Genomic DNA, 40,799 nt, shown 5'->3' on the forward strand with positions numbered 1-40,799 from the left:
GAGATGCCGCCTCCCAATATAATAGCGGCCGACCATGGAGTCAGGGACAGAATATTAGAGAAACGAGCAGATATGTACCAAAAGTAATTAATAAGTTTCAACAATTCTATTGTGACGCAGGCGGCGCCGGTTATGCTGCAATAACAGGTAAAACATATTATCCTGTTAAGCCGCCGATTATTAGCTTTGGCAATAGCCGGCACCATTGCACACGAAATCGACCCTCTCCATGTAATCCTAATGGAACAGGACACAGTAAATTTCATAAAACTGGAGTTGCTATTGGGGATGCGGTTGATTTAAAAAGTGGGGCTGGTAATCAAATTTATGCTATTTTTGACGGAGTGGCTGAAAAAAGATATACGAGGAGTGGTGGATTTAGTCACCTCAGGCTACATTCTGCTTCAAATTCCGTAGTATTTGCAAATTATGCCCATATAAACGCAACCAAAACTGGAAGGGTTAATGCTGGAGACATAATTGGTTATTATGGAGTTGGGGCTGGACATCTCCATTTCGAATTGTGGCCGAATGAAGGCAAATCGATAGAAGGAGACCCCGCACGAGGAAGTGGCGCTGCTTATTGCAAATCAATTTGGGAAAATATGGCAAAATTCTTAGGATTAAGTCCATACCCATAAAGGAGGAAGGATGAATAAAAAAACCATTATTTATATAACACTTGGCGGAATATTATTAGTTTTGATAATCTTGGCTATAATTTTTTCTAAAAATCAAGGCTATAATAATTTATTAAGCAAAAAAGCCACGACTAACATAAATAGTGAAAAAATTTTAAACAGAAAAATTTCTTATCCCTCCTTATTGAAAGAAAAAAATAATATATTATTTTTAGACATTGTTGAAGAAAAGTTAGGTGTGATTAATTTAGAAACCAAAGATTCTGAATTTATTTCACCTGATTTAAAATTGTTTGAATCATTATATGATATTATTTGGTCCCCCGAAGCCAAACAAGTATTTTTTAAGATAATTTATAATGATAGTTTTAATAAGTGGGGTGGCTTCTTCTGGGAATCTAAAATTAAAGAAGGGGAAAATACAATCTGGCATTTTGATCTAAATGAAAACAAACCAAAAATACTTCAAAACAATATTGTAGATTTACTATGGTTGTCTGAATCTCAAATTATGTATATTTATCAAGAAAATAATAAAAGCAAATCCTTGTATAAGAGTAACCCCCAACTTACCAACCAACAAAAATTGTTCAATTTGCCTAACGAGGCCTTTGAATTGTTAAATTATAATCGACAGACTAATATTTTATACTACTCCAGATCTATACAATCCATAGGGGGAGGTTTTGACATCTATAAACTCAATCTAAATACAGGAAAAGAAGAAAAAATTCTAGGCGGAATTAGGCAAATATTTATTTCGCCTGATCAAAGATTTATTGTTTATGGTAAATATGAAGAAGATGACCAAACTTATTTACTTAAAGTAGATGGAAATCAAATCAATAAAATGGATTTTATCCCCAATGAATGTATTTTTTACATTAAAGATAATAAGCCCCATGCTCTTCTGTCAGGACTCAAAAAAAATGATCCTTTATTGGGAATGATAGATTTAAATGAGGGGAAAATAATAAAATATATTTATTCAAATAAAGATATAAAATTTTACGAAAATCTAATACTATCCCGTGACGGCAAAGCTTTGTATTTCACATCAGATGATTATTTATATAAAATGGAAATAGCAGAATAAAAAATTCTAAATCCTGAATCCGAGATCCTAAACAAATTCTAATTTTCCAAATTACAAATTTCAAACAAGTTTGAGATTTAAAACATTGGAATTTAAATATTGTTTAGAAATTAGTGCTTAGGATTTCGAATTTATCCTGCCTTCGGCGGGACTAAGGAGGGGTTTTGGCAAACAGCGATAATGACGACAAAAAATCACAACTCTCAGCCAAAGAGCTCGAATTATATTTAAAAGAAAAACACGTTCAAACTCCTGCAGATGAGGAAACTAAACAAATAGAAGGAAAGGACGAAAAAGAAGGAGAAGAAACTGCGGGAGAAGACAAGCTCGAAGAACAAGGCATTAAAATCGAGTCTGTTTCTGGTGGACCAAAATTTAACCCGCCAGCCCTAAATAAACCAGTTCAACCTGGCACAGAATTAGGTCCCAAGCCAATTAATGTTAATGAGGATTTTAGGCCAAAATCACCAACCACGGCCCAACCGCAACCGACTCCTCCTGCTCCAGCAGTAACTGCCCCAACGCCAACGCCCACAACGCCAACTTCAACCACCACTACACCGACCACAACACCAAGCCCTAAAGAACCGGTAATGCCAGCAGGTGCACCAGTAGTTGTTCCCGCACCTCAAAAACCTAGCACCCCAGAACCGGTTTCTAACTCAAAATATTTAAATATTTCCACGCCTGAATCCAATAAAAAATCAGCTGAAACCAACAAACTTCCGTATACTACCCCCGAGCAAGATTCAAACATAGATAAAGAAAAACCCTCGGCATTGGGAAAAGTTTTTAAAATATTTTTAATCATAATTCTTTTGGCAGGATTGGGTGGTGGTACTTGGTGGTATTTTTTGGCACCAGGTTATTTGAATTTAACCGTGAATCCACCTGGCGCAACAATTCAGGTTGATAATAATAAAACCTCTGATACAAAAACCAAGCTCAAGCCTGGTTCTCACACCCTAACGGTTCAAAAGCAAGGTTATGTTAATTATTCAAAACAAATTAACATTAAAAGGCTCCAAACCATCCAATTATCCGTAGAATTAATGAAAAATCCTGCTCCGGCAAAAGTCTCCTCGACACAAATTAGTAATTTTTTTACCGATAAAGACGGCTTAGTGGTTTTAGGCAATAACGGCAAAACATTATACAAAATAGAATCCGAAACTACCACGACTAATACTTCGAGCTCAAACAGCGATAGCTCCGAATTGACACAAAAGGCGATCAGTCCTGACAACCTGGGCGGAATCGAGGATATAATCTGGCACCCCAAAGAAAACCTGGCGATTATGAAAATTAAACAGAATAAGGCGGCCTTGGCAACAACGCTTTTTGCCAATAAAAGTGTGGCTAACGACCAAATTATGACTTATTTATTTGATTTTAAGCGTTATGATTTGGTTAATCAGGAAGTAACTTTTTGGGGAACCGATATTGGCGATATTGTCTGGTCACCCAGTGGGGAAAATATTTATTATTCATATGCACCAGCTTCTGGAGAAAAAACGCTGATCTCTGCCTCTAAAAACAATCAAAATTTAGAAAGATTGCTCAACTTCAAAGAAAGTAAAATTGAAAATCCAAATATTTCAATTTCTGCCGACGGTAAGTATTTATTAATCGTCTCGCATTCTTCGAATTATGATTCTAATGAGGTGTATTTATTTGAAATTGTCACCAAGCAATTAACCAAATTAACCACCGGCGGGCATAAAATCAAGGCTAAATTTAGCCCAAATAGCCAGCAAATTTTATACACTTCTTACGGCGCCAACGACATTGAACCTACCGAATATTCGACCCTTGGAGTTGTTAATGTGACCACCAAAAAAACTAAAGCATTAAACGCACGTGCCACCACTGATCGAGCTGATTTTACCACAGATTCAAAATATATTTTGGCGGCGGTCTCGGTGGGAACTAATAAAAATGATGTCTTTGTTAAAATTGATCCTGAAACTGTGGCTAAAACCGAGTTACCAATAGAAATGTCCTCAACACCACCAGACAACAGCAAACTAATTAAACCCGCTAAAGTGATTTTTATCGAAAATAAGGCATATTATATTTATTTAGGGAATTTATATAGTCTTAATTTAGTAAATATATAGGGGCAAAATGGCAGATGATGACCAAAATTTATTATCGACGCCAGGAGCTGATGATTCAGAAGAACCGGCGGGAGGGGAAACAAATCAAGAACCAGAACCGCAAATAGATTCAAACCGAGGTCCAGACGTGCGGGATAGATTGCAACAATGGGGAAAAAATCGAAAAGAAAAACAAGCAGCTAAAAAAGCCGCCAAAACTGTAGCTAAAACCGGTGAAAAAGCGGTTGAGGGTGCAGCAAAAAAGGGCGCTGCGACCACAGCCAAGGCTGGCGCTCGTGCGGCGGCACAAGCTGTGGGCACGGCGGTTTTGGATGCTCTTGGCGTGGCCACTTCTGAGGCTTGGGTGCCAATTTTAATTGGGATAATAATTCTGGTGGTTGGTTTTATTGTTTTAATAATTTTAATCATCGTTATTTTTTGGCTTTTGCGGGGCGGGGCCGGCCAATCCGCATATATGAGTGCGGGCGATCCAATTAATGGCCCAAATGCGGCAGTTTATGCAGATATGAAAAATTTAATTGATAAAGGCAAAATTGTCGCGCCCTCAGAATCCCCGGAACCCGATAAGACCGAGGTTCCTTCAGAAAAAGAATTTTTATTAGGGAAAAAACATCCCACGGTTGGCCATGTTGATGTCAGGCTCTTAAAATCCCTGGTTTATTTGGGCGAAAAACACGAACGTATTTACGTTCGTAATGTTTTATATCCTTATGTTTATATGCCCGTCAATACCATTGAGACCAAAAATACCAAAGACAACACCTTTGAAAAATCAATTTCTGCCCATAAAGAGGGTAAAGCCGCAGATATTAGCCAAATTGACAAGGGTTGTAAGAAAAACTTAGAGGTCTCATGGCAAGATGATCCGGTCCAAACTGAAACCGAGGATCGCGGTATCCAACGCGACGAGGCAATCAATATTTTAGAAGAATCAATGGGCTTGGCCCAAAATAGCCTTGAGGGTAAAAACTTTGAAGAGATTTTACAGAACACTGGCCAGGCTGAATTAGAAAGATATTTCAAGCTTGAACCGGGCAGTTTAGACGGCAAGGATTTAAACGAGGTGATTAGTAACTGGGGACAAAGAGAATTTAATGAAAAGTTGAATTTGCCTTACGAAGTTAACGGTGTAAATTTTGATCAATATGTCATTGATCTGGCGCAAACCAAAATTGAGGAGGTTTTCGGCTTACCCAATGAAAGCTTGCGCGGTCAAAATTTACAAGAAATTGCCATTAATCTGGGACAGACTAAAATTGAAAAAGAACTCGGCTTACCGGCCGGCACCCTTACCAATAAAGACAGCTTAAAATTTTATGCCCAAAATAAATGGGGCGACCAAGTTGATGAAAATCTGCTTAAAATCGCTGCGGATTTAGACCTTGCTCAATTGGGTTTATCCGAGAGAATTTTAATTGATTTATTCCATAAAGCCGAAGCTGGACAGGATCTTTCTTTTGAATTAAAAAATATTGGTGGTGCGGTTTTGGCAAATTCTCTTGATTTGCCACAAGGTACTAATATTTTTACAAATTATATGATTGCACCGGATCCTGGTGGTTTCTCAATTGATTATCAGCAAACCATTGTCAATCAATTTTGGCAAAGTGTCACCGATGCCGAAATAGGATCTGGACTACCAGAAGGAAGCATTAAAAATTTCCTAAACGCAATGGCAAAAGGCGAAAATCCCCAAGATTATTTTAGAAATATCGGCAGCGATATTATTGATAATAATATTGGCTGGAAGGCTCGAACTGCCTATCAGCTGGCGACGGGCGCGATTGGGGTGGAACAAGCCCTGGCCAATACTGATTATTCAATTTCTGATCTGTCAGCCCGATGGAATGTCTCCGAACAATCGGTGAGAAATTTTTTATCAGGTAATATTAGCGCCGCGATTAAAGAAGAAGGCCAGCTCAGGCTTTCCTCGACCTTTAATCTTCCCTATGATTTGGCGGGTGATTTAATTAATGGCAGAATAAATTATCAAACCGCCTTAAGTCTTGCCGGTATCAACTTAAATGATTTAGCCAAACAGTGGGATGTGCCAATTAATTCCTTAACAAGTTTTATGTCTGGGGATATAAAGGGTGCGGCAACTTCTTATGGAATTCAGATTATGAAGGAGAATTTTAAAATGTCTGATGCGCAGATTAATGCCGCCCTTACCCTAATTCAAACCGGCGACATTAAGGGCGCTGCTGAACAATTTGCTAAAAACTATGCTCTAAACGCGATTGGCGTTGCCTTCGGTTTGCCGCCTGGCACGATTCAGGCGGTGTTAATGGTGATTGAAAATCCAGAACTACTCTTAAATCCTTTAAAACAATTAGGCTCGATGGCAAAAGAAGCGATTAGCGGCATTAGCAAAACCATCAAAAGTATTTTAAGTTTTGGCGGAATTTTCGGCCGAAAAAAATGCAGCACGCGCGACAAGGTGAGAGCAAAAATTCATCAAGTTACTAAAGAATTATTAGAAATGCCTGCGGCGAATATTCCAAAACTTGGTTTGCCTGACCGGTCCGAAATGAGGGTGACGCAACTAATTGTCTGGAGCTATGAACGCGACGTGATGCCACTTGAAATTGGGACCGAGCAACCGACCTTAGATTATGTGTATGGCACCGGTCGGCAACCAAATTATGGACTTTTTGCGACAAAGGGTAATAATTATTTACTTGATCATATTCACGTTGGTTACTAAGATCATTTAATAAACAGCTAACAGTAAATGATTAACAATAAATAAATCAAGCGGCAATGTTTAATATTGTTAATTATTAATTGTTGGTTGCTTATTGTTTATAGATCTTTGTTCTAATGTGCCGGATGAGATCTTTTTTTAATTTATGGTTAATTTTTTTAATTAATTCCGCAGACTTAAAACGAATTTCTCCGGCGAGAATTGGATGAGAGGTTTGTAAAACCAAAGTATTATTTTTAAAAGATGCGGCGCTAATTTCGTCATTTTTTATTATTTCATCAATGACTTGCTGAGCGCAATAACAAACCCAGGCTGATTCAATCGGAGATTGGCCTTTTTTCTTTTTGTTTAAAATATTTTCAATTTTATCAAAAGACATTTTTGTCCTTTTATAATTTAATAATTTTAGCTTTCTTTTTTAAACTTTCTGGGACGGTTTTTAAATCGCAGCTGCTAATAATGGTTTGGGCAGATTGGGCAACCTGCACCAAAAAATTACGGCGCTGTTCGTCTAATTCCGAAAAAGCATCATCCAATAATAATAGCGGGTAATTGTCATCTTCAACCAAAAAATCTACTTCAGCCATTTTTAAAGCCAAAACCGCAGTTCTGATTTCGCCTCTTGAGCCGAAATGATTAATATTTTTGTCATCAATTTTAAAAATCAAGTTGTCCCGTTGTGGACCAACAATGGTTTTTTGGAAAATAATTTCCCGCTGTTGGAAGAGCTTAAGTTTTTCGCTAAATTTAGCTTTGATATCGGCAAGGTTTTTGCCGGTTAATGTATTTTTATATTCAATTTTTAAAGCTTGATTTTTACCGGCAATTTCTTGATATTTTTCGGAAAGGTGGCGATTAAATTTAGAAATCAATTCTTGCCTTGATAAAATAATAAAACCGCCATAATCAATTAATTCCTGAGACCAAAAGTCTAATTCCCCCACCCTGGCTAATCCCTGATTAATTTTTGCCAAAATAATATTACGGTTTTTTAAAACCCTCATAAAATACAATAAATACTTGGCATATTTGGGATCGTGCTGGCAAATCAAAAAATCCAAAAAACGGCGCCTAAAGCTCGGCGCGCCCAAGACTATATCTAAGCTTTCCGGAGAAAACATCACAGTTTTTAATTTTCCGATTACAAAAAAGAGTTTTCGGGCTCGATCGTCAATTTTGACGATTTTGGGTAGTTTTCGGTCAGGCCTCAAATCAATCATAAATTCAATTTTAAGTTTTTTATCATTATCCTTAATTCGAGCTTCAAGTCTGGCAAAATCCTTACCCCACAAAACTAAATCTGAATTTTTAGCGGGACGGAAAGACTTTGTCGATGATAATAAATAAATCGCTTCCAAAAGATTAGTTTTGCCACGACCGTTTGGACCAGTAATAATATTAAATTGAGAAAAATCAAGACTGAATTTGGCAAAATTGCGAAAATTCGTCAAGTTTAGTTTTTTTAAAAACATTTTGTTATTCTTCGGTTCTTAGCGGCATAATAATGTAAAAATAGTCTTTTGAATCTTCTAAATATAATTTAGCAGGACTCAAGTTTCCCGAAAAATCAAAATTAATTTTGCCTTTTTTAAGCGCTGACATACCATCAAAAATAAATTTTGCGTTAAAAGAAACTTCTAAATCACTGCCGGTAATCTCTGCGGCGGCGCTGGCTTTTGAGGTTCCGATCTGTTCAGCACGGGCCGAGATTATCATTTGGTTTGGGGCTTTTAGTTTGATTTTAATATTATTAGCAGATTCTTTAGCAAATAAGCTGGCAATTTTTAGGGCTGATTGGAGATCTTCAAAATTAATTTTTACTTTAGCGGTGTATTTGGTGGGAATAATTTGTTCATAATCTGGAAAGTTACCTTCAATTAATCTTGAAATTACTTCAATATCTTCATTAATGGCAAATCTGATTTGATTTTCCGAAACTGAAACCTGAACATTTTCAGACGAAACAGCACCTAAGATTCGACCAATTTCTGAAACTGCTTTTAGGGGCACAATTACTGAATAATCTTTACCAACAGCTTTTTCTAAAGGAATGGTTTTTTCCGCTAAACGGTAGCTATCTGTGGCGACTAATTTTAATTTATCTTTGATAAATTTAAAACAAACTCCAGATAAAACTGGCCTAGTCTCATCCATGGCGGTCGCGCTCACTACTTGTGGGATGGCTTCTTCTAAAATTTTTCCTGAAATGGCGCAAGTTGGTTTTTCGGAAATTTCCGGAATTAAAGGAAAATCATCAGCCGCAGTGCCTTGTAAAGTAGCGGAGTATTTTTCACTTTTTAAATCAATTTTAAAATCAGTTTGTTCAAGATCTATTTTTTTATCATTACAAGATGAGACAAATTCACTAAAAATTTTTGCCGGTAAGGTGATTTTGCCTGGTTTTTCGATTTTGGCGCCAATCCAGATATTAATCCCAATTTCTAAATCAGTGACTGATAATTTTAACCTACCTTCATCGGTTGATAATAAAACATTACTTAATATAGGAAGAGTAATTTTAGGGGTGACAACTCGACCAACTAAATTTAAACCGTGATGTAAATTTTCTTGTGTGCATGATAATTTCATTTTTTTATTCTCCTTTTTAGGGTTGGTTCTAAATCTTATTTATCCACAGGTTTATGTTTAATTTAAAAGTAATTAAATAAATTAGTAGTAATAATAAGGGTTAAAAAAACAGTGGATAACTAGGTTTTTAAATAAGAATTAAGGTGGATAATATGAGGACAATTTAAACCTAAATTATGGATAAGATGAGGATAATTTGTGGATAAGATTATCCATAATATTTTTTATTTTTTAGAGTTTGATATTAATTTTTATTTAAGTGTTAAATCTTCCACAACTTATCCACAAGTTCTGTGGATAAGTTACATATAAAGCTTTTCTTTAATTAAAATGATTTCTTTATGAATATTATGACCGGTCCTGATTTGTTTTTCGATTTTTTCACAACCGTACATAATTGTGGTGTGATCTTTTTTGCCGATTTTTATAGCAATCTGTGGATAAGAGTATTGTAATTCTTGTCTTAATAAATACATGGCGATTTGTCTAGGGATTACAATTTGTTTATTTCTTCTGGCACCGAGCAAATCTTCAACTTGAACATTATAAAAACCTGCCACTGTATCCACAATCTTATCAAAAGATAAACTTTTATTTTTTGAAGAAATTGAATTGCCCAAAGCGGCCATGGCCACATCAACCGAGGGTTTGAGATTGTAAAATTGAACATGGGCAATTAATTTATTAAGCGCGCCTTCAAGTTCTCGGATATTTTGTTGGACATTGCGGGCAATAAAATCTGCGACGTCTTCGGTAATTTCGAATTCCTTTTCCTGAGCCTTATTTTGTAAAATTGCTCTTCTCATTTCAAAATCTGGCGCTTGAATGTCGCAGGTCAAACCCCATTCAAATCTAGACTTTAACCTATTTCCGAGAGTGGGAATTTCTTTGGGCGGCCGGTCAGAAGTGAGGATAATTTGTTTTTTGGCTTGGTGTAAAGCGTTAAAAGTATGGAAAAATTCTTCTTGGGTACCTTCTTTGCCAGCAATAAACTGAATATCATCAACTAACAAGGCATCGATTAAACGATATTTATTTTTAAATTGCTCGGCTTTGCCCCGGCCTTCTCGGACAGCCAAAATAAAATCATTGGTAAATTTTTCACAAGGTACATATAAAATTTTATAATCTGGATATCTTTTGGTAATTTCATTTTTAACAGCTTGAATTAAATGGGTTTTACCCAAACCAGAACCTCCCCAAATAAATAAAGGATTGTAGGTCAAGCCTGGTTTTTCTGCCACAGACAACGAGGCAGCATGAGCTAATTTATTACTATTGCCAACCACAAAGTTTCCAAAGGTATGATAATCAGCGCTCATTTTAGTTTCTTTGGCTTGGCTAACCGGGCTTGGTTGAATCGCGTCTAATTTGATTTCAGGGATTTGGGTCTCATTCGATCTTTTTGAAGCAACTCTGTAATCTACGGTTTGAATTTGAGGCATTAATTTTTTAAGTGCGGATAAAATTTCCAGATTATATTTTTTCTTAAGCCATTCAATGTAGAAATTGCTCGGTACGCCAATTACTGCACGATCATCATCAATACTGTAAATAAAAGTATTTTTAAACCAGGTGCTAAAATTGGCCTTGGAAAGGTTTACTTCTAATTCACCGAGAACCGCCCTCCACATTGTATCTGGGTTCATAAGCCTCCAAAAAAGAAATCCACAATTTCCATTTTAATGCTGTTAAATTTAGAGCTTATTGTTTTTGTTTTTGAAATTTATCCACAGGACATTACTACTTATACACATCTTAACAAATTTATCCACAGGTGGCAAATTTATAGTCCTAATTATTTATTTAATCATTTTTTTGGTGTTTTTTGCAACCTTAAACCTTGACCCTGAATTCAAATCAGAGTATAATTAAAGAGAAAGGATTGCCAGGCCATGAAAAGAACATATCAGCCGAAAAAACGCAAACGCGCTAAAACCCACGGTTTCTTAGTTAGAATGAGAACCAGGGCTGGTCAAAATATTTTGAAAAGACGACGCCGCAAACTTCGAAAAAATTTAACCGTTTAAAAATGGTAATTTTAATTTAACCTAATTATGTTACCCAAAGCAAATCGCCTTCGAAGAAATCGAGATTTTAGAAAAATATATCAAAAAAGTCGGAAATTTCGGGCAGATTTTTTTATTATCCGATACTTACCTAATAATTTGCCAGATTCAAGAATCGGAATTGTAATTTCCGCGAAAGCGGTTAAAAAAGCGGTCCGTCGAAATTTACTGAAACGAAAAATATCTGAAATTATCAGGCTTAATCTTAATAAAATTAAACCTGGTTTAGATATTATTATTTCAGTTTTTCAGATGCCTGAAGATTTATCATCATCAACCCTGACCCAGACAGTGATTAAAAATTTGGCATTAGCTAAAATAATTAATGATTAAAAAAATTGCTTTACAATTAATAATTTGGTATCAAAAAACCCTTTCTCTGGATCATGGCCCATTCAATATTTTATACTCCGAAGGTTTTTGTCGTTTTAAGCCTACCTGTTCACAATATACATATTCGACAATCGAAAAATATGGGGTGATTAGGGGTGGCGCTAAAGGTTTGTGGCGGATAATGCGCTGCAACCCATGGAGCAAGGGTGGTTGGGATCCAGTTAAATAGTAATAAAATAAATGAATCAAAAGGAATAATATGAGTTCAATTTGGCATGAGGTTTTATATCGTCCCTTGTTCAATGTTTTAATATTAATTTATCATTATTTGCCAGACATTGGGGTGGCGATTATTATTTTAACGATCATTATTCGTTTGATTTTGTATCCTTCCCAATCCAAGGCTTTGCGTGCAGCTAAGAAAATGCGCGATCTCCAGCCTGAAATTAATAAGATTCAAGAGAAATACAAGCACGACAAACAAAAGCAATCTAAAGCGATGATGGAATTTTGGCAAACCCACCGTGTTAACCCCCTATCAAGCTGTTTGGGACAAATCATCCAGATTCCAATTTTGATCGCCCTGTATCAAGTTTTTAGTACTGGTTTGGATATTTCAAGGCTAACAGAATTATATTCATTTATTCCCAAACCCACCACCATTGATCCAACCCTTTTTGGTTTAATTAATTTGGCTGAGCCAAATCGTTATATTTTACCAGTAATTGCTGGTATTGCCCAATTTTTCCAGATGAAAATTATGATGCCGCCTGCCCTGCCCAGCCCAGCAAGTGCGAAAAAATCAAACCTTCCCAACACTCAGGAAATGATATCCAAACAAATGATTTATTTTATGCCAGTGATGATTGTTTTCTTTGCCGCCAGCTTGCCGGCCGCCCTGCCTTTATACTGGATTGTGATTTCGATTATTGCCATTATCCAGCAAGTTTTAATTAATCGTGAAACCACCCAGAAAAAAGTGACAGTAAGGATTAAAAAATAAATGACTAATAAAGATGATAAATTAGGACAAATTAAACAAATTACCTTAGATCTATTTGGTGGCTTGGGTTGGCAGGTTGAACCTGAGATTGAAATTACAGATAAAATAATTTTTGTTAAAATAGAAGCTGATCAACCCTCGTTATTAATTGGAAAAGAGGGAGAAACCTTAGCTTCTTTACAGCACATTTTGCGGTTAATGGTAAATCGCCAATTAGATGAATTTGTCCATTTAGTACTCGACATTTCAAATTATAAAAGCCGACAGCAGCTAATATTGGAGCAAGTTGGTGTCGAAAAAGCCAATTTTGTTAAAAAAACCGGCAAAAAAATTGTGTTATCACCAATGAATAGCTACGAACGTCGAATTGTTCATTTAGCGATTAAAAAAATTGACGGAATCTCCTCGGAAAGCATCAATGAAGAGGGTGGACGCCGGATTGTGATTAAACCGGTTGTTAAAGACTAATTTACGCTTGTTAATTTGTCGATGGAAGGGTGTCTGAGTGGTTTAAAGAGCTGGTCTCGAAAACCAGTGGGCTCGTAAGGGTCTCGTGGGTTCGAATCCCACCCCTTCCGCCACAGCGAAGTCTCCAACCATTATTGGGGTTTTCGCTGTGGCGAGGGAGTGTTGAGAACCCGCAGGCGAAAAATTAATATTAAAAATGAAGTGATATTTGGATAATGACCTTAAAAGCTAAAAACCGAAATTGCATTGAGACGGGCTTTAGCCCTTCGAATCCCACCCCTTCCGTTTTGTGCGGGACAAATCCTCTCTCCACCGCCAATTGGTGATATAATAAAAATAGTAAACAATTAATATTTATGCGTGTAATTTATTTATTGTTGGTCGTTATCTGCTAACCGTTAATTGATAAGCCCGCCTAAGTTTAGTGTTCGCCTTTTGGGAACTATTCGTTCACGGCTTACGCCGCACTTTAGCGACGGGCTGCACAACCTATTTGATAATAAATAATAGAGTGCAGGAGGGGTGTTGGACTCAAAAAATCAAAACAATCAGTTGCCATATGATTCGGCTTCATCGTCCCCAAAACCTGCACCCAAGGCTGGGCTTGAGCGGGTTTTTTCTGAATATATTAAAGATCAACAAGAAACCGCCACCGAAAATCGAGCTAAGAGTTTCGGCCTTTCCTATATTAACCTAATTGGTTATCCGATAAGCAATCAAACTATGCAATTAATTCCCGAAGAAATTGCCCAAAAATATCGAGTCGTCGCCTTTATGAAAGCTGAGGGGCAATTACGAGTCGCTTGCCAAGATCCAGAAAACGAACAGATGAAAATTGAATTAGCCCAAGTTGCGAAAAATTTAGACTTACAAATAATTTATACCTTGACTTCAAAAAATAGCCTAGATTATGCTTTAAAAAATTACCAATTTATTCCCAAACTCACGACGAGTGAAATTAAAGTTTCGCAGGCAGAGGAAAAAGATTTTGCCAAAGAGATTAAAAACCTTTCTGATTTGAAGGAAAAAATTAGCCAGGTGCCGATAACTAAGATTTTTGAAATTATATTAACTGGAGCGATTAAATCTAAAGCTTCTGATGTTCATGTTGAGCCTGGGCAAAATGGCATGAAAATGCGTTACCGAATTGATGGAGTTTTGCAGGACGTGGTGAGTTTGCCTACCGAAGTTTATCGGGCTTTGTTATCTCGAGTAAAATATTTAGCCAAAATGAAGCTGGACATTAATAATAAACCGCAAAATGGCCGTTTTTCAATTACAGCCCTAGACGTGCCCATTGATTTAAGGGTTTCAACCTTGCCCACGATTTATGGCGAAAATGTGGTGATGAGACTTTTGGAGCACGGGAAAGGATTTTTGAGTTTGGAACAGCTTGATTTTTCCCCTGAAATTAAAAAGATGGTGGCTGAGGCGATTAAAAAACCATCAGGGATGATATTGAACACTGGGCCAACCGGTTCTGGCAAAACCACGACGCTTTATGCAATTTTAGAGACCTTGAATAAGCCCGGAGTAAAAATAATTACTTTGGAAGATCCGGTTGAATATCGTTTGCCGGGAATTAATCAGACTCAAGTGAATGTGGAGTTGGGCTTGGATTTTGCCAGCGGTTTGAAATCAGCTTTAAGGCAAGATCCAGACGTGCTGATGGTGGGTGAAATTCGCGATTTAGAAACCGCCGAAATCGCTTTGCAAGCGGCAATGACTGGACATTTGGTGCTATCAACCTTGCATACCAATAACGCGCCAACCGCGATGCCTCGCTTGATTGATTTGGGCATTAAACCCTTTTTATTGCCCGGATCTGTGGATTTGGTAATGGCGCAGCGCTTGGTGAGAAAAATTTGTAAAAAATGCAAAGAAGAATATAAACCCACAGCTGAAGTAATGGAAAAGATTAAAAAAGCGCTCACAAGGATTAATCCGTCTCCTGTTAAGGCTGGAGCCGAGACAGGTACAAAAATCCCCTCCAAACTTTTCAGGGGGAGGGGATGTCCTGTTTGCAATCAGACTGGTTATATGGGTAGAACGCCGATTGCCGAAGGCTTAAAACCTAATGCAAAAATTGAAAAATTAGTGATTAATCGGGCGACCATATCAGAACTATATCGAACCGCAGTTGAATTAGGAATGGTTACTATGGAACAAGACGGATTGCGAAAAGCTTTGGCGGGCGTAACTACAATTGAAGAAGTCTGGCGAGTTACCGCGAGTGAGACATAATCAATTAAGTCAAAAACCTTGAAAAAACAAAGGTGATAATTAAATAAGATGCAAAAATTACCACCAAACCGATAATCGCATTTAGTATGCCAGTGCGAGCTTCGGTAGCCGTCTCAGCATTGCCCCCAGCCGTGATGTACTTGTAACCAGCTAAAATCAAATAGATTAATGCAACTACACCAGCCGCTATCAGAAGGAGACGAATAGCATTACTAACTATACTTTGAAGGCTTCCTCTGAAAAATTCTCCCCGTGGAACCCAATTTTTCCATGCTTCAGAGGCACCGGAAGTAGGAACTGGAACAATGTCGGCTGAGGCGCTTGCCGGAGTCAACAACAGCAAAGAGGTGGCGAAAAGATACTGAATGATTTTTGAAAAAAACTTTTTCATTTTCCTCTCCTTAATTTAAATAATCAGTTATTAATTATATTGTAAGATGATTATTTTTTTTGTCAATTTTTAGTCTTAATTAAAATTTACGGCGCCTGTGGCGGTAAACCACCAATAATCGAACCCCAAGCAAAATTAATAATTGCCAGCGCTGCAAAACAAATCACCAAACCAATTACTGCCCATAAAATGGTGCTTTTCGCCTGAGCGATTGCATCTGGATTGCCGGCAGAAATGATATATTTATATCCGCCGATAATAATATAAATAATCGCAATTGCACCAGCGAGGGTTAAAGCAACATTAATGACATTGCCAATCAAATAAACCACATCCCATAAATCATATTCAGTACCACTACCGCCAGCATGGGGAGCTTGAAGAATTGGAAACATGGCAATTTTTGTAGATTGAATTGTCGCAAAAGTTATTAAACTATTCATAATTATTTCAAAATAAAATTAACAATTAAATATGACGAAAAAGCAATAATTATTCCGATGACCGCGCCTAAAATGGCATTTTTACCTTTATTGGCAATTTCGGGATTTCCAGCCGAAGTGATGTATAAATAACCACCATAAATTAAGACCACGGTTGCGACTACGCCAATTAAAACCAAGAGAATTGTAATAATATTCTGTACCACATCCTCCCATCTTCCTGGAGCATAATTGGGAATATTAATTGGCTCTAAGGGCTCTGAGTCTGATTGGGCTTGGGGAACCGTACCTCCAACGTTTGGATTTTGTTTGAGCCAATCGTTGAAAACATCTTCAAAATACCAACCAGTTGGCAATTCAGCAGTGCCGCTTGAGCGGTAAAAAACTTTTTTACCATCGTACATTCCATATGGAATGGTAGTTTTGTCTGGCTGAGGTTGTTTCCATTGATCGGTTACTTTGGGGTCATTGGCATCGGTTGAAACCGGCACAGGTTTTATTGCTATATCAGCTAAGGCTGGTGTCGAAATTACAAAAAAGATTCCTAAAATCAAAACCGCCCAAATTGTAAAAATATATTTTTTAAATACCATCATATTTTCCTTATTGTACCAAGTTCCCGCTTATTGAGGAAAGAATTAAATAACCTAAGCCCAAAACCAACAAACTGATAATTGTCCCGAAAATAATATCTTTGGCTTCGGTTAAGGCGTCTGGATTACCCTGACTACTCATATATTTATAGCCAGCATAAATTAACATTAAAATTGCCAGTCCGACCGCTAAATAACTCACAAATTCATAAATACAGCCAATATATACACTTAAAACCACATCCATGCCTTGTTCGCAAAGACCACCTCGGGTTGGAATGGTGACGCCAATTACAGCTGGCAAAAAAGTATACATAATTTTCCTTTGTTGAAAAATTTATTATGGAGCGTCAGTTTCTTTATTGGCCCACAGGGTTTTGATATTTTCCACGGCCGCATCAATGGCTTTTTGTGCAGGTTGTGATTTAGCAGTAACCGCGGTAATCATACTATTAAAAATTTGATCAATTTTATTTGGCGCCTGCCCCTTGTACCAGCTCTGGGCAGTAGAAATTTGGTTTTTAAACACTGAAATATCAACATCGCCAAGATACTCTGAAACCAAATCAAGCCTCGAGGTTGGCCGGCCAGTAATTTCTAGATATTTATATTGAATCATATTATCTTTGTCGGTAGCAAATTTTAGAAAATCCCAAGCCACAACCGAATTTTGAGAATTTTTTGAAACCACATTTGGCCAATAACTGGCATAATTTATTCTATTATCCGATCCTTTGACTTGTGGGATTGGTGCAAAATCATATTCTAAATCTGGGGCAGAATTTTTGATTTGTTTAATTTGATAGGAATAATTGATCATCATCGCGGTTTTATTAGCGATAAAAGCTTCAGTGGAAGTAGCTTGGGAAGCATTCCAAGAATATGTTTCTTTAGCGGGTTTGGCAAAACTGGTGTAAAAATCTAAAGCCGAGGTGCCAGGATAATAGATTTGGTCATTGCTTTTTTCAATTGATAAATTAAGGGTTGGGGTGTTTTTATCTTCAGAAACCATTTTGGTACCATTTTGGAGCATTAATAACGATAAAATATCTTGTGAAGCCTCAACATTATTTGAGGTACCTAAGGCAATGCCGGACTGGGCAATATTGGTACCATTTTTTGCGGTTAGTTTTTTAATTTGACCAATTAAATCTGTCCAATTTTCAGCCACCTTATCAATTCTTAATTTGTCGATTTGGTCTGAGGAAAGGTCTGCTTGTCGGCCCACAGAATAATTATAATTACCAATTAGGGTTTTATTGTAATATAAACCCAGAGTGTCGACATAAAAAGGAATCCCCCAAATTCGATTATCAGCAATTAAGTCTTGAGCTGCAACTGGCGCAAAGATTTTTTTGTAATCATCTGTAGACATATAATCTTCGGGCATGGGACTAAGTTTGTCTTCGTGTTTGGTCAGCCAATCATTTTTAATTTGGAATAAATCTGGACCTGAGCCGTTGGCAATAGCATTAATTAATTCGGTTTCATACCCTGAGGGATTTTTTTTGACTAAATTAATAGTGGCATTGTCATGAGCTTGTTTATATGCCTGAACAGTTGGCGTGAGAGCAGCTTCGTCGTCGTATAAATACCACCAGGTTAGCGTGACTGGGCCTGAAGGGTAGGCGGTTTTTGAGGTGTTGGTAGGTTGGTCTGAGCCCTTTTTAAAAACAACCGCGACCACAATTAAAATCACGATTAATAAAAAAATAATTATGCCGCCGATAATGAGTCCTTTTTTCAAATCCCCTCCTGCACTCCATAATTTAATGTTTGTTAATTTTCAACCCTTTTAAATAAGCGCGAAAATCACCATTAATTTCGGGTCGCATTAAAGCAAAATCAACCACCGCTTTAAGATATTCGGTTTTATTGCCAGTATCGTAATATTTGCCACCTTCAATTTCTTTGGCATATATTTTATGATTTGGTCGTAATTTGTTAATCGCATCCACCAGCCAAATTTCACCACCTTTGCCAGGTTTAAGCTCGCGCAAGGCTTGAAAAATGTCTGGAGTTAAGATATAGGCGCCGTGCACGGCTAAATCTGAAGGGGCTTTATCTGGTTCGGGTTTTTCGATAATTTCTTCAATCTCATAAAATTTGTCTTCAACTTCATTAACTTTGCCAATCCCATATTTGGATAAATTCTCTCGATTTTTGATTTTTACGGCCGAAATGATGATGTCTTGATATTTTTCATAAGCTTCAATCATTTGTTTCAGGCGCGGCTTTTTAGCATAAATAAATTCATCACCCCATAAAACCGCAAATGGTTCATTGCCAATAATCGGCTCAGCATTTAAAATCGGCGTGCCATTGCCGTAAGGTCCTTTTTGTCGAATATAGATAAAATTGGCTAATCGTGCGATACGTCTAATTTCTTCTAATTGTTCGGTTTTGCCGGCTTTTTCTAAGCGGTTTTCTAATTCAATACTGTGATCAAAATGATCTTCGATTGCCCGTTTGCTGTAGCCAGTGACAATGACAATATCTTCAATTCCAGAGTTGACCGCTTCCTCAACTACATACTGAATAATCGGTTTGTCAACTACCGGCAACATTTCTTTGGGAGAGGCCTTGGTCATCGGTAAAAATCTTGTGCCAAAACCTGCTGCCGGGATGACAGCTTTTCTAATTTTTTTCATCTAATTTTACTCCGTCTTGATTAAATTATAATCTTTGTATTTTTAATTGTCAATTTAAATTGTTAGATAACAAAAATATCAACCCTATTGGGTTGATATTTTTAATAAGGAATTTTATGCTTATTCAGATTCGGTATCAACTTTAACAATTTGGGTTTTACTTTTGGCTTCTTTGGGAACAATGATAGTTAAAACCCCATGTTTAAGAGTAGCTTTAGCTTTTTCTGGATCAACGCCGGTTGGTAAGGAAACTTGTCTGGAAAATGTCCCCCAATAACATTCTTGAGCAAAATAATCTTCTGCTTTGACTTCAGCTTCTTGTTGTCGCGAACCTTTAACGGTGACGGTATTATCAACGATGGAAACTTCTAAGTTTTCGGGTTTAACACCGGCAATAGGCGCCTTAATCACAATCGATTCCGCGGTTTGGTAAGCATCAAGCGCTAATTGGCCTTCGATTTCGGCCATCCACTCTTCTTTATTTTCAGGATTATCATCGGCTTTTTCACCGAAAATTTTAGAAACAGTTGGACTTTCTTTCGCCATCTTGCCCTCCTTTCCTGCCACAGCGGGAAAAATTGAAATCCTAAGCACTAATTTCTAAACAAATCTTAAATCTCAATTTTCCAATTTTTTAAATATGTTTCTAATTTCTAATTTGTTTAGGATTTAGAATTCCGATATTCGGATATTGTTAACTGTGGATAACTATTTTTATTATAAAACATTCAGAGATTTTTGCAAGTCCCGCCTTAAAGCTTTAAGATAAAAATTGGGCAAATAAAATGTCAAATTTTAAAGAATTGTTTTATGATTTAATTTTTCCCAAAAAATGTATAGGCTGTGGAGCGGAAGGGAATTGGTTATGTCGGGATTGTTTTGAAAAAATTGTGATCGTGCGCCAGCCCTTTTGTCCCAATTGCCAAAAACTGACAAAATCTGGCCAATATTGTTCAAGATGCCGGGTTCGGCAGTCTTTGACCGGAGTAATAATCGCGGCTCATTATGAAAACCCGCTCAAGGAAGCGATCCACAAATTTAAATATGAGAAATTGACTGAGTTGTCAGATCCTTTTTTGGAGATTCTGATTACTCGACTTGAAGCGGGATTTCCGGTCGGAAAATTGGTTTTGGTGCCGGTGCCGTTAACCAAAAAAAGAGAATCGGAAAGAGGGTATAATCAAGCGGAAATTTTGGCAAATTTATTAGCCGAAGCTTTTGAAATTCCCACGATAAATAACTTATTGGTTAGGATTAAAGAAAAGCCGAGTCAGGTAAGCTTGAGAGGTGAAGAGCGGCGGAAAAATGTATTGGGGATTTTTGCGGTTCGGGGCGAGACGGCGAAAATTAAAAATAAAACAATTTTGTTGGTTGATGACGTGATGACTACTGGCGCGACCTTAAATGAATGTGCTCAGGTGCTTAAAAGCGCCGAGGCTAAAAATGTTTGGGGAGTAGTGATTGCTAAAGCCTGATATTTTATATTTGGATTTTGGTCATAAAAATGGTATAATTATGCTTGAAAAATAAGTTTTGAATCCCGCACCGAGAATGTATTATATTTATATATTAAAAAGTCTAATAAATGGTAAATTATATAAAGGATATACTAGAGATATTAATAAAAGAATTTTAGGTTATAACCAAGGTAGGGTTAAATCAATAAAATCTGGGTTTCGGTGGAAATTGATTTATTATGAAGGATTTATAAATAAAACCGACGCATTGCGAGAAGAAATATTTTTAAAATCAGATAAAGGAAAAGATAGACCTAAATATTTATTAAAAAATTCTACGGAGGAGTGCCAGAGCGGTTTAATGGGCCGGTCTTGAAAACCGGTGTATCCGCAAGGGTACCAGAGGTTCGAATCCTCTCTCCTCCGAATTTTTATTAAAAAAGCAGCTAAATAGCTGCTTTTTTGAGTCTTAGTTTTTACTCAATATTTTATTTTTCAGCCCAGTCTTTGAAAAAACTAATACCCTGTTTTAAAAATGGCCAAAAATCTTTCGGATTTTTAACAAATTTTTTCATACTATGCAAAATATAGGTTGGCCTTAAGTAAAATTGTAAATAAGCTTTTTTGCGGAATTTCGCGAGATCTTCAACTGATAACTGCGGAGTCGAAATGATATTTTTTCCTTGTTCATAATCCGCCCAGCTTTTAGCGGTGATCCAGCCTTTTTTAGCGGCTTCGTCGTGAAAGCGAGTCCCGGGATATGGAATAGCGGAATAAAATTGGACATAGTCTGGATTTATTTCCTTAACCAATTTCATGGTTTTTTTAATGGTTTGTTTGGTTTCGCCCGGCAAGCCAAAAATAATATAAGCGGCACTTTCAAGTTTGGCAGCCCTAGTCCATTTAAAAGCTTGCCTGATTTGCGCCAAAGTGATATTTTTGCCAACGCGGTTTAAAATCTTTTGAACACCTGATTCGACTCCATATGAGACAACCTGGCAGCCGGTTTCTTTCATCGCTTTTAACATTTTAGGATTAATTCTGTCCACGCGCGAATTTGCCATCCAGCGAAATTTCAGCTTCCTTTTTTTAATACCTTCACATAATCTAAAAACATAATTTCGGTCAAAAGTAAAAGAATCCGCCCAAAAAGTAATATCTTTAATTTTATAAACTTTGAGAATTTCTTCAACTTCATCTAAGACATTTTTAACGCTCCTCATCCTAATTTTTGAGCCATAATATAGGCTGGCGGTGCAAAAACTACAATTATTTGGACAGCCGCGGGAGGTAATGACTAAGGTATAGGGTCGGTTATAGACCGGCATTTTGTAGCGTCGATTTTTAATTAAGTCTCGAGCAGGAAAGGGTAAAAGATCTAAATTTTCGATAAAGGGCCGGTCCACATTGCTAATAAATGACGGGTTACTCTTAAAACTGAGCCCCTTAACCTTTTTCAAAGATTTTTTATCACGCAGGGAAAGCGCGAGCTCGAGCGAAGTCATTTCCGGTTCTCCTCTAATAATCGAATCCAGCGCAGTATCTTTTAGGGTTTTTAAAGGAAGGCTGGTGACATGAATGCCAATGGCGGTTAAGTGCGTCTTGGGCTGATTTTTTTTGACCTTGGCAATAAAAATTCGATCCCCATAATAGGTAACAGTGGCGAGATTTATAATAATTAAATTCGGTTGAAATTTTTTAATCGCTCTAATTGCTTTTTTCGAGTCCAAATCTTCGGCCATTGAGTCTAAAACTTTAACCTCAATCCCATTTTCGCGCAAAAGGCCGGCAATCGATGGCAGAGAAATCGGTACCATCAGATATTGAAAAGACGAAGCACGCTGTTCACATCGGCCTTCTCTAACATATTTTTCGTGATTTGGGCTAGGCGGATTGACAATCATAACCTTCACATTATCCCCACTTTCAAAGATCAAATCAATAAAATGATTTAGATATGATTAAATTTATCATCTTTCGCCAGAAAAATAAACCTTTTTACTAACCAAAAATTAGTGACCGCCGCAGCAAATGTGGCGAATATTTTAGCAAAAAGATACCATAAATGAAAAAACTGTACCAATGACGCCAGAATTAATAAATTAATTGCTAAACCAACGCTATGAGAAATAATATATTTTATAAACTGCTGAAAATATTTTTTTTCAGAATTAGCAAAAGTCCAAAATTTATTCAAGCTAAAACTAATCCAAACTATCACCACAATTGAAATAATCGCTGCCAGCAAATAATGAAGATGGACAAATTCAACTAAAATATAAAGAAAAATGAAATCCAATAAAGTCGCCAAACCCCCGACCATAATGTATTTTAAAAATTGTTTTGACATAATCATTTTTACCATTTATTCCTTTGCCGATAAGCACTTATTAAAATAGCCATAAAAAGAGCAAAAAGCACCACTATAAAATAATAAAATATAATTACAATTTGATTCAAAATCACCCCGATAAAAACAACAATCCAAATGGTGCCAGAACGATACGATTCGGAAAACAAGAAGGCGATTATTTTTAAAAATTTTGGAAGATTTTTTAGACTTTCCTTTTTAATATTTTCAACATCTTTATTAAATAAGAGCTGATATCTGGGTAGGGTTCTGCCAAACATTCTTTGCAAAAAAATTACCAAGGCTAAATAAAAAAAGATATGATCATTATGCACTTGCCGAAAGTTGGCCCAGGCAAGCGCGAAAAAAACCAAACTTTCTTTGATGCTGTCAAGAGAAGTATCAAGTAAGGCGCCAAAGTGGCTGATTTTTTTAAAGCCTCGGGCAAGCTGGCCGTCAACACAATCAAAAATATAAGAAATAATTAAAATACCCGCCCCCAAAATCCTTTCTGATAAATTCCCGTAAGCGATCAAGCCGATTCCGATTAGGCCGACCCCAAAACCTAAAAAATTAACAAAAGTTGGTGATAAATTGATGCTGGCAAAACCAGGAGTGATCACGCTGGCAATCGGACGATAAAAAACCCGTTCGAAAAATGGGTAAAAGGGCTTGTGCATAATTTTAGCATTAAATTTTGGTTTATGATTTTTTTTCATTTAAGCTTTTTGGCTTTTGACAAATTACCACAAATTCACGGGTTTTGGCAGTATTTTTAGAAAAATAAACATCTGATAATTTTATTTTGGCAGACTGATAAATTTTTTTCACATAAAGCCAAGAAAAAACCCTCAGATAGGTTCTGGTTGCCCAGATTTTGATGGTATGCGGTAAATTTGCATAAATAATTCTAATTAATCTTTTCGGGTTCCAGCGGGAATAAAGTAACAATTTTCGACCACGAACATATTGGCCTAAAATTTTTTGGACCTCAAAATCAGCGAGCATTTTTTTTAAATCTTCTAAATAAAATTCATAAAAATGAAAAGGGTAAAAAGGTTTAAAAGTGCCAGGGGAATAAACCGCTTTATTTGGAGTGGAAAGAATCAGTAAGCCCCCAGGTTTTAGAACTCGGTAAATTTCGTCGATGGCCTTAGAGTAATTTTTAACATGCTCAATGGTTTCAAACATAGATACTAAATCAAAATAATTATTAGGAAAATCAAGATTGGTTAAGTCGGCTCTTTTAAAAATTAAATTTTTCCGAAGATATTTAGATTGGCAATACTGGATTGATTCGGCGACTATGTCAATTCCATAAACTTTTTTAGCGCCAGACTTAGCTAAAATATTGGCGCCGTAACCTGCTCCGCAACCAGCGTCTAAGATAATTTTATTTTGAGCATATTTGGTGGCCAATTGATAACGAGAAATGGCTAAACCATAAATATCTTGCAAAAACTTTGCCTGGGGCATAATTGAGCCCTCGAGTCTGGGCATTAAATTGTCGGTGGGCATAATTGTCCTTTCTGCGGGATTTTTAACCCCAATTTATCAAAAAACTTGAACCTTTCTGAATAAGATTGAGCAAGTCTCGGAATGATTTAACTTTTTTTAATTGACGGGAGATAAATTTTTTGCGTAAATAAAAACCAACCATTGCTTTTTTTCGAGCCTTAGCTAAGTCTTTTTGAGACAACTCTGAAGTATTAATTATCGCTCGGTTTAGTTCGTACTGGTTCCAATCAGAAGCCTTGATCCACCCCCTTTTGACGGCTAACTTGCGAAACTCAGTGCCGGGGAATGGAATGGCACAATAAAATTGGACATAATCTGGATCGATTTTGCGAATAAATTTAATGGTTTGATTTATGGTTTTTTTTGTTTCACCGGGAAGACCAAAAATAACATGGGCTAAAGAATCTATATTCGCTTTTCGGGTTAGCTTAAAAGCTCTTTCAATCTGTTTTAAGGTGGTGCCCTTTTTGACATTATTTAATATTTTTTGAACGCCTGACTCAACTCCATATGCCACGCCCATACAACCAGCCTTTTTCATGGCTTTGAGCATTTCCAGATCAACCGTATTGACTCGGGCATTGCACATCCAGTTAAATTTTATTTTTTTATCAATAATTTGTTGGCAAAGTTCAAGGACAAATTTTTTATCAAAAGTAAAAGTATCAGCCCACATGGTAATATCTTTGATCTGGTCGTGATTGACAATTTGCTCAATTTCCTCAATCACTTTTTCGACTCGGCGGACTCTAAATTTATTCCCATAATATTGTTTGGCAGTACAAAAAGTACATTTATTGGGGCATCCACGAGCCGTAATTAGCAGTGTATAGGGTCGGTTGTAAACTGGCATAAAATAGCGGTCGTTTTTAAGGAGGTGGCGGGCGGCAAAAGGTAAAGAGTCTAAATCTTTAAAATGCGGCCTCGCCGGATTATTAATAATTTGCCCATCTTTTTTATAAGATAAACCGCGAATATTATCGAGTAATTTTTTATTTTTTAGGGCCGTGGCGAGTTTTAAAACCGTTATTTCCGGTTCGCCCCGTACCACTGAATCTAATCGGGTTTCTCGAAGCACTTTTTTAGGCAGGGTCGTGACATGGACGCCAATAGCGACCAGATGAGCATTGGGCAGTTTTTTCTTCAAGCGCATCACAAATTCTGCATCTGATTTATAAGTTAAGGTTGAAAAATTTATAATCACCAAATCAGGCTTAAATCTTGCCGAGGCCGAGATCGCACCGGAAAAATCAAAATCTTCGACCATAAAATCATAAATTTTAACTTCAAAATTATTCTGTAAAAGTAAACCGGCAGTCATAGGTAAAGAAATCGGCACCATCACATATTGAAATGAGGATAGGCGCTGCTCACACCTGCCTTCTCTAATTACTTTTGGGCCATTTAATGGGGGCGGATTGATAAGTAAAATTTTCAAGATCTTCTCCATAATATTTGCCAACGTTTTTTAAATAAAAACAATAAATTTGGGATGCCATCGCGCATACGACGGAGTTTGGAATTACCAATGCGATCTCGATAATTGATATGATACTCTCCGTATTTAATTTTAGGGTGTAATAAAGCTTCCATTTTGATTTCTTCAGAAAAAGACATTTTATTGGAAAAGGGGTGAATTTTTTTTAAAATTGAGCGTCGAAATACCCACATGCCGGTTTGGGAATCTTCGACCGGTTTTAGGGTTAGTGAATTCATCGTGAGGGTTAATATTAGATTACCTAAACGGTTTGGCCAAGGCATGGCGGATTTATATTTTAAGGGAAAACGATTTCCAGCTACAAAATCAAGATTATTTTTGAGCAAATAATCAATCATTCGCCCAATTTCTTGCAAAGGATATGTGCAGTCAGCATCACTGGTAATAATAATGTTGCCCTTGGCTGACTTGATGCCTTTTTGGCAAGCGGCGCCATAACCTTGTTTTTTTTCGCGAATTACGGTCGCGCCGAGTTTGCGGGCAATGGGGGCGGTTTTATCAAAGGAATTATTATCAACCACCATAATTTCATCAACCCATTTTGGGATGCTTTTGATAGTAAGGGGAATCGCTTTTTCCTCATTATAGCATGGAATCACCACAGAAATTTTATATTTTTTATACATTTTCTTTGCCCCCCTTTTTGGAGAGATAAAAAATAGTCCCTAATAAAATCAGCGTTACAATCGAAATAATCTTGGCAAAGTTGTGATTGGGAAGATTTTCGTATTTTAGTTTAACATTGTTATTGCCGGCGGGCAAATTGAGGGCCATCATACTATCTATATTATAAATTTTTAGAGGCTGACCATTTAAATAAGCTTTCCAGTGAGGTGAAATCGTATATGAAACAAGGACTGGGGTATTTTTTTCGGCCGTATAATTAAATTCTAAAATACCAGCCTCGGGATCTAAATTCTGGGAAGTAAATTCAATCTCCGAAATAATTTCAGAGGCAGGATTTAGACTGCCGGTCGTGATACCAGTGAGAAATTTTTGCTCTTTTTGATCGTGAGTTAAGTAGGCATGATAAAATAAATTTCCGCCAATAAACCAGACCTTGTGGCCCTCAACATTTTTATAGCCAATTAAATTATATAAACCGCTGTCTTCATTGGTTTGATTTTTCCAGCGCGCCAGGGTACTATCCAAATTTAAATATTGAGGAAAGCGCCATTCTTTAAGCGGTGTATATTTAGCTTTCCCCAAATCAGTACCGCCAAAATCTTTGAGTGAAGGAATTTCCAAGGTTTTAGGGAGGGTATCTGCCGGAATATTTTCAGCTAATTCTAATTGCATGGTGGTAGTAGTTTTTTCGAGTGAACTTTGGACACCCAAAAAAGTTGGTTCGCCCTCAAGTTTTGAATTTTCGATATTGAGCATATCAATCGTGACATTGCCACCGTTTTTCGCATAATCTTGAATTAATTTTTCCGCTTTCTGTTTGTTGTGGTATCCAAAACCATATAAAACTAAATTATCAAAATTGCTTAAAAATTCTAAATCATAATCATCAATATAATTTGAGCCAGCTAAATTTGAATGTGATTGAAAGGCAGCATAGTTATAACCATGCTTGCCAACGACGAGCGTTTTTTGATTTATGGGAATAAGACCATTTGACGGTTTGTCTTGGTAATATAAGGCGGTAACTGATTCGCCCGGAGCCTCAAAAACCGGTTGATAACCATTTTCTTTGAGCTTGGCCATAAAATTAGGTTTAAGCTCGGGATTGTTTTGAAAAAAGTTTTCAATATACGATGTCATCACAAAATAACGATCATTAAACAGCGCCATTTTGGAGAAGAAATAATCATAATAATCATTGTTAAAAGCGTCATTCATCCAAGCAATTTCTTTGTTTAAGCGGGTGATTGAAAAATAATGTCCTTCAGAGTAATACTTGTGATTAACGCTGGGAATTACCCAGTCAATTTTCCCAATGTTTTTAACGGTGAAAACTCGTCCCTGATTATCAATTTTCTCAAATGCTTGATTGAGTTTGGGGAAAATATTTTCAAATGGTTGTACCCAAATTCGATTAATAAAAGGATGTTGGTAGTGGAAATTTAAAATGCTAAGACCGGCAACCAAAGGGATAGCAAGAATCGAAATAGAAATTCTTAGCCAGGGTTTTAGTTTGGGAAATTCGAAAAAGGTAGTTCCCCAATAAAGCATCACCACGCAAATCCAGGTTAAAGCCGCATAAGGAAAGACCCAAGTTAATAATTTATAGATTGGCAAACTCCAAGGGGTAGTGAGATAAAAAGCAAATAGGACCGAAGCCAGAAGCGCCCAATCTTTCGGAGTGCGCCGGCGTAAAAATACAAATAAACCTGAAATTATGACCAAAGCGCCGCCGCTTAAAACGATTAATTCTAGAAATGACCCTGCCCCAATTTCAGAGTGGAAGGTAACGGTGGTAATGGCCGGATAAGTATAATTTGCAGGTTCAGCAAGGAAAGGGATCGCCCACCAGGCAATTAATCCACAAGCAGTCAGAAAAGCCATCCCCCATATTTCTAATTTTCTAAAAGTAATTTCGGAATCGAACAAGACGCGTGCTACCACATAAATAATTAAAAAAGCGAGTGAGTTGATGGCAGTAATTGGATGAGCCACAATCATGGAGGCGATAATTATGGTCAAAATCAGGAAATTTCGAAAGCGGAACTTCTGTTCTAAGATTAGATCTGTGTAATAGAAAGCTAGGGGCAGGAGGATAAAAGGGGTGACGCGAGTGACTGAAGTTCGGGCGAGGTAAAAAATTCCCGGTACAAAAGGATAAATTATACCACCGATAATCGCCGCCCTAATATTATTTTTTTTATATAGGAAGAAAAACATTGACAGACCGGCTGATAATAAAAGTAGCAAAGAAAAAATTCGGTTAGTATAATAAATATCTTTGACTAAGTGATAGATGATGGCGATCGGAATATAGTCTAAAAATGGGGTATGGTGTAAAGTTTCAATACCATTATACCAATAAGGATTAATGACCGGAAAACGATGATTAATTTTATAATATTCATAAACATATTTTGGAATAAACATATGAGCGGCTTCGTCGCCACCTCGCATCATTCCCTCGGCAAAGAAGTTGGGAGAAAAAAGATAAAAAATCACTCCCAAAACAAGCGCAACTGCCCCAATTAATACTATCCAGTGCCAAAAAGTTTTTTTAAACATTATATTTCTCCATCTATTTTTGTTCTTTAAGATTATAATCCTGATTAATTCCGTCAAGCCTTAAGGCTTCTTTTTTGAAGTTAATGGCATTATTTTTATTATTATTTTGTGCGGTTGGGTTTCCAAAATTCGCTTCGGCGCCGAAACTATCTAATTCAGGGATTTTTTCCTCATATACGATATCAGAAGATGGTTTTTGGCCAGTCACAAATTGAAGAAGATTGCTGCCAAGGGCGGAAATCTTTTGTTGGCCGGTACTAATGGTGCCTTGATAATCTTTTATGGACTTAACCGGATTAACTGGTGTGGTCCAAGCCTGAGGTTCTTTTAAGACTTCCAAATATCCCGCAAAGCGGAAGAAGAAAGTAATGATTCTGAACAAGGGCATGACAAGATTATAGTGATAGCTTTTTTTAATTTTTTTCCGAGTTTCTGAATCAGCCACCACATAACAATATAAAGAATTGAAACAATCCATCACAATATAAAAAATATACATTAACAAAATGGCTTTAATGATTAATGTGGTGGAATAACCGAAAAGGAAGAAAAGCGGCAGTAAAAACATCCAAATAATACGAGGGAAACCAAAGGTGTGGTCGATCATCAACTGCAAGCCTAACCAGAAATTACGCCAAAAACCCTTGGTTAAGTTGGCATACCAATCAAGGTGAGTACCAACCACTTCAATTTGGCCGCGATGCCAGCGCGCGCGTTGGGCATAAAATCGTTCGTAGGAAATAACTGGCTTTAAAAAGGCTTTGGCTTCTTCGGCAAAACCTAAGCGGACATTTTGCCGTTGCAGATCAAGGGTTAAATCCGTATCTTCGGAAACGGTTCGGCTACTATAAAGGTTAGTTTTCATTAAAACCTCGCGCCTAAAAGCGGAAAAAGCCCCGGAAAAAGTATACATTGAGCCGGTAATATCTTGAAATTGTCGTCCCAGCCTAAATGAGGTTAAGTATTCTAAAAATTGGCACTTGGCTAAAACTTTTTCTTTAAGGGTTAATTTTCTGGAGACATAATGGCCGTTTTCATCTAAAATATATTGACCTTGTGCATTCTTGCGGTAAATTAAATTCCAATCAATTTCAATATTGCCGGTGGCAGCGCCATATTTGGGATTTTCGACAAATTTTGCCACCATATTATAAATCGCGTCTGGCGCCAAAAAGGAACGACAATCGATATTGATAATAATTCCGCCCTGAGACAATTTAATGCCGGCGTTTAAAGCCCTGGCTTTGCCTTTTTCGTATCTGACAACCAACCTAAGTAAGCCGCCAAAACCATCTGCCTGATATGTTTTGCCATTTACTTTGATCTTGCCGTTAAGATGATGGTTGAGGTTTTTAAAAGTGACGGCTTGATGTAATTTATTATGGCCGTTTTTATTCAACCAAATCTCGCGCATATGGTCTTTGACAATTTCCGAGGTTTGGTCGGTCGAGCCATTATCAACCACAATAATTTCCATTTTTTCTTGGGGATAAGTTTGAATTTTAAGGTAATTGAGGCATTCGTTGATGTTGTCTTCTTCGTTATAAGTTGGAATAATAATTGAGACCTTTGGCAGAGTCGCGGGATCAATAGGACGAATGATTCGTTTTGCTCTTTTGGTAATAATGTGAATCATATAAATTAAAGCTAAAAATCCATCAAAAATGATCGGAATGATGATCCAGACTCCCCAAAAGATGGCCAAAATAAAGAGATTATTATTCATTCGTTTTGTCCTCAATTATATTGATGGTGTAATTTGCCCGATGGCCAGAAAGATTTTTATATCTGATGGTGATAATATCGTCTGGTTGAACCTTAAGCGGTTTTTCAAAAACATTTTGATTATTTATCAATTCGCTTTCTGAACTCGTTGAAAGAGAAGTGAATTTTTGCAGAATGCCATTTTTGTATAACTCAATCCGAATCGGCTGGTCGCCGTGGATAATTTGCAGATTGATTTTGGTAGTTGATCCGGCCATAAAGCCGAAATCAATGGCTTTCCAAGCGCGCAATCTTTCGATGACAAATTGATCTAATATAATAGGTGCTTTTTCACCTAAAATATCCCCTTGATTCTGGTTTGATGGCAGTGGCGTTGGAGTTTCAATTCCAGTTTCATCTTTATATATGATAGGTCTATTGACGCGGGCAACTGGGGCAAAGGCTTTTTGCCAATCTTTTGAGGCAATAAAGCTATAAACGCCGGCTAAAACAACCACGACAATGACTGCTATTTGAGTATACGCATGTCGAAGCTGTAAAGATCGGCCTGGCTGGGCGGTTTTATTGATGGGAACATCATTTTCAATACTATCACCAACAGATTTAACTGTGGTTTTGGTGATAATATACCAATAGAGAAGCAGTTCGCAGATAAAGAAGAAAATACGAGCCACGCCAGCATGAGCTAAGAAAATATAGTTTGATCCAAACCGGTAAGCGATGATGACGATAATCATCAAGCGAAGAATATTAATCACATAAGTGACGACGAGGGCAAAAACAGATCTAAGGATTTTTTGTTTCCAGTCAAAAAGTGGATAAAAGATAATTAAGGCAAAAGCAATTGATGATTCCAAAATTGCCGAACATTCAATGCCCAACTTGAGAATGTCGGATCCTCCCACTGGCCGGATTAGCTGGAATCGGCCTGAAGAAAGCAGTTCAGTTTGGAATTTAAAGAGGTTTTTGGAAATTAGTTCCACATGGAAACTTGCCATATTAACTAAGGTTTGGTCAAAGCCGAAATATTCAGCTAACAGCACGATCATGATCGTCAAGCCAAAAGCGGCGATAAGGTAATAGAAAAGCCACTGACGATGCTGTCTAAACAACAGCACTAAAGTCAGCCAGATGGGGAAGATGATGATTGTGGCTAACAATCGACTTTCCATTTATTTCCTTTTTTCTCGAGATGTAATCCCATCAATCGACCTTCGGGGTAAATTTTGATGGGTTTTGTCTGGGGCAAGCGGGGCAGAATTTTTAGGCGGAATCAGGGTATTTTTTGGATCAGATTTTTTCTCTTTTTTAAGTTTAATTACACCCATTTTTACTCCTAGAAAAACGGCTGAACCAACCAAGATTAGGAATAATATTTCAGTTAAAGTCGGGATTGAAGTGAAAGTCACCGATTTTTCATAATAGATGTTATAGGCATAACTCGTGCTATCCCACCAGCGTGTCCATATCGTATAAGTCGTGTTTGAGGGGAAATTAGTATTAACACAGGTCCAGTTGTCATTGGCGCTGCCGCTGGCGGCCGTATCAACATTGGTATTTTGATGGGTATAATTGCCTGAAGCCCAAGACGCAGAACCAGCGCAGCCATTGGTAATGTAGGTTTCGCCGGCGTCAGGTTGGCCGTCCGCGTCGCCATCTATAAAGATGACCGCATCAATATATTTATCGTTTAAAGCGGTGCTGGCATGATAATTGTTAACCGTGGTGGAGACAGAAATGGTTTCGCCCAGAGTCGGATAGCTTCCGGCGTCAGTGGATAAAGTCGTGGTGACGGTTTGCTTTTTAGCGATGACAACATTGGTGTAAGGAGGAAGATTAGTGTTGGTGCCGTCGGCTAAAGTGAGCGTTGTCGGGTGTGCGTGGCCGGGAATAGTGCCCGAGCCAGAGCCGCCGACATCACTGGCGCTGGTAGAAGAAGTAGCGTTTATGTCGATATGCGAGTGTTGGTTGGCGCCACCGGTGCTACCATATGAGCCGGTAGGGCTTAATAATTTCTGATAAAATGGTCCGCCTGAATCCGAGAGCCGCGTCCAGCCGGCAACAGAAAAACCAACTGAACTATCAGTATCGTCGAACATTGCAATCATCCCGTTGGGAATGGCGGTGTTGGCGGTGGCTTTGCCCAGGATAATGGTGATGTACGGCGGTTGAGTACCGGGCGCACTAGAAGTGCCCGAGGCGGTATGAGTGTGATTAGCTAAAGAAGAGCGGTTGGCGGTTGATCCTGATGCGGCAATGGTGCCGGCCACACCGGTTAAAGTTGCCGAAACTGAATGGCTGGTGCCTTGATGAGCATCGCTCCCCCCAACGCCACCAGCGCTGGAGTTGCCTCGAATATAACGAAAGCCACCAGTAAAATAACCGGAAACATCCGACCAATTGGCACCGGGCACCGCGGCGTCAAAAATGGCAATTGCACCCGAAGGAATTGCCGAGTTGCCATTGGGGATGCCAGTGTTTTTAATGACGCAGAGATTTCTATAGGTGGGCAAATTGCTGATATTGCTGACACTATCAACTGTCACCGGATGGGTATGAGTATCGCTGTTATGGGTACTGCCCGCCGCGGTCTTTCGGTCAGTAGCGGTGGCGGCGGTACTGCTTCCTGTTCCGCTGTGGGTATGGGTTAAGGCACCGCCGGCGTTTCTGGCATAGCTTGAATTGCCTCTGGGGAAAAGACCGCCATTGGTTGCATCATAAAATTCTTCACCATCAGCATCAGAAACAACTGACCAGCCAGTTGGTGGAGAGGTACAATCGTCATTCCAGAAAAGCAGCATGTGGTCTGAGGCATCAACCGCTTTGGCAGGCTTTACAAAAGTGAAAAGATTTAAAATATTGGCAAAAATTGTTATGACCAAAAACACGGCAATTATTTTAGTAATTCTGATGGCTCGAATTTTATTGGTAATATTTTTAGCCATATCTAAACCTCGCTCTTTCTGAGAAAGTCTTCAAAATCTTTTTCTCTAACACGATAAAACTTACCGATTTTAACGGCTTTTATTCTTTTATCTGAAATTAATTTTGCCACGTAGGAGCGGTGAACTTGTAGTAATTCGGCAATGTCTTCGATCGTGAAAATGGCGCCATCTAATTTGCCGCCAATTAACTTTTCTAAAGCATTTTGCCTAATACGATAAAACCGCCCAATTTTAAGGGCGGCTAATTTTTTATCGGCGATCAAAGAAGCCACATAGGTGCGGTGAACCTTGAGGATTTGGGCTGCTTCTCCAATTGTATAAATCCTTGATGGCATCTTGACCTTTTCTATTTTTACTGGCCAGAAATTGGCATGCAATAATTGCAAGATGACACTATCTTGCAAAGAAATATATAATCATTGATAAAATGATTTATAAAATCAAATAACTCGGTTATAATCTATAAAATGACTCTTTGCCCCAAATTATTGAACTATAATTTATAAACTAACTCTATCATGCAAAAAATGACATTAACTTGTCAAGTGGCAAAAAATAGAAAGTTATCCACAAGTAAAAATTTTAAAAAATCAACCCTTGCTAAATTGCTCATATTTGGTAAAATAAGTATTGTTTATAGGAATATTGTCAAGATTTTTGGCAATTTAAAGATACATTTTTGCGTTTTAAATTTTAATTTTTAAATTTTTTATGGAGAGGTCGCATAGTGGTCTAGTGCAGAGGTTTGCTAAACCTCCGGCGGTTTAAAAGCCGCCTCGCGAGTTCGAATCTCGCCCTCTCCGTTTATCCTGAGTGTAGTCGAAGGACCAAATGAATAATTATTGGTTTTTATATATACTTAGATGTAGTGATAACTCTTTATATACCGGAATAACTAATAATCTTCAAAAAAGAATTAAAAAACACAATCAAGGTTATGGTTCAAAATATTTGTTAGGTAAAAGGCCGGTAAAATTAATATATTCTGAAAAATACAAAGATCAATTTCTTGCAAGAAAGAGGGAAGTCCAAATTAAAAAATGGAGAAAGGAAAAGAAAGAATTACTGATTAAGGGTTTTCCTCGACATCACTCCCTCGACAAGGCTCGGGACAAGTCGGAATAAATTCCTCTCTATGCTCGGAATAAATTCCTCTCTATGCTCGGAATAAACAAATCACATTTATCCCGCATCGCTTGATGCGAAGCGGGACCCTCTCCGCCATCGCTTCGCAAAAACAACAATTATGAAAAAAAGAGATGTTGAGTTTTTATATGAAATCGGCACCTTAAGATTTATTCCCAGAACCTGGAGGCAATTTTTAAATCTTGATTTTGCTAATTTAGCCGAACACACCTTAAGAGTGACCTGGATCGCCCTGATTATTGCTAAAAATGAGAAAAAGGTAAATTTGGATAAAATTTTAAAAATCGCCTTGGTTCATGATATTTGTGAAAGCCGCACTGGCGATGTCCATTATTTATCTAGACAATACACCAAAAGAAATGAAAAATTAGCCATCACTGGTATGTTAAAAAATACCTCAATTGAATCGGAATTTTATCAACTTTGGATAGAATATGAAGAAAGAAAGTCGCTGGAAGCGAAAATTGTCAAAGACGCCGATAATATTGATGTGGATTTGGAGTTAAGGGAACAAAAATCGCGTGGCAATTTACTGCCGAAAAAATGGAAAATAATGAGGCAAAAAGGGGTGGGTGAAAAATTTTTCACCAAATCCGCTAAGAAATTATGGGATTCATTACATCGCGTTGATCCGGATGCCTGGCACATTAAAGCGCCTAACCGTTTTCGGGCCGGGGATTTAAAAACAGATTAAAGTTTAATTTTCAAGGCGAAAAACAATTAATAGCAATCAAATGAAAAAAAAGAAATCGCTTAAAAAACATCGTCCCGTGAAAATTTCCACGATTAAATTTTTAGCTCCGGAATTTATGTATTTTCGAAAAGGGATTTTATGGTATTTAATAATAGGAGTAATATTTGTCGCCACCTTGGCATTAGCGGTCTGGCAGCGGAATTGGTTTTTAACAGCAATTGTTGTTTTATCAGCCGTGGTATTTTTTCAGTATGCGCCAAAGCGACCGCGGAGCCTAAAATGCCGCTTAGGTTTGAAAAAAATTGAAATAAATGGTAAAATATTCCCAATTAGCAATTTTAAGTCTTTTTATCTGATTCCAGATCGGCCAAATAGCCATTTACATCTGGAAAAATTGAGATGGTTTTCTGGTTCTTTATGGTTAAACATTAAAAACAAGGATGCGAAAAGAATATATCGGCAAATCTCGCAAATTTTACCAGAATCATCGCCGAAAATTAATTTTTTAACAATTATCAACCGGTGGATAAAATTCTAAATATGTGCCTGTAGCTCGGTGGATAGAGCGCCCCGATAGCTCAGCGGATAGAGCGTGTGCTTGCGGAGCACAAGGCCGGCAGTTCAAATCTGCCTCGGGGTACCAATTAAATTTTGCGGAGCTGGAGGTCGCCCCGAAGTACATCGGGGTCAGGCATGCCATTTTGAGGGAGGGGAGATGAGTTCAGACCCAAATGTAGAAATTAAAATTAGAAAATTAATTGCTTTAATCATGCTGATTGTTTTAGCAATTGCCGCTTTAGCATTGGCGGCGGTGAGTGGTCATATGCCATCTTTGGATTGGTGGAACGTAAAATATTGACAGATTGGAAAATTCAAATATAATATCAAGGGGCAAGTGCCTCTTTTTGTACATTTACAACCTATTTTAAAACCGAGACTGTTGACCGAGACTGAATACCAGAGAGGAGACTTGCAGATGAATCTGTTGGTAACAGGTGGCGCCGGTTTTATTGGTACGAACTTTGTCCGCTACTGGTCACGTATTTGGCCTAAAGATTCCATAACCGTTTTAGACAAATTCACTTACGCTGGAAATTATAAAAATTTAAATGGTTTGCCCGGCGATCAGGTAAAAATAATTACAGGAGATATTTGTAATGCCAATATTGTTTCGCAATTAATGACCCAAGCAGATGTGGTTTTCCACTTTGCTGCCGAATCCCACGTGGATCGTTCTTTGGCAAAAAACGCCGCTTTAGTATTTGGTCAGACAAACTTTATGGGCACAATTCAACTCTTAACCTCAGCCTTGGAATGTTGGCAAATGATCAACCAACCCCGTGATTTTGTTTATGTTGGCACTGATGAGGAATACGGCTCGATTACCGCAGGTTGTTATTCGGAAAAGGATGTTTTGAACCCTTCCAGCCCCTACTCTGCCTCAAAAGCAGCTGGCAGTTTAATGGCTTTGGCATTTCACCAAACTTATGGTTTGCCGGTGATTGTGACTCGTTGCACCAATAATTTTGGACCATATCAGCTTGTAGAAAAGTTTATTCCTCGTTCCATTACTAATCTGCTTGAGGGCCAGAAAATTAAACTTTATGGCACAGGTGAAAATCGGCGCGACTGGATTTCTGTCTCAGAACATTGTATAGCGCTTGAACTGGTGCGAAGACTTGGTACACCTGGTGAAATCTACAATATTGGTGCCGGCAATGAATATGCGAATCTAGAAATTGCGCAAATGATTTGTGAAATAATAGGTTATAACCCTGAAGATTATATTGAGTTTGTCCCAGATCGGCCTGGCCACGATTTTCGCTATGCAGTTGATACCACTAAAATTAATAATCTTGGTTGGACATCCTTTCCTAATTTTAAAGAATCATTGGAAGAAACAATTAGTTGGTATCGAGCTAATCGTTTTTGGTGGCAGAATGCGAAGCGAGAAGCGGAAGAATTCTACTCACAACTCGGGAGGTGACCGGAAATGACGATCCGTGGTGTTGTTTTAGCTGGTGGAACAGCAACCAGGCTTGAGTCATTGACGGCTTTTCTCAACAAGCATGTTTTACCCGTAGGTAATTTGCCAATGATATATTACCCTTTGATAATGTTGTGGAAGGCTGGCATTAAAGAAGTTTGTCTGACTACTGGTTTAAATCATGCCGGACAAATTATGGACTCGGTTTTAGATGGTCATGTTTGCCGTCGCGGCTCGACTGAAATTCTTTTTGCTTTGGATGCGACCTATCGAGTTCAAACTCAGCCTGGCGGAATTGCACAAGCCGTTGCCCTGGCAGAGAACTTTGCCAACAATGGACCAGTTTTAGTGGCACTTGGAGACAACCTGTTTCAATTTACCATTGAACCTTTTGTCGAAGCTTGCCGACAGTCACCGGATATGGCAAGAATTTTGTTGGCTAAAGTTGAACATCCTGAACAATATGGCGTGGCGATTTTGTCAGAAGATAGCAAGAAAATTATGGAAATTATTGAAAAACCAACTCCAGAAAAAGGTTATGCCAAACCACCGTCAAACTGGGCGGTAACAGGGGTTTATTACTATCCTTTTGATGTTTTTGAAAAGATTCGTGGTTTGACACCCTCGGCGCGCGGAGAGATGGAAATTACTGATGTTAATAATCTCTTTATAAAGGAAGGAAGATTAGCTTACGGTTATTGCTGTGGTTGGTGGGCAGATGCCGGCGAAAGTACTGAGGCGCTGGTTCGTGATGGTGAACTGGTACTACGTACTGGCGCCAACAATCCATTTCCAGAAATGTAATATTAATTGTCAGGGCGTTGTTCCCAAATATCCTTTGGGTGCTACGCCTCTTTTTTATGCCTTTTTGGGTGGTCTGATTATTGCTTTTTAGGTTAAATAGCGATATAATATAATTCAGTAAGTTTTTAAATTAAACCAAAAATGACTTTAACTCGTCGGATCGCGATTAATACTATTATTCAAACGATAGGCAAAATTCTTTATTTTGCCTTTTCTTTGGTTATTGTGATGTTGATCACCCGTCATTTGGGCGTGGACGGATATGGCCAATATAATATGGTGATTTCTTATTTGGCTTTATTTGCGGTTTTGGCAGATTTAGCGCTTTATATGGTGATGGTAAGGGAAATTTCCCAACAACCAAAATTGCGTGAAAAAATTGTGAATAATGTTTTTGGCTTGAGAATATTTTCGGCGATTTTGGCGATGTTAATCGCGATTGGGGTCTCGTTTTTGTTGGGTTATCCAATGGCGGTCAAAATTGGCATCGCCATTTTTTCGGTGGGGATTTTCTTCATGCTTTTAAATCAAATGATGTTAGGCGTTTTTCAGGTTGATTTGCGTATGGATAAGGCAACCATCGCCGAAGTTTCTGGCCGTTTAGTGACTTTGTTGGCGGTGATTTGGTTGATCAAAAATAATTATGGTCTTATTCCTATTTTAATTGTTTCGTCGGGGGGTTTTGGGATAAACTTTATTTTAAATTATCTCTTTATTGGCCAGCATTTACACTTAGTGCCAAAATTCGAAACCCGGTTTTGGAAAAAAATCTTAATCAATGCTTGGCCTTTGGCAGTGGTGGGAATTTTAGGTACAATTTATTTTAAAATTGATACCGTAATTTTGTCATTAGTACCCTTAAAACACGTTTTAATTGAAAATGTTGGAAATTATAATAATTTAGAAGCGGTTGGTTTATATGGCGCCGCCTACCGGGTCTTAGACATTATCATTGTTTTTCCGGCACTTTTTGCCGGTTTGGTTTTTCCACAAATCTCTTTTAATATTAAAAAAGATTTTCAAAAAACACAGTTTATTTTTCAACGCGCTTTTGATTTTTTGTTAATGTCGGGAATATTTGTTTCCTTAATCTGTTTTATTTTGGCACCACAAATTATTGATATTATTGCTGGTCCGGAATTTGTCCGTTCGGTCTTGGCCTTACGGATTTTATCAGTGGCATTTTTCTCCCATTTTGTGGGTAATTTGTCTGGTTATACTTTGACCGCCGCTAAAAAACAAATTTATTGGATTTTACCGTTAGCAATTTTTTGCGTGGTAAATATAATCGCTAATATTATCTTTATCCCTTATTATTCATTTATTGCCGCGGCGACAATTACGGCCATTGGTGAATTAGCAATAAGTATCATTGCTTTTAGTTTGATTTGGAAACACGTCCGTTTGGCGCCGTCATTGCAAATTTTTGGACCGGCTTTGTTGGCAGGAGCTGTCACGGCCGGAGCAATTTTACTGGTCATCAAATATGATTTTATAATTTTGTGGTCACAAATTTATAGCTTTCAAATTTGGCAAAAAACCTTGGCGATCGGATTATTGATTGCGGTAGCCGGAGTGATTTATTTTATGATTTTATATATTTTGGGGGCGATTAAAAAAGAGGACTTAAGGGTCTTGAGATAATTATGAAAATTACTTTTTGCGTAAACACATTAAAATTGACTGGTGGGATAAAGGTAATTTTTGAGCATGCCAATCATTTACAAAAATTAGGTCATCAGGTGACCATTGTTTACCCTTATAATTTATCTGGAAAATGGTTTGCTAAAGACGGGGTAACGGCTGGCGCCAAATGGTTAAAATCAAATCTGCAAGCGATGCTTAGTTTCGAAAACCATCATTGGTTTCCAGTTAAAGCCAAAATCAAAAAAGTCCCCTCCCTTTCCGCCAAATACCTCCCCTCAGCAGATGTGGTGGTGGCCACCGCCGTAGAAACTGCTCCTTGGGTAGCGAAGCTGCCCTTGGAGTGTGGTGCCAAGTTCTATTTCATCCAAGGTTATGAAACCTGGGCAATGCCAGCTGCCAAAGTCCATGCTACCTACAAACTGCCCATGACTAAAATTGTGATTGCTTCTTGGTTAAAAAGACTGATTTTAAAGAAAACCGGTGAAAGA

General features: G+C 37.7%; 41 protein-coding genes and 4 tRNA genes (1 of these 45 only partly in view). 23 read left to right on the forward strand and 22 right to left on the reverse strand.

Features of this window, described 5'->3' with window-relative positions:
• The 4 genes from VJJ80_02060 to VJJ80_02075 form a co-directional block, all read left to right on the forward strand.
• Positions 1–641, forward strand: partial view of a lytic murein transglycosylase gene (locus VJJ80_02060; protein ID HLC38890.1) — the 3' portion only. It extends 553 nt beyond the left edge of the window; 641 of the gene's 1,194 nt are visible here — the last part of the coding sequence; the start codon falls outside the window, past its left edge; it ends in the stop codon at positions 639–641.
• Between the two features lie 10 nt (positions 642–651).
• Positions 652–1,737: a hypothetical protein gene (locus VJJ80_02065; GenBank protein ID HLC38891.1), complete on the forward strand. Its 1,086-nt coding sequence runs from the start codon at positions 652–654 to the stop codon at positions 1,735–1,737.
• Between the two features lie 164 nt (positions 1,738–1,901).
• Positions 1,902–3,857, forward strand: coding sequence for a PEGA domain-containing protein (locus tag VJJ80_02070; protein HLC38892.1), 1,956 nt, complete (start codon positions 1,902–1,904; stop codon positions 3,855–3,857).
• Between the two features lie 7 nt (positions 3,858–3,864).
• Positions 3,865–6,564 carry a hypothetical protein gene (locus tag VJJ80_02075; GenBank protein ID HLC38893.1) on the forward strand — a complete coding sequence of 900 codons (2,700 nt, stop codon included), beginning with the start codon at positions 3,865–3,867 and terminating at the stop codon, positions 6,562–6,564.
• A gap of 91 nt (positions 6,565–6,655) precedes the next feature.
• Here the strand turns inward: VJJ80_02075 and VJJ80_02080 are convergent, their stop codons facing one another.
• From VJJ80_02080 to dnaA, 4 genes are all read right to left on the reverse strand, one after another.
• Positions 6,656–6,943 (reverse strand): DciA family protein, encoded by a 288-nt coding sequence (locus VJJ80_02080; protein ID HLC38894.1) that lies wholly within the window; start codon positions 6,941–6,943, stop codon positions 6,656–6,658.
• Positions 6,944–6,953: 10 nt separating this feature from the next.
• Positions 6,954–8,036, reverse strand: a complete 1,083-nt coding sequence (recF, locus tag VJJ80_02085; GenBank protein HLC38895.1) for a DNA replication/repair protein RecF — start codon at positions 8,034–8,036, stop codon at positions 6,954–6,956.
• A 4-nt stretch (positions 8,037–8,040) separates the two neighbouring features.
• Positions 8,041–9,153 carry a DNA polymerase III subunit beta gene (gene dnaN, locus VJJ80_02090; GenBank protein HLC38896.1) on the reverse strand — a complete coding sequence of 371 codons (1,113 nt, stop codon included), beginning with the start codon at positions 9,151–9,153 and terminating at the stop codon, positions 8,041–8,043.
• A gap of 302 nt (positions 9,154–9,455) precedes the next feature.
• Complete coding sequence (dnaA, locus tag VJJ80_02095) at positions 9,456–10,802, reverse strand: chromosomal replication initiator protein DnaA (GenBank protein HLC38897.1); 1,347 nt, start codon at positions 10,800–10,802, stop codon at positions 9,456–9,458.
• 246 nt (positions 10,803–11,048) lie between these two features.
• Between dnaA and rpmH the strand changes: the two genes are divergently transcribed.
• The 7 genes from rpmH to VJJ80_02130 all read left to right on the forward strand — a co-directional run bounded on the left by rpmH (position 11,049) and on the right by VJJ80_02130 (position 15,270).
• On the forward strand, positions 11,049–11,183 hold the full coding sequence (gene rpmH, locus VJJ80_02100) for a 50S ribosomal protein L34 (GenBank protein ID HLC38898.1): 135 nt from the start codon (positions 11,049–11,051) through the stop codon (positions 11,181–11,183).
• A 27-nt stretch (positions 11,184–11,210) separates the two neighbouring features.
• On the forward strand, positions 11,211–11,555 hold the full coding sequence (gene rnpA / locus VJJ80_02105) for a ribonuclease P protein component (GenBank protein HLC38899.1): 345 nt from the start codon (positions 11,211–11,213) through the stop codon (positions 11,553–11,555).
• A complete protein-coding gene (gene yidD / locus VJJ80_02110; protein HLC38900.1) occupies positions 11,548–11,784 on the forward strand; it encodes a membrane protein insertion efficiency factor YidD in 237 nt (78 codons plus the stop codon). The genes rnpA and yidD overlap by 8 nt, the downstream gene beginning before the upstream one ends.
• Positions 11,785–11,814: 30 nt before the next feature.
• Positions 11,815–12,558: a YidC/Oxa1 family membrane protein insertase gene (locus VJJ80_02115; protein HLC38901.1), complete on the forward strand. Its 744-nt coding sequence runs from the start codon at positions 11,815–11,817 to the stop codon at positions 12,556–12,558.
• Positions 12,559–13,026 (forward strand): R3H domain-containing nucleic acid-binding protein, encoded by a 468-nt coding sequence (locus VJJ80_02120; GenBank protein ID HLC38902.1) that lies wholly within the window; start codon positions 12,559–12,561, stop codon positions 13,024–13,026.
• Positions 13,027–13,049: 23 nt separating this feature from the next.
• A tRNA-Ser gene (locus VJJ80_02125) sits at positions 13,050–13,139 on the forward strand.
• Positions 13,140–13,551: 412 nt separating this feature from the next.
• The gene (locus VJJ80_02130; GenBank protein ID HLC38903.1) at positions 13,552–15,270 is read left to right on the forward strand and encodes a GspE/PulE family protein; all 1,719 of its coding nucleotides are present in this window, start codon (positions 13,552–13,554) and stop codon (positions 15,268–15,270) included.
• Between the two features lie 4 nt (positions 15,271–15,274).
• Here the strand turns inward: VJJ80_02130 and VJJ80_02135 are convergent, their stop codons facing one another.
• From VJJ80_02135 to VJJ80_02165, 7 genes are all read right to left on the reverse strand, one after another.
• Positions 15,275–15,661, reverse strand: a complete 387-nt coding sequence (locus VJJ80_02135) for a pilin (GenBank protein ID HLC38904.1) — start codon at positions 15,659–15,661, stop codon at positions 15,275–15,277.
• A gap of 86 nt (positions 15,662–15,747) precedes the next feature.
• Entirely contained in the window at positions 15,748–16,104 is a 357-nt protein-coding gene (locus VJJ80_02140) for a hypothetical protein (GenBank protein ID HLC38905.1), read from the reverse strand.
• Between the two features lie 2 nt (positions 16,105–16,106).
• Entirely contained in the window at positions 16,107–16,697 is a 591-nt protein-coding gene (locus tag VJJ80_02145; GenBank protein ID HLC38906.1) for a pilin, read from the reverse strand.
• Between the two features lie 10 nt (positions 16,698–16,707).
• Complete coding sequence (locus VJJ80_02150; GenBank protein HLC38907.1) at positions 16,708–17,013, reverse strand: hypothetical protein; 306 nt, start codon at positions 17,011–17,013, stop codon at positions 16,708–16,710.
• 24 nt (positions 17,014–17,037) lie between these two features.
• Positions 17,038–18,444, reverse strand: coding sequence for an extracellular solute-binding protein (locus VJJ80_02155; protein ID HLC38908.1), 1,407 nt, complete (start codon positions 18,442–18,444; stop codon positions 17,038–17,040).
• Between the two features lie 22 nt (positions 18,445–18,466).
• Entirely contained in the window at positions 18,467–19,348 is an 882-nt protein-coding gene (gene galU, locus VJJ80_02160; protein HLC38909.1) for a UTP--glucose-1-phosphate uridylyltransferase GalU, read from the reverse strand.
• A 120-nt stretch (positions 19,349–19,468) separates the two neighbouring features.
• Positions 19,469–19,894, reverse strand: a complete 426-nt coding sequence (locus VJJ80_02165) for an Hsp20/alpha crystallin family protein (GenBank protein HLC38910.1) — start codon at positions 19,892–19,894, stop codon at positions 19,469–19,471.
• Positions 19,895–20,133: 239 nt separating this feature from the next.
• Here VJJ80_02165 and VJJ80_02170 point away from each other — a divergent pair, with 239 nt between their 5' ends.
• A complete protein-coding gene (locus VJJ80_02170; GenBank protein ID HLC38911.1) occupies positions 20,134–20,823 on the forward strand; it encodes a ComF family protein in 690 nt (229 codons plus the stop codon).
• 321 nt (positions 20,824–21,144) lie between these two features.
• A tRNA-Ser gene (locus tag VJJ80_02175) sits at positions 21,145–21,231 on the forward strand.
• A 62-nt stretch (positions 21,232–21,293) separates the two neighbouring features.
• On the opposite strand, the gene VJJ80_02180 is transcribed toward VJJ80_02175, so the two are convergent.
• The 11 genes from VJJ80_02180 to VJJ80_02230 all read right to left on the reverse strand — a co-directional run bounded on the left by VJJ80_02180 (position 21,294) and on the right by VJJ80_02230 (position 34,368).
• Positions 21,294–22,709 (reverse strand): radical SAM protein, encoded by a 1,416-nt coding sequence (locus VJJ80_02180; GenBank protein ID HLC38912.1) that lies wholly within the window; start codon positions 22,707–22,709, stop codon positions 21,294–21,296.
• 47 nt (positions 22,710–22,756) lie between these two features.
• Entirely contained in the window at positions 22,757–23,170 is a 414-nt protein-coding gene (locus VJJ80_02185; GenBank protein ID HLC38913.1) for a GtrA family protein, read from the reverse strand.
• Positions 23,164–23,874 (reverse strand): CDP-alcohol phosphatidyltransferase family protein, encoded by a 711-nt coding sequence (locus tag VJJ80_02190; protein HLC38914.1) that lies wholly within the window; start codon positions 23,872–23,874, stop codon positions 23,164–23,166. The genes VJJ80_02185 and VJJ80_02190 overlap by 7 nt, the downstream gene beginning before the upstream one ends.
• Positions 23,858–24,631, reverse strand: coding sequence for a class I SAM-dependent methyltransferase (locus VJJ80_02195; protein HLC38915.1), 774 nt, complete (start codon positions 24,629–24,631; stop codon positions 23,858–23,860). The genes VJJ80_02190 and VJJ80_02195 overlap by 17 nt, the downstream gene beginning before the upstream one ends.
• 64 nt (positions 24,632–24,695) lie before the next feature.
• The gene (locus VJJ80_02200) at positions 24,696–26,111 is read right to left on the reverse strand and encodes a radical SAM protein (GenBank protein HLC38916.1); all 1,416 of its coding nucleotides are present in this window, start codon (positions 26,109–26,111) and stop codon (positions 24,696–24,698) included.
• On the reverse strand, positions 26,108–26,797 hold the full coding sequence (locus VJJ80_02205; protein HLC38917.1) for a glycosyltransferase family 2 protein: 690 nt from the start codon (positions 26,795–26,797) through the stop codon (positions 26,108–26,110). The genes VJJ80_02200 and VJJ80_02205 overlap by 4 nt, the downstream gene beginning before the upstream one ends.
• Positions 26,790–29,363: a 6-pyruvoyl-tetrahydropterin synthase-related protein gene (locus VJJ80_02210; GenBank protein HLC38918.1), complete on the reverse strand. Its 2,574-nt coding sequence runs from the start codon at positions 29,361–29,363 to the stop codon at positions 26,790–26,792. The genes VJJ80_02205 and VJJ80_02210 overlap by 8 nt, the downstream gene beginning before the upstream one ends.
• A gap of 13 nt (positions 29,364–29,376) precedes the next feature.
• The gene (locus VJJ80_02215; protein ID HLC38919.1) at positions 29,377–31,089 is read right to left on the reverse strand and encodes a glycosyltransferase; all 1,713 of its coding nucleotides are present in this window, start codon (positions 31,087–31,089) and stop codon (positions 29,377–29,379) included.
• On the reverse strand, positions 31,082–32,260 hold the full coding sequence (locus VJJ80_02220; protein HLC38920.1) for a hypothetical protein: 1,179 nt from the start codon (positions 32,258–32,260) through the stop codon (positions 31,082–31,084). Before VJJ80_02220 ends, VJJ80_02215 begins: the two co-directional genes overlap by 8 nt.
• Entirely contained in the window at positions 32,261–34,033 is a 1,773-nt protein-coding gene (locus VJJ80_02225; GenBank protein HLC38921.1) for a hypothetical protein, read from the reverse strand.
• A gap of 2 nt (positions 34,034–34,035) precedes the next feature.
• A complete protein-coding gene (locus VJJ80_02230) occupies positions 34,036–34,368 on the reverse strand; it encodes a helix-turn-helix domain-containing protein (protein HLC38922.1) in 333 nt (110 codons plus the stop codon).
• Between the two features lie 378 nt (positions 34,369–34,746).
• Here VJJ80_02230 and VJJ80_02235 point away from each other — a divergent pair.
• The 10 genes from VJJ80_02235 to VJJ80_02280 form a co-directional block, all read left to right on the forward strand.
• Positions 34,747–34,836: transfer RNA gene (locus VJJ80_02235), tRNA-Ser, on the forward strand.
• A gap of 28 nt (positions 34,837–34,864) precedes the next feature.
• A complete protein-coding gene (locus tag VJJ80_02240) occupies positions 34,865–35,158 on the forward strand; it encodes a GIY-YIG nuclease family protein (GenBank protein HLC38923.1) in 294 nt (97 codons plus the stop codon).
• Between the two features lie 121 nt (positions 35,159–35,279).
• On the forward strand, positions 35,280–35,873 hold the full coding sequence (locus VJJ80_02245) for an HD domain-containing protein (GenBank protein ID HLC38924.1): 594 nt from the start codon (positions 35,280–35,282) through the stop codon (positions 35,871–35,873).
• A gap of 40 nt (positions 35,874–35,913) precedes the next feature.
• Positions 35,914–36,411, forward strand: coding sequence for a hypothetical protein (locus tag VJJ80_02250; protein ID HLC38925.1), 498 nt, complete (start codon positions 35,914–35,916; stop codon positions 36,409–36,411).
• Between the two features lie 29 nt (positions 36,412–36,440).
• Positions 36,441–36,516: transfer RNA gene (locus VJJ80_02255), tRNA-Arg, on the forward strand.
• Positions 36,517–36,588: 72 nt separating this feature from the next.
• Complete coding sequence (locus tag VJJ80_02260) at positions 36,589–36,732, forward strand: hypothetical protein (GenBank protein ID HLC38926.1); 144 nt, start codon at positions 36,589–36,591, stop codon at positions 36,730–36,732.
• A 117-nt stretch (positions 36,733–36,849) separates the two neighbouring features.
• Positions 36,850–37,860 (forward strand): dTDP-glucose 4,6-dehydratase, encoded by a 1,011-nt coding sequence (gene rfbB, locus VJJ80_02265; protein HLC38927.1) that lies wholly within the window; start codon positions 36,850–36,852, stop codon positions 37,858–37,860.
• A 6-nt stretch (positions 37,861–37,866) separates the two neighbouring features.
• Entirely contained in the window at positions 37,867–38,664 is a 798-nt protein-coding gene (locus tag VJJ80_02270) for a sugar phosphate nucleotidyltransferase (protein ID HLC38928.1), read from the forward strand.
• Positions 38,665–38,805: 141 nt separating this feature from the next.
• Positions 38,806–40,308 (forward strand): flippase, encoded by a 1,503-nt coding sequence (locus VJJ80_02275; GenBank protein HLC38929.1) that lies wholly within the window; start codon positions 38,806–38,808, stop codon positions 40,306–40,308.
• Positions 40,309–40,310: 2 nt separating this feature from the next.
• Positions 40,311–40,799 (forward strand): glycosyltransferase family 1 protein (locus tag VJJ80_02280; GenBank protein HLC38930.1); only part of this gene is annotated, 489 nt, incomplete at its 3' end.

It is taken from the genome of Patescibacteria group bacterium (assembly GCA_035288465.1).
GTDB lineage: Bacteria > Patescibacteriota > UBA1384 > DATEAH01 > DATEAH01 > DATEAH01.

Excerpts from the sequence above, each read along its gene's own strand:
- VJJ80_02075 (HLC38893.1), top strand. The coding sequence starts at position 3,865 with ATGGCAGATGATGACCAAAATTTATTATCGACGCCAGGAGCTGATGAT.
- VJJ80_02260 (HLC38926.1), top strand. The coding sequence starts at position 36,589 with ATGAGTTCAGACCCAAATGTAGAAATTAAAATTAGAAAATTAATTGCT.
- VJJ80_02210 (HLC38918.1), bottom strand. The coding sequence starts at position 29,363 with ATGTTTAAAAAAACTTTTTGGCACTGGATAGTATTAATTGGGGCAGTT.
- galU (HLC38909.1), bottom strand. The coding sequence starts at position 19,348 with ATGAAAAAAATTAGAAAAGCTGTCATCCCGGCAGCAGGTTTTGGCACA.
- VJJ80_02225 (HLC38921.1), bottom strand. The coding sequence starts at position 34,033 with ATGGCTAAAAATATTACCAATAAAATTCGAGCCATCAGAATTACTAAA.
- VJJ80_02120 (HLC38902.1), top strand. The coding sequence starts at position 12,559 with ATGACTAATAAAGATGATAAATTAGGACAAATTAAACAAATTACCTTA.
- recF (HLC38895.1), bottom strand. The coding sequence starts at position 8,036 with ATGTTTTTAAAAAAACTAAACTTGACGAATTTTCGCAATTTTGCCAAA.
- rfbB (HLC38927.1), top strand. The coding sequence starts at position 36,850 with ATGAATCTGTTGGTAACAGGTGGCGCCGGTTTTATTGGTACGAACTTT.
- VJJ80_02180 (HLC38912.1), bottom strand. The coding sequence starts at position 22,709 with ATGATTGTCAATCCGCCTAGCCCAAATCACGAAAAATATGTTAGAGAA.
- VJJ80_02215 (HLC38919.1), bottom strand. The coding sequence starts at position 31,089 with ATGAATAATAATCTCTTTATTTTGGCCATCTTTTGGGGAGTCTGGATC.
- VJJ80_02230 (HLC38922.1), bottom strand. The coding sequence starts at position 34,368 with ATGCCATCAAGGATTTATACAATTGGAGAAGCAGCCCAAATCCTCAAG.
- VJJ80_02250 (HLC38925.1), top strand. The coding sequence starts at position 35,914 with ATGAAAAAAAAGAAATCGCTTAAAAAACATCGTCCCGTGAAAATTTCC.
- VJJ80_02080 (HLC38894.1), bottom strand. The coding sequence starts at position 6,943 with ATGTCTTTTGATAAAATTGAAAATATTTTAAACAAAAAGAAAAAAGGC.
- VJJ80_02240 (HLC38923.1), top strand. The coding sequence starts at position 34,865 with ATGAATAATTATTGGTTTTTATATATACTTAGATGTAGTGATAACTCT.
- VJJ80_02185 (HLC38913.1), bottom strand. The coding sequence starts at position 23,170 with ATGGTAAAAATGATTATGTCAAAACAATTTTTAAAATACATTATGGTC.
- VJJ80_02170 (HLC38911.1), top strand. The coding sequence starts at position 20,134 with ATGTCAAATTTTAAAGAATTGTTTTATGATTTAATTTTTCCCAAAAAA.
- VJJ80_02145 (HLC38906.1), bottom strand. The coding sequence starts at position 16,697 with ATGGTATTTAAAAAATATATTTTTACAATTTGGGCGGTTTTGATTTTA.
- VJJ80_02190 (HLC38914.1), bottom strand. The coding sequence starts at position 23,874 with ATGAAAAAAAATCATAAACCAAAATTTAATGCTAAAATTATGCACAAG.
- dnaA (HLC38897.1), bottom strand. The coding sequence starts at position 10,802 with ATGAACCCAGATACAATGTGGAGGGCGGTTCTCGGTGAATTAGAAGTA.
- VJJ80_02135 (HLC38904.1), bottom strand. The coding sequence starts at position 15,661 with ATGAAAAAGTTTTTTTCAAAAATCATTCAGTATCTTTTCGCCACCTCT.
- rnpA (HLC38899.1), top strand. The coding sequence starts at position 11,211 with ATGTTACCCAAAGCAAATCGCCTTCGAAGAAATCGAGATTTTAGAAAA.
- VJJ80_02220 (HLC38920.1), bottom strand. The coding sequence starts at position 32,260 with ATGGAAAGTCGATTGTTAGCCACAATCATCATCTTCCCCATCTGGCTG.
- VJJ80_02140 (HLC38905.1), bottom strand. The coding sequence starts at position 16,104 with ATGAATAGTTTAATAACTTTTGCGACAATTCAATCTACAAAAATTGCC.
- VJJ80_02165 (HLC38910.1), bottom strand. The coding sequence starts at position 19,894 with ATGGCGAAAGAAAGTCCAACTGTTTCTAAAATTTTCGGTGAAAAAGCC.
- VJJ80_02195 (HLC38915.1), bottom strand. The coding sequence starts at position 24,631 with ATGCCCCAGGCAAAGTTTTTGCAAGATATTTATGGTTTAGCCATTTCT.
- VJJ80_02065 (HLC38891.1), top strand. The coding sequence starts at position 652 with ATGAATAAAAAAACCATTATTTATATAACACTTGGCGGAATATTATTA.
- VJJ80_02115 (HLC38901.1), top strand. The coding sequence starts at position 11,815 with ATGAGTTCAATTTGGCATGAGGTTTTATATCGTCCCTTGTTCAATGTT.
- yidD (HLC38900.1), top strand. The coding sequence starts at position 11,548 with ATGATTAAAAAAATTGCTTTACAATTAATAATTTGGTATCAAAAAACC.
- rpmH (HLC38898.1), top strand. The coding sequence starts at position 11,049 with ATGAAAAGAACATATCAGCCGAAAAAACGCAAACGCGCTAAAACCCAC.
- VJJ80_02245 (HLC38924.1), top strand. The coding sequence starts at position 35,280 with ATGAAAAAAAGAGATGTTGAGTTTTTATATGAAATCGGCACCTTAAGA.
- VJJ80_02275 (HLC38929.1), top strand. The coding sequence starts at position 38,806 with ATGACTTTAACTCGTCGGATCGCGATTAATACTATTATTCAAACGATA.
- VJJ80_02205 (HLC38917.1), bottom strand. The coding sequence starts at position 26,797 with ATGTATAAAAAATATAAAATTTCTGTGGTGATTCCATGCTATAATGAG.
- VJJ80_02150 (HLC38907.1), bottom strand. The coding sequence starts at position 17,013 with ATGTATACTTTTTTGCCAGCTGTAATTGGCGTCACCATTCCAACCCGA.
- VJJ80_02270 (HLC38928.1), top strand. The coding sequence starts at position 37,867 with ATGACGATCCGTGGTGTTGTTTTAGCTGGTGGAACAGCAACCAGGCTT.
- dnaN (HLC38896.1), bottom strand. The coding sequence starts at position 9,153 with ATGAAATTATCATGCACACAAGAAAATTTACATCACGGTTTAAATTTA.